Annotated in this window: 43 protein-coding genes and 1 rRNA gene (1 of these 44 running past the window's edge); 25 read left to right on the top strand and 19 right to left on the bottom strand. The window is 56.3% G+C overall.

The genetic code is table 11. The annotated features are described in order from the left end of the window. Positions 1-137: 137 nt before the first annotated feature. From rrf to F0319_RS13670, 4 genes are all read left to right on the top strand, one after another. Positions 138-253: ribosomal RNA gene (rrf, locus tag F0319_RS13685) — 5S ribosomal RNA — on the top strand. 124 nt (positions 254-377) lie between these two features. Next, complete coding sequence (murB, locus tag F0319_RS13680) at positions 378-1406, top strand: UDP-N-acetylmuramate dehydrogenase (RefSeq protein ID WP_149367191.1); 1029 nt, start codon at positions 378-380, stop codon at positions 1404-1406. Further along, positions 1403-2365, top strand: coding sequence for a bifunctional biotin--[acetyl-CoA-carboxylase] ligase/biotin operon repressor BirA (gene birA / locus F0319_RS13675; RefSeq protein WP_127732572.1), 963 nt, complete (start codon positions 1403-1405; stop codon positions 2363-2365). The genes murB and birA overlap by 4 nt, the downstream gene beginning before the upstream one ends. A gap of 16 nt (positions 2366-2381) precedes the next feature. Then, the gene (locus tag F0319_RS13670) at positions 2382-3374 is read left to right on the top strand and encodes a family 8 glycosyl hydrolase (protein WP_111963693.1); all 993 of its coding nucleotides are present in this window, start codon (positions 2382-2384) and stop codon (positions 3372-3374) included. Positions 3375-3428: 54 nt separating this feature from the next. On the opposite strand, the gene bcsG is transcribed toward F0319_RS13670, so the two are convergent. Genes bcsG through bcsE form a run of 3 tightly spaced genes read right to left on the bottom strand, consistent with a single transcriptional unit; the run spans position 3429 to position 6854 of the window. Continuing rightward, positions 3429-5108 (bottom strand): cellulose biosynthesis protein BcsG, encoded by a 1680-nt coding sequence (bcsG, locus tag F0319_RS13665; RefSeq protein WP_111963694.1) that lies wholly within the window; start codon positions 5106-5108, stop codon positions 3429-3431. Further along, the gene (gene bcsF, locus F0319_RS13660) at positions 5101-5298 is read right to left on the bottom strand and encodes a cellulose biosynthesis protein BcsF (protein WP_024908822.1); all 198 of its coding nucleotides are present in this window, start codon (positions 5296-5298) and stop codon (positions 5101-5103) included. Before bcsF ends, bcsG begins: the two co-directional genes overlap by 8 nt. Next, a complete protein-coding gene (gene bcsE, locus F0319_RS13655) occupies positions 5292-6854 on the bottom strand; it encodes a cellulose biosynthesis c-di-GMP-binding protein BcsE (protein WP_111963695.1) in 1563 nt (520 codons plus the stop codon). The genes bcsF and bcsE overlap by 7 nt, the downstream gene beginning before the upstream one ends. A gap of 175 nt (positions 6855-7029) precedes the next feature. On the opposite strand from bcsE, the gene bcsR reads away from it, so the two are divergent. The 9 genes from bcsR to F0319_RS13610 all read left to right on the top strand — a co-directional run bounded on the left by bcsR (position 7030) and on the right by F0319_RS13610 (position 22882). Then, a complete protein-coding gene (gene bcsR, locus F0319_RS13650) occupies positions 7030-7218 on the top strand; it encodes a cellulose biosynthesis protein BcsR (protein ID WP_008503237.1) in 189 nt (62 codons plus the stop codon). 11 nt (positions 7219-7229) lie between these two features. Then, positions 7230-7982 carry a cellulose biosynthesis protein BcsQ gene (bcsQ, locus tag F0319_RS13645; protein ID WP_111963696.1) on the top strand — a complete coding sequence of 251 codons (753 nt, stop codon included), beginning with the start codon at positions 7230-7232 and terminating at the stop codon, positions 7980-7982. Next, positions 7979-10594: a UDP-forming cellulose synthase catalytic subunit gene (gene bcsA / locus F0319_RS13640; RefSeq protein WP_111963697.1), complete on the top strand. Its 2616-nt coding sequence runs from the start codon at positions 7979-7981 to the stop codon at positions 10592-10594. The genes bcsQ and bcsA overlap by 4 nt, the downstream gene beginning before the upstream one ends. Before the next feature lie 10 nt (positions 10595-10604). Continuing rightward, entirely contained in the window at positions 10605-13013 is a 2409-nt protein-coding gene (gene bcsB, locus F0319_RS13635) for a cellulose biosynthesis cyclic di-GMP-binding regulatory protein BcsB (protein ID WP_149367190.1), read from the top strand. Between the two features lie 6 nt (positions 13014-13019). Continuing rightward, complete coding sequence (gene bcsZ, locus F0319_RS13630) at positions 13020-14126, top strand: cellulose synthase complex periplasmic endoglucanase BcsZ (protein ID WP_149367195.1); 1107 nt, start codon at positions 13020-13022, stop codon at positions 14124-14126. Continuing rightward, positions 14108-17590, top strand: a complete 3483-nt coding sequence (bcsC, locus tag F0319_RS13625; protein WP_149367189.1) for a cellulose synthase complex outer membrane protein BcsC — start codon at positions 14108-14110, stop codon at positions 17588-17590. Before bcsZ ends, bcsC begins: the two co-directional genes overlap by 19 nt. 119 nt (positions 17591-17709) lie before the next feature. Beyond that, on the top strand, positions 17710-19716 hold the full coding sequence (hmsP, locus tag F0319_RS13620) for a biofilm formation regulator HmsP (protein WP_111963701.1): 2007 nt from the start codon (positions 17710-17712) through the stop codon (positions 19714-19716). A 159-nt stretch (positions 19717-19875) separates the two neighbouring features. After that, positions 19876-21162 (top strand): dicarboxylate/amino acid:cation symporter, encoded by a 1287-nt coding sequence (locus F0319_RS13615; RefSeq protein WP_023309587.1) that lies wholly within the window; start codon positions 19876-19878, stop codon positions 21160-21162. Between the two features lie 226 nt (positions 21163-21388). After that, positions 21389-22882, top strand: coding sequence for a M16 family metallopeptidase (locus F0319_RS13610; protein ID WP_047646783.1), 1494 nt, complete (start codon positions 21389-21391; stop codon positions 22880-22882). Positions 22883-22945: 63 nt separating this feature from the next. Here F0319_RS13610 and kdgK read toward each other — a convergent pair whose 3' ends face one another. Next, positions 22946-23875 carry a 2-dehydro-3-deoxygluconokinase gene (kdgK, locus tag F0319_RS13605; protein ID WP_149367188.1) on the bottom strand — a complete coding sequence of 310 codons (930 nt, stop codon included), beginning with the start codon at positions 23873-23875 and terminating at the stop codon, positions 22946-22948. 229 nt (positions 23876-24104) lie between these two features. Here kdgK and pdeH point away from each other — a divergent pair, with 229 nt between their 5' ends. Together pdeH and F0319_RS13595 are read left to right on the top strand one after the other, a co-directional pair. After that, complete coding sequence (gene pdeH / locus F0319_RS13600; protein ID WP_115876804.1) at positions 24105-24878, top strand: cyclic-guanylate-specific phosphodiesterase; 774 nt, start codon at positions 24105-24107, stop codon at positions 24876-24878. Between the two features lie 65 nt (positions 24879-24943). Then, complete coding sequence (locus tag F0319_RS13595) at positions 24944-26986, top strand: AsmA family protein (RefSeq protein ID WP_149367187.1); 2043 nt, start codon at positions 24944-24946, stop codon at positions 26984-26986. A 60-nt stretch (positions 26987-27046) separates the two neighbouring features. Here F0319_RS13595 and F0319_RS13590 read toward each other — a convergent pair whose 3' ends face one another. The 3 genes from F0319_RS13590 to F0319_RS13580 all read right to left on the bottom strand — a co-directional run bounded on the left by F0319_RS13590 (position 27047) and on the right by F0319_RS13580 (position 30605). Beyond that, positions 27047-28369, bottom strand: a complete 1323-nt coding sequence (locus F0319_RS13590) for an MFS transporter (protein WP_111963705.1) — start codon at positions 28367-28369, stop codon at positions 27047-27049. Between the two features lie 260 nt (positions 28370-28629). Then, positions 28630-29655: an inner membrane protein YhjD gene (yhjD, locus tag F0319_RS13585; protein WP_149367186.1), complete on the bottom strand. Its 1026-nt coding sequence runs from the start codon at positions 29653-29655 to the stop codon at positions 28630-28632. A gap of 50 nt (positions 29656-29705) precedes the next feature. Continuing rightward, the gene (locus tag F0319_RS13580; RefSeq protein WP_149367185.1) at positions 29706-30605 is read right to left on the bottom strand and encodes a LysR family transcriptional regulator; all 900 of its coding nucleotides are present in this window, start codon (positions 30603-30605) and stop codon (positions 29706-29708) included. 119 nt (positions 30606-30724) lie between these two features. Between F0319_RS13580 and F0319_RS13575 the strand changes: the two genes are divergently transcribed. Beyond that, positions 30725-31483, top strand: coding sequence for an SDR family NAD(P)-dependent oxidoreductase (locus F0319_RS13575; protein ID WP_149367194.1), 759 nt, complete (start codon positions 30725-30727; stop codon positions 31481-31483). 264 nt (positions 31484-31747) lie between these two features. Here the strand turns inward: F0319_RS13575 and F0319_RS13565 are convergent, their stop codons facing one another. Next, the gene (locus F0319_RS13565) at positions 31748-32287 is read right to left on the bottom strand and encodes a GNAT family N-acetyltransferase (RefSeq protein WP_136195970.1); all 540 of its coding nucleotides are present in this window, start codon (positions 32285-32287) and stop codon (positions 31748-31750) included. A 148-nt stretch (positions 32288-32435) separates the two neighbouring features. Between F0319_RS13565 and F0319_RS13560 the strand changes: the two genes are divergently transcribed. Next, entirely contained in the window at positions 32436-34022 is a 1587-nt protein-coding gene (locus F0319_RS13560; RefSeq protein WP_149367184.1) for an STY4199 family HEPN domain-containing protein, read from the top strand. A 61-nt stretch (positions 34023-34083) separates the two neighbouring features. Here the strand turns inward: F0319_RS13560 and F0319_RS13555 are convergent, their stop codons facing one another. The 3 genes from F0319_RS13555 to F0319_RS13545 all read right to left on the bottom strand — a co-directional run bounded on the left by F0319_RS13555 (position 34084) and on the right by F0319_RS13545 (position 38181). After that, positions 34084-35733, bottom strand: coding sequence for an alpha,alpha-trehalase (locus F0319_RS13555; protein ID WP_111963711.1), 1650 nt, complete (start codon positions 35731-35733; stop codon positions 34084-34086). 181 nt (positions 35734-35914) lie between these two features. Then, positions 35915-37267, bottom strand: coding sequence for a glutathione-disulfide reductase (gene gorA / locus F0319_RS13550; RefSeq protein ID WP_133295294.1), 1353 nt, complete (start codon positions 37265-37267; stop codon positions 35915-35917). Positions 37268-37338: 71 nt separating this feature from the next. Continuing rightward, on the bottom strand, positions 37339-38181 hold the full coding sequence (locus tag F0319_RS13545) for a 23S rRNA (adenine(2030)-N(6))-methyltransferase RlmJ (RefSeq protein ID WP_032640380.1): 843 nt from the start codon (positions 38179-38181) through the stop codon (positions 37339-37341). Between the two features lie 207 nt (positions 38182-38388). Between F0319_RS13545 and prlC the strand changes: the two genes are divergently transcribed. After that, complete coding sequence (prlC, locus tag F0319_RS13540; RefSeq protein ID WP_059363924.1) at positions 38389-40431, top strand: oligopeptidase A; 2043 nt, start codon at positions 38389-38391, stop codon at positions 40429-40431. Positions 40432-40438: 7 nt separating this feature from the next. Then, positions 40439-41191: a 16S rRNA (guanine(1516)-N(2))-methyltransferase RsmJ gene (rsmJ, locus tag F0319_RS13535; RefSeq protein ID WP_017384177.1), complete on the top strand. Its 753-nt coding sequence runs from the start codon at positions 40439-40441 to the stop codon at positions 41189-41191. Between the two features lie 127 nt (positions 41192-41318). On the opposite strand, the gene uspA is transcribed toward rsmJ, so the two are convergent. Then, a complete protein-coding gene (gene uspA / locus F0319_RS13530; protein WP_003861223.1) occupies positions 41319-41756 on the bottom strand; it encodes a universal stress protein UspA in 438 nt (145 codons plus the stop codon). Between the two features lie 283 nt (positions 41757-42039). Between uspA and uspB the strand changes: the two genes are divergently transcribed. Then, on the top strand, positions 42040-42375 hold the full coding sequence (uspB, locus tag F0319_RS13525; protein ID WP_003861224.1) for a universal stress protein UspB: 336 nt from the start codon (positions 42040-42042) through the stop codon (positions 42373-42375). A gap of 54 nt (positions 42376-42429) precedes the next feature. Here uspB and pitA read toward each other — a convergent pair whose 3' ends face one another. Then, a complete protein-coding gene (gene pitA, locus F0319_RS13520) occupies positions 42430-43929 on the bottom strand; it encodes an inorganic phosphate transporter PitA (protein ID WP_127732547.1) in 1500 nt (499 codons plus the stop codon). A gap of 228 nt (positions 43930-44157) precedes the next feature. Here pitA and F0319_RS13515 point away from each other — a divergent pair, with 228 nt between their 5' ends. Further along, on the top strand, positions 44158-45354 hold the full coding sequence (locus tag F0319_RS13515; protein WP_149367183.1) for a BaiN/RdsA family NAD(P)/FAD-dependent oxidoreductase: 1197 nt from the start codon (positions 44158-44160) through the stop codon (positions 45352-45354). A 32-nt stretch (positions 45355-45386) separates the two neighbouring features. On the opposite strand, the gene F0319_RS13510 is transcribed toward F0319_RS13515, so the two are convergent. Both F0319_RS13510 and F0319_RS13505 read right to left on the bottom strand, forming a co-directional pair. After that, positions 45387-46325: an NAD(P)-dependent oxidoreductase gene (locus F0319_RS13510; RefSeq protein ID WP_149367182.1), complete on the bottom strand. Its 939-nt coding sequence runs from the start codon at positions 46323-46325 to the stop codon at positions 45387-45389. Continuing rightward, entirely contained in the window at positions 46325-47017 is a 693-nt protein-coding gene (locus tag F0319_RS13505; protein ID WP_115876815.1) for an RraA family protein, read from the bottom strand. The genes F0319_RS13510 and F0319_RS13505 overlap by 1 nt, the downstream gene beginning before the upstream one ends. A gap of 169 nt (positions 47018-47186) precedes the next feature. Here F0319_RS13505 and F0319_RS13500 point away from each other — a divergent pair, with 169 nt between their 5' ends. Next, positions 47187-47924 carry an IclR family transcriptional regulator gene (locus F0319_RS13500; protein ID WP_111963718.1) on the top strand — a complete coding sequence of 246 codons (738 nt, stop codon included), beginning with the start codon at positions 47187-47189 and terminating at the stop codon, positions 47922-47924. 37 nt (positions 47925-47961) lie between these two features. Here F0319_RS13500 and F0319_RS13495 read toward each other — a convergent pair whose 3' ends face one another. After that, the gene (locus F0319_RS13495) at positions 47962-49296 is read right to left on the bottom strand and encodes an MFS transporter (protein ID WP_149367181.1); all 1335 of its coding nucleotides are present in this window, start codon (positions 49294-49296) and stop codon (positions 47962-47964) included. Between the two features lie 317 nt (positions 49297-49613). On the opposite strand from F0319_RS13495, the gene F0319_RS13490 reads away from it, so the two are divergent. Beyond that, positions 49614-50012, top strand: a complete 399-nt coding sequence (locus F0319_RS13490) for a potassium channel family protein (protein WP_115876818.1) — start codon at positions 49614-49616, stop codon at positions 50010-50012. A 169-nt stretch (positions 50013-50181) separates the two neighbouring features. Beyond that, positions 50182-51207: a TerC/Alx family metal homeostasis membrane protein gene (locus F0319_RS13485; protein WP_149367180.1), complete on the top strand. Its 1026-nt coding sequence runs from the start codon at positions 50182-50184 to the stop codon at positions 51205-51207. 60 nt (positions 51208-51267) lie between these two features. On the opposite strand, the gene F0319_RS13480 is transcribed toward F0319_RS13485, so the two are convergent. Continuing rightward, on the bottom strand, positions 51268-51930 hold the full coding sequence (locus F0319_RS13480) for an HAD family hydrolase (RefSeq protein WP_111963721.1): 663 nt from the start codon (positions 51928-51930) through the stop codon (positions 51268-51270). Between the two features lie 240 nt (positions 51931-52170). Between F0319_RS13480 and F0319_RS13475 the strand changes: the two genes are divergently transcribed. Then, the gene (locus F0319_RS13475; RefSeq protein WP_111963722.1) at positions 52171-52698 is read left to right on the top strand and encodes an NlpC/P60 family protein; all 528 of its coding nucleotides are present in this window, start codon (positions 52171-52173) and stop codon (positions 52696-52698) included. Positions 52699-52703: 5 nt separating this feature from the next. On the opposite strand, the gene F0319_RS13470 is transcribed toward F0319_RS13475, so the two are convergent. Both F0319_RS13470 and F0319_RS13465 read right to left on the bottom strand, forming a co-directional pair. Further along, complete coding sequence (locus F0319_RS13470; RefSeq protein ID WP_111963723.1) at positions 52704-53498, bottom strand: SDR family NAD(P)-dependent oxidoreductase; 795 nt, start codon at positions 53496-53498, stop codon at positions 52704-52706. A gap of 32 nt (positions 53499-53530) precedes the next feature. Continuing rightward, positions 53531-53707 carry the final stretch of a LysR family transcriptional regulator gene (locus tag F0319_RS13465; RefSeq protein WP_149367179.1) on the bottom strand. It continues 705 nt past the right edge of the window, so 177 of the gene's 882 nt are visible here — the last part of the coding sequence; its start codon lies beyond the right edge, outside the window — the gene reads right to left on this strand; its stop codon occupies positions 53531-53533.

Below are 53707 nucleotides of genomic sequence, written 5' to 3'. Positions count from 1 at the left end.
TCGGGTGTGTAAGCGCAGCGATGCGTTGAGCTAACCGATACTAATGAACCGTGAGGCTTAACCTTACAACGCCGAAGATGTTTTGGCGAAGAGACAGAACAATCAATTTCAGCCTGATACAGATTTAACAGAATTTGCCTGGCGGCTTTAGCGCGGTGGTCCCACCTGACCCCATGCCGAACTCAGAAGTGAAACGCCGTAGCGCCGATGGTAGTGTGGGGTCTCCCCATGTGAGAGTAGGGAACTGCCAGGCATCAAACAAGTGAAGAGGCCATCCGAAAGGATGGCCTTTTTGCGTTTATGCGCTGCACAAACTAATCCCCCAACGCCCTGCTTATACGGTAAACTACCTGCGTTTTTGCATCAGGATAGCGTTTATGAACCACTCCCTTAAGCCCTGGAATACCTTTGGCATTCAACGCAATGCTAATCAAATTGTACGTGCCGATACCGCACATCAGCTGCTGGATGCATGGCAAAGCGCAACAGAAAATAACGAACCCGTACTGATTCTGGGCGAAGGAAGTAATGTCCTGTTTCTCGACGATTTTGCGGGAACGGTGATCGTTAACCGCATCATGGGAATTGATGTTGAAGAGAGTGCCGATAGCTGGCACCTGCACGTGGGGGCCGGAGAAAACTGGCATCATCTGGTGCAATTTACCCTCGAAAAAGGGATGCCGGGCCTGGAAAACCTTGCGCTTATTCCAGGCTGCGCCGGATCCTCACCTATTCAAAACATCGGCGCCTACGGCATCGAACTGAAAAATGTCTGCGAATATGTCGACTGCATCGAACTGGCGACCGGAACGGCTAAGCGTTTAACGGCAGAACAGTGCCGGTTTGGCTATCGTGACAGTATCTTCAAACATGAATATCAGGATCGCTACGTGATTGTCGCCGTGGGGCTGCGTCTGTCGAAGAACTGGCAGCCCGTATTGACCTACGGAGATTTAACGCGTCTCGATCCGGCGACCGTTACCGCACGCGACGTTTTTGACTCAGTTTGCCATATGCGGATGACCAAGCTTCCCGATCCTAAAGTTAACGGAAACGCTGGCAGTTTCTTCAAAAACCCGGTTATCAGCAGCGAAAATGCAAAAATTCTTCTTGAAGGATGGCCAACTGCGCCACATTACCCTCAGGCGGATGGCAGCGTGAAGCTGGCCGCGGGGTGGCTTATCGATCAATGCCAGCTAAAGGGTACTTCATTAGGCGGTGCCGCCGTTCACCAACATCAGGCTCTGGTGCTGATTAACCAATGCGATGCGACCAGTGATGATGTTGTACAGCTGGCTCATTATGTTCGTCAGCGTGTGGGCGAAAAATTCAACGTCTGGCTGGAGCCAGAAGTTCGCTTCATTGGCCGCACAGGTGAAGTCAATGCCGTGGAGACTATCGCGTGAAGGACAATACTATCCCCTTAACCCTGATTAGCATTCTTGCTGACGGTGAGTTTCATTCTGGCGAGCAGCTGGGTGAACAGCTTGGCATGAGCCGTGCTGCTATCAATAAACATATCCAGACGCTTCGCGACTGGGGTGTTGATGTGTTCACGGTTCCCGGAAAAGGTTACAGCCTGCCGGAGCCGATTCAATTGCTGAATGAAGAAGCGATCCGCAGCCAGATTGGACACGGCAATGTTGCTGTGCTGCCGGTGATTGACTCGACGAACCAGTATCTTCTGGATCGGCTGCCTGAGCTGAAATCCGGAGATGCCTGCGTTGCTGAATACCAACAGGCCGGTCGCGGTCGTCGCGGTCGCAAATGGTTTTCGCCATTTGGTGCCAACCTCTATCTGTCCATGTACTGGCGACTCGATCAGGGCCCGGCCGCTGCCATTGGCTTGAGTCTGGTCATCGGCATCGTCATGGCGGAAGTGCTGCACGATCTGGGTGCGGATAAAGTACGTGTTAAATGGCCTAATGACCTGTACCTCAACGATCGTAAACTTGCCGGCATTCTGGTCGAACTGACGGGGAAAACGGGCGATGCGGCGCAAATCGTCATTGGCGCAGGCCTCAATATGGTGATGCGCAATGTACAAAGTGATGTGGTGAATCAGGCCTGGACTAACCTCCAGGAGGCGGGGATCGTCATCGATCGTAATACCCTTGCCGTGCGTATGATTAAAGAGTTGCGTAGCTCACTCACGCTTTTTGAGCAGGAAGGGCTGGCGCCGTTCCTGTCTCGTTGGGAAAAGCTGGATAACTTCATCAATCGCCCGGTGAAATTGCTGATTGGTGATAAAGAGATCTACGGAACTTCCCGCGGTATTGACGCACAGGGCGCGCTGCTCCTGGAACAGGATGGCGCGATTAAACCCTGGGTGGGCGGTGAGATTTCCCTGCGAAGTGCCGAATAACCGGATCGAGTTAATTATGCGAAAACCCGTCTGCGCGACGCTGGCCGTCATGATGAGTGTGCTGTTCTCGCCTCTCTCCCTGGCGGATCAGGCCTGGGAGAGTTACAAGGCCCGCTTTTTCAAACCGGAAGGCCGCATTGTCGATACCGGCAATGGTGGCGTGTCGCATACGGAAGGTCAGGGCTTTGCCATGCTGATGGCAGTTGCCAACGACGATAAAGCCACGTTCGATAAGCTCTGGCAATGGACGGAAAGCCAGCTGAAGAACAAAGAGAATGGTCTCTTTTACTGGCGCTATAACCCCGCAGAGTCCAACCCGGTCGCGGACAAAAACAACGCCGCCGATGGTGACGTGCTGATTGCCTGGGCGCTGCTTAAAGCCGACGCCCGCTGGCATGACAAACGCTACAGCGCCGCATCGGATGCCATTACAAAAGCGCTGGTTGCCCATAGCGTGATCCGCTATGCGGGTTACCGCGTGATGCTGCCCGGCGTCCAGGGATTTAAGCTTGACGGTGAAGTGGTCCTTAATCCTTCCTATTTTGTGTTTCCGGCCTGGCAGGCCTTCGCCGGACGCAGTCATTTGCCGGTCTGGCGTGATTTGATTAAGGATGGTAAACGCCTGCTGGGGAAAATGGGCTCGGGTAAAGCGAATCTGCCCACTGACTGGGTTTCACTGGCATCAGGTGGCAAGCTGACCCCTGCTAAAGGCTGGCCACCACGAATGAGCTATGACGCGATTCGTATTCCGCTGTATGTCGCCTGGTCTGATAAGCAAAGTCCGCTGCTGACGCCGTGGAAGGCCTGGTTCGGTCAGTTCCCCCGGGAACAAACGCCCGCCTGGGTTAACGTCACGACCAACGAATATGCGCCCTATATGATGGAAGGCGGCCTGTTGGCTGTACGCGATTTAACGATGGGGCAGTCTTCCGGCGAACCCGAAATCACCGCTAAAGACGACTACTATTCGGCAAGTCTGAAAATGCTGGTGTGGATTTCAGCGCAATAATAACGCACTGACTATCCCCTCTCCCCAACGGGGAGAGGGTGAGGCGTAGATCAGTTACTGCGGATACGGTACCCAATCTCCGCCGTTCAGGCGAACGTACGGTTTGTTCTGATACTGAATGACAACCGCGTTAGCGTTCTCTGAGACTTCTGCCGTTTGCGGCAGGTTGCTGGTGAGCTGATCCCAGTTCACGCTATCTTCCACAAACAGCTTCCCGTCAACGGCACGGGCAACCAGTTCTGAAATCGCCAGATAGCTGGACGGCTGGGTGATTTCAATCGGGGCGCCCTGATGAGGTGCTTTCATACCAAAGAATTTAATGCCAGCAGGCACGTTGGTAATCGACGGGCTTGGGATATCACGCAGACCTGAAACCTGCATTCTGTCGCCTTTCAGCGCGCCGCCGTGCTCAGGTACCACTACCACCATCACTTTACGGCCTGACTTTTCCAGTTCCGTGAAGAACGCATCCAGCTCGTCAAAGAACTTCTGCGCACGCACTTTATAATCAGCCGTTTTGCTCACGCCCGGGAAATGGTTACCGTCGTGGAGCGGCAGGGTGTTAAAGAACGTCGCGCTGCGTGGATTACTGTCTTTTTCGACGGTCTGCAGCCAGCGCTGCAGGACGGCGGTATCGTCATAGACGGGCGAGCCGTCGAAGCCCAGAAGAGAGACAGGAAGGCCGGTTTGATCCATCAGCGGTGCCTGCATGCCACCCTGTTCGCGTACTTCTTTCAGGAAGTTACCGAACTGGCCGTTATGCCCCAGCATCAGATGCTGCGTAAAGCCCAGTTTTGCGAGGTTATCGAACAGATAACACTGGTTGCCGGCGGGTTGATACAGGTTTTTATGGGATGTCTGACCGCAGCTTGCACGCAGCAGGCGGATTGCTGCCGGGCCGCTGTACGAGGTGGCAGAGTTGAAATCTTTAAACTGAATATCGAAGTGTGACCACAGCGGATGAGACATCAAACCGGCGGCGTCCACGTCGGCCCAGGAGAGAGAGCAGATGTTGATCACCAGCAGTTCAAACGGCTGAGCATCCGCCGGAAGCGCATCCGGGAATTTAGTCTGTCGCTTATCTTCCGCGGTATAGAAACTGGAGAGCCAGGCGTTCAGGTTTGTAGAAGTCGGCGGTGCGGTCTGGGTTGGGATATCGCCCACGACAGGCGTATCGCCTGCCGTTGTGACGGTTGCCGCTGCGCTTCCCCCAGTGGTAGTCACCGTGGTGGTTGGTTGACCGGCAGGCCACAGAGAAAAGTTTGGCCCAGCCAGCGTCAGCACGTTAAGCCAGATCATAATCGCGACGACAAACACCGTGACGCGGATCCACTGTGACAGGAACAGCCAGGCAACCAGCAGCACAAATACCGCACCAATCATCTGCCAGTTAATAAAGCGCTCGGTCAGATCGAGGATATAGCTGGCGCTAAAGCCCGCCACCTGCGAACCCTGGCTCATAATGCTATCCGGCCCCGGTAGCCAGGTATCATGCCAGAACAGCGCAAAGCCTACAGGAATGGCGACCCAGTGACGTAATCGATGCAGCCTGATATTCGGCAGCGGCATCAGCAGGAAGGCCATAAACACCAGGTTGAGAAGGGGATGGAAATTCAGATAGCCTGCCCACAGCAGACCAAACTTCACCAGAAAGTAGAAGTTCCAGCCGGAAAGGCCGCGCCAGTATTGCCAGAGCGGCGAGGGTGACGAAGCGGTATAGGTAGAATTAGTCATGTTTTCGGTCTGCCTTGACGTGTGATGCCCGTGTCAGTGTTCCGGCTGGTTTTACATAGCGAGGTTTTATAAACAGCACTCTGGCCGTATCACGGATACGGCGTATGGAATGGCGCGCATAGTAGCCAAGCGGGAAAAAGATCAGCGCACAGAATATAACCAGTTGAATAATATCGCTGATATTCATGATGATGCGTTCTCCGCGTTGTCTGTTAATAAGCGAAGGGGTTCCGGAACCCGACGCCAGACGTGTCCATCATGTCTGGCATTGAGGATCGGTTTCGCATCGCTCGTGATAGCGAGCGGTTTAGCCCATTGTTCGGGCTGGAGCGCACGCATCTGCACCAGCTCCGCGCTAATCGTATTATCTTCGAACCAAATCATACGGTTCGAGAAAATATCCCCGGTAGGCAGGGGGAAGATATGGTTAAGCGCCGTATCGAGATCGTTAACCCGGCAGAAGGACAAAAATAGCACCAGGCGATTATCGCCAATGGTCATGATGTCCCCTGTACGGTTCGGGCGACATAGGGTGAGAGCCTGTTCAACGCGAATACCCGGTACAGGACGCAGGGCAACCATGACTCCTTTTCCGTCAGCAGGAAGAAGAGTGTTGTTCATCATGTTGCCGACGGCGTCGCAGAAGGTATCCCATTTTTGGTACCCACGCAGCTTCATCGGCTGCGTCATGGAGAGCAGCGTGGAAATATCTTCCGGTACATGGCGGCTAAACTGCTGGCCCTGAACGCTTTCGATAAGCGTCAGGCAGCGTGACAGCGGCGCATTCCATGGGATAACCATATTGGCGCCGCAGCCCAGAAGCAGGCGCTCATCGGTGGCGCGCAGGCTGGTATTGTTTTCGCGCACGATGATTTTTAACGCGCTTCCGCGCTGGCGGCGCAGGGTGTGGATTTGCCGTGCCAGCGTCTCAATCTGGTTATTCTGCATCAGCGAGAAAATAAGGGTCGCCGCCTGGGTTGTGCGGGCTTCATGGAAAAGGGCTTCGTTAGACTCAAAAAGTGTCCAGTTTTCCGACAGGGCGGGTGCCCCCTCTAATACCGCGATATGGCTCAGAATGCGTTTTTCATCACTTCGCGGTTGGACCACGGTTTCTTCCTGCTGTGCAAGGTGCCACTCGCCCTCAATATGTTTCAGGGTAAGTTGTTGCCTGGCACTCACGCCCTTTTCATTACACCAGAATGCAATATCGTAGAGATAGCTACCCACCTGATCGCGAACGCTTGCCAGACCGAACAGGGAGCGATATTCGCCCATTAAAAGTGAGAACAGCTTGTCATTATTACTGCCAGGATTGACTATCAATAGCGTGCAATTTTGAAATTTTGCCCATTTATTGATTTTTTCAAGCCACGGCAACAGTTTTTCAGCAGGGATATTTTGCAGGACGTTATTTGCACATTTAAGAATCACCAAATGGTGATCCGGATCAATAGAGCACTGAACGTCGCGGGACAAAAAGTATAGACTATCGGCTTCCGATGTCATGGAAAATAATCGCACCGTCTGAGGCCCGCGATTGTTTTCCAGCGTGATAATTTTCTTCGGGTCTTCGCCCATGCTAATGACGGCCACGCGGGAATCCTTATCCTGGGCAGCAATTGTCTGGTTAACCAGGCTGATAGCATCTTCATTTCGGTCCGTATTAATCCACCAGACTCCTCCGACTGGCATGTGGCTCAATTCGTCCCATAATGACTGGATGCCAATAGAAAATATGGAGTCCACGGTGTCCCTCTTTTCGTCTAATTTATCTGTATCTCAGTTTACTAGCGAAAGCGTAGAAATAAACCTAACATTGAAATTAAAGAACATCAGATTTAGCATGTAAATGAAATTTGTCAGGGCAGGAAGCCCCGCAACTTCTTTAGCGTGCGATTTTCCTTAAAGGGATGGAAAAAGAATGGATAATAACGAACCTGGAACCCCAGTCGACTCGACTCTGGGTTACACATTCCAAAACGATTTTCTGGCGCTGACGCAGGCCTTTTCTTTACCTGAAATAGATTACACCGATATTTCCCAGCGGGAACAGTTGGCCGCGGCTATTAAACGCTGGCCGTTATTAGCTGAATTCGCCCATCAACAATAAGGGAGCCATTGATGGCCATACTCGGATTACAGGGTGTCCGTGGCGGTGTGGGTACCACATCAGTTACCGCGGCGCTGGCGTGGTCATTACAGCTTTTAGGTGAATCGGTGCTGGTTATTGACGCCTGCGCCGATAATTTGTTGCGTATGTCGTTTAACGTTGACTTTACTCGTGAAGAGGGCTGGGCACGCGCGCTGCTTGATGATAAAGACTGGCAGGATGCGGGGATGCGCTATACCTCCCAGCTCGATCTGCTGCCGTTTGGTCAACTGACCACCACGGAACGCGAAAATGAAGCCGCGTATCAGCGCCTCTTTTCGCAGTTCACGCTGGCGCTGCAGGCCCTGAAAGAAAAGGGGCACTACAAATGGATCCTGCTGGATCTGCCCCACGGCGCCGGTACGCTGACCAGACAGCTTATCGCGCAGTGCGATCACATCCTCTCGATCGTTAACGTTGATGCGAACTGCCATATCCGCCTGCACCAGCAGGGGCTACCTCAGAAGGCTCATATTCTGATTAACGATTTGCGTATTGGCAGCCAGATCCAGGACGATCTCTATCAGGTATGGCTGCAAAGCCAGCGCCGTTTGCTTCCTATTGTCATTCATCGTGATGAGGGAATGGCGGAATGTCTTGCGTCTAAGCAACCGCTCGGCGAATACCGCAGCGATTCACTGGCGGCAGAAGAGATTCTGACGCTGGCTAACTGGTGTCTGCTGAACTTCGCCAACCGGGCGGAGCATGCAGGGAGTGATGTATGAGTCGTCTCGCCAGCTGGTTACTCATCCCGCCGGTCAGTTCGCGTTTGAGTGAACATTACCGGCATTTTCGCCGTCACGGTGCGTCGGCATTTAGCGCCGCGCTCGGCTGTTTCTGGATGATTCTGGCCTGGATGTTTATTCCACTCGAACACCCGCGCTGGCAGCGCATACGTGCCCGCCACAGTGAGCTATATCCGCACATTAATCCCAACCGGCCGCGTCCTTTGGATCCGGCGCGTTATCTCATTCAGGCCATCTGGCTGGTGGTCACATCATCCCGCTCAGAGAAAATAACGCCGTACTGGCGCAGCTTCTCCCGCGTGCAGCAGTTACGTGAGCGCTACCACCAGTGGCTGGACAGACTGCCCAACAGCTTCAGCGATAAGACCAGCCATCTGGATAACCATAAAGAGCTCGGACATCTCCATCCGGGCCTGCGGCGTTTTATCCTCGGCGTGATCGTCGTGTTCTCGCTCATTCTGGCGCTGGTCTGTATTACGCAACCTTTCAACCCTCTGGCGCAGTTCACCTTCCTGATCCTGCTGTGGGGCGTGGCGCTGCTGGTCCGCCGTATTCCGGGGCGCTTCTCGGCGCTGATGCTGATCGTGTTATCGTTGACCGTCTCCTGTCGCTACATCTGGTGGCGTTATACCTCAACCCTGAACTGGGACGACCCGGTCAGTCTGGTATGCGGTCTGGTGCTGCTGTTTGCAGAAACCTACGCCTGGATCGTGCTGGTGCTGGGCTATTTCCAGGTGATTTGGCCGCTCAACCGCCAGCCGGTTCCGCTGCCAAAGGACACGACCCAGTGGCCAACTGTCGATCTCTTCGTGCCGACCTACAACGAAGACCTGAGCGTGGTGAAAAACACGATTTATGCTGCGCTGGGCATCGACTGGCCGAAAGATAAGCTCAAGGTCTGGATCCTGGATGACGGCAACCGTCCGGCGTTCCGCCAGTTCGCAGAGGAGGTCGGCGTCGAATACATCGCCCGTCCGACTCACGAACACGCTAAGGCGGGTAACATCAACAACGCGTTGAAGTATGCCTCCGGGGAGTTTGTCTCGATCTTTGACTGTGACCACGTGCCGACGCGCTCTTTCCTGCAGATGACCATGGGCTGGTTCCTGAAGGAGAAAGAGCTGGCGATGATGCAGACGCCGCACCACTTCTTCTCTCCGGACCCGTTTGAACGTAACCTTGGCCGCTTCCGTAAGACCCCGAACGAAGGCACCCTGTTCTATGGCCTGGTGCAGGACGGGAATGACATGTGGGACGCCACCTTCTTCTGCGGCTCTTGTGCGGTTATCCGCCGTAAACCGCTGGATGAAATTGGCGGTATCGCCGTCGAAACGGTGACTGAAGATGCGCACACCTCTCTGCGCCTGCACCGTCGTGGCTATACCTCTGCCTATATGCGTATTCCTCAGGCAGCCGGTCTGGCAACGGAGTCACTGTCGGCGCACATTGGTCAGCGTATTCGCTGGGCGCGCGGGATGGTGCAGATTTTCCGTCTCGATAACCCTCTGATCGGGAAAGGACTCAAGCTGGCGCAGCGTCTTTGCTACGTCAACGCCATGTTCCACTTTTTGTCCGGCATTCCGCGGCTAATCTTCCTGACCGCGCCGCTGGCGTTCCTGCTTCTTCACGCTTATATCATCTACGCTCCCGCGCTGATGATTGCGCTGTTTGTTCTGCCGCACATGATCCACGCGAGCCTGACGAACTCGAAGATACAGGGTAAATACCGCCACTCCTTCTGGAGTGAAATCTACGAAACGGTGCTGGCCTGGTACATCGCGCCGCCGACGATGGTGGCGCTGATTAATCCGCACAAAGGTAAATTTAACGTCACCGCGAAGGGCGGGCTGGTGGAGGAGGAGTACGTCGACTGGGTGATCTCCCGGCCGTATATCTTCCTGGTGCTGCTGAATATCGTGGGCGTCATTGCGGGTATCTGGCGTTACTTCTACGGCCCGGAAAACGAAATCCTGACCGTCTTCGTCAGTATGGCATGGGTTTTCTACAACCTGATTATCCTCGGCGGCGCGGTGGCGGTGTCGGTGGAAAGCAAACAGGTTCGTCGTGCGCATCGTGTTGAAATCTGCATGCCTGCGGCGATTGCCCGTGAAGATGGCCACCTCTTCTCCTGTACCGTGCATGACTTCTCTGACGGCGGTTTGGGGATCAAAATCAACGGCCAGGCGAAGGTGCTTGAAGGGCAAAAAGTTAACCTGCTGCTTAAGCGCGGTCAGCAGGAGTATGTCTTCCCGACGCAGGTTGTTCGCGTGGCGGGCAATGAAGTCGGTCTGCAGCTGATGCCGTTGACCAAAAAGCAACATATCGATTTTGTGCAGTGTACGTTTGCCCGCGCGGATACGTGGGCTCTCTGGCAGGACAGCTTCCCGGAAGATAAACCTCTGGAAAGCCTGCTGGATATTCTGAAGCTGGGGTTCCGTGGCTATCGTCACCTTGCAGAATTTGCCCCGTCGTCGGTGAAATTAATTTTCCGGTCACTTACTTCGCTGGTTTCCTGGGTCGTGTCGTTCATTCCTCGTCGTCCTGAGCGGGATGAGGCGAAGCAGGCGGACCCGGTTATGGCTCAACAATGATGATAACGCGATGAAAACAAAACTTTCCTGGTTATGTGCAGTGGCAATGGGGATGAATGCGATCCCCGCAACAATGGCTAACGCAGCCCCGGGTAACGCAGCGGCAACGGTACCTGTCGTCGCGCAAGCAACCGATCCGGTTGTCACCGCGGCACCTGGCCAAACAGAAAATATCACGCCGAACCAGCCGACGGAGGGGAACACATTGCCGGCAGACGGCCAGGTCATCGGGCAGGTGATGCCGGGCGTCCGGGGGGCGAATGCGCCCGTCGTTGCGGACAATGCGCCGTCGCGCGACGTGAAGCTGACCTTCGCGCAAATTGCGCCGCCTCCGGGCAGCATGGTGCTGCGCGGCATCAACCCTAACGGCGGCATTGAGTTTGGCATGCGCAGCGATGAGGTCGTCTCTAATGCGGTGCTGAACCTTGAATACACCCCGTCGCCGTCTCTGCTGCCGACGCAGTCTCAGCTGAAGGTCTACCTGAATGACGAGCTGATGGACGTACTGCCGGTCACGAAAGAGCAGCTGGGCAAGAAAACTCAGGCTCAGGTGCCGATCAACCCGCTGTTCATCACCGATTTTAACCGTATTCGCCTGGAGTTTGTCGGTCACTACCGCGATGTCTGCGAAAACCCGGCCAGCAACACGCTGTGGATGGACGTCGGACGTAACTCCTCGCTGCAGATGACCTACCAGTCGCTGGCGCTGAAAAACGATCTCTCCGCATTCCCGGTTCCGTTCTTTGATCCGCGTGATAACCGTCCGCTCACGCTGCCGATGGTGTTTGCCTCGTCCCCGGACGTGACCGAACAGCTGGCGGCCACCATTGTGGCGTCCTGGTTTGGTTCACGCGCTGGCTGGCGTGGACAGAGCTTCCCGGCGATGTATGACAAACTGCCGGACAGAAATGCCATTGTGTTTGCGACCAACGCGAAACGCCCGGCCTTCCTGCGCGATCATCCGGACGTCAAAGCGCCGACCGTTGAGATGATAAGCCACCCGGAAAACCCGTACGTGAAGCTGCTGGTGGTCTTTGGTCGTGATGATAAAGACCTGGTGCAGGCAGCAAAAGCCATTGCTCAGGGTAACGTCCTTTTCCGCGGCAACAGCGTGGTGGTGGATGAGGTCAAACCGCTGCTGGCGCGTAAACCTTATGATGCGCCAAACTGGGTGCGTACCGACCGTGCGGTGACTTTCGGTGAGCTGAAAACCTATGAAGAACAGCTGCAGGCGACGGGGCTTGAGCCAGCGCCGATTAGCCTGTCGCTGAATCTGCCGCCGGATCTGTACCTGCTGCGTACCAACGGCATTGATATCAATCTGAACTACCGCTATACCGCGCCGGCTACCAAAGACAGCTCGCGCATGGATATCAGCCTGAACAACCAGTTCCTGCAATCCTTCAGCCTGCAAAGCACGCAGGATACTAACCGCCTGATGCTTCGCCTGCCGGTGCTACAGGGTCTTCTGGATGGCAAAACGGATGTCTCTATTCCGGCACTGAAGCTTGGCGCGATAAACCAGCTGCGCTTTGACTTCCAGTACATGAACCCAATGCCTGGCGGTTCTGCGGAAAACTGCATCACCTTCCAGCCCGTACAGAACCACGTTGTGATTGGCGATGAGTCGACCATCGACTTCTCGAAGTACTATCACTTCCTGGCGATGCCGGATCTGCGCGCCTTTGCTAACGCGGGCTTCCCGTTCAGCCGCATGGCCGATCTTTCTGAGTCCATCGTAGTAATGCCAAAAGCGCCAACTGAAGGGCAGGTAACGACCCTGCTGGATACCATGGCGACCGTTGGAGGACAGACGGGATTACCGGCGATTAACGTTACGTTGACGGACGATGGCAGCCAGATTCAGAACAAAGACGCTGACATCATGGTGATCGGTACCATTCCGGACAAGCTGAAGGATGACAAACGTATCGATCTGCTGGTGAAAGCGGCTCAGTCCTGGGTTAACACGCCGCTGCGCCAGACCGAGTTCCCGAGCATTATGCCGGATGTGAACGATCGTCAGGCCAGCGCGCAGACGACGGTAACGTCTCAGGGGGCAATGGCCGCGGTGGTGGGCTTCCAGTCACCTTACAACGAACAGCGTAGCGTGGTGGCTCTTCTGGCGGACAGCCCGCGCGGGTATGAACTGCTCAATACGGCCATGAACGACAGCGGTAAACGTGCCGCGATGTTTGGTTCCGTGTCGGTGATCCGTGAATCCGGCGTCAATAGCCTGCGCGTGGGGGATGTGTACTACGTGGGCCATCTGCCATGGTTCGAACGCCTGTGGTATGCGCTGGCTAACCATCCGGTTCTGCTCGCCATCCTGGCTGCGGTTAGCGTGGTCTTGCTGGCATGGGTGCTGTGGCGTCTGCTGCGAATCATCAGCCGTCGTCGTCTGAACCCGGATGAGTAAGATGTGATGAAAGCCTTTCGCTGGTGTGCATTAGCAGCGGTGATGCTGGCGGCGCTACCTCTTCGCGCCGCCTGTACCTGGCCTGCATGGGAGCAGTTTAAAAAGGACTACATCAGCGAGGGCGGGCGTGTCGTTGATCCCAGCGACACGCGCAAAATTACGACCTCGGAAGGGCAAAGCTACGCCCTGTTCTTTGCCCTGGCGGCGAACGATCGCAAATCTTTTGACCAGCTGCTGACGTGGACGCGCGATAATCTTGCCAGCGGCGATCTCAACGACCATCTGCCTGCCTGGCTATGGGGTCAGAAAGATAAAGAGACGTGGGCGGTGATTGATACCAACTCCGCCTCTGACGCCGATGTCTGGATCGCCTGGTCACTGCTCGAAGCGGGTCGACTGTGGAAACATCCGGACTATACCCGCACGGGTAAAGCGCTGCTGAAACGCATTGTCAGCGAGGAAGTGGTGAAAGTCCCGGGGCTCGGCGCAATGCTGCTTCCCGGTAAAGTCGGCTTTGCCGATGAAAACGTATGGCGCTTTAATCCCAGCTATCTTCCTCCGCAGCTAGCGAGTTATTTCACGCGTTTTGGTACCCCGTGGACCACGCTTCGTGAAACCAATCAGCGCCTGCTGCTGGAGAGTGCGCCGAAAGGTTTTTCGCCGGACTGGGTACAGTATCAGAAAAACAAAGGCTGGCGGTTGCAGCAGGATAAATCGCTGGTGGGCGGCTACGACGCCATCCGCGTTTATCTCTGGGTGGGAATGATGAGTGATAAAGACCCTCAGAAAGCCCGGCTGCTGACGCTGTTCCAGCCGATGGCGGCCAAGACAATGAAACGGGGTGTGCCGCCGGAGAAAGTGGATGTGGCGACGGGGAAACGCACCGGGAATGGTCCGGTCGGGTTCTCTGCCGCCATGCTGCCGTTTTTACAACAACGTGATGCCCAGGCGGTTCAGCGCCAGCGCGTTGCAGACCATTTTCCCGATAATAATGCCTATTACAGCTACGTGCTGACTCTCTTTGGGCAAGGATGGGATCAGCATCGTTTTCGCTTCACCGCAAAAGGTGAATTAATACCGGATTGGGGCCAGGAATGCGCAAGTTCACAATAAATCTACTCACTTTATCGCTTGGCCTGGCACTGATGCCGATGGCTGAGGCCGCCAACTCGCCGCAGCAGAAACAGCTGCTGGAACAGGTTCGGCTGGGCGAATCGACACAGCGTGAGGATTTGGTTCGTCAGTCGCTTTATCGTCTTGAGCTGATTGACCCGAACAACCCTGACGTCATTGCCGCACGCTTTCGCTACCTGCTGCGCCAGGGCGATAACGCCGGCGCGCAAAAAGAGCTGGACCGTCTGAAAGGGATCGCGCCTGGCTCGAGCGCGTACCAGTCATCACGCAACACGATGCTGCTTTCCACGCCGGATGGCCGCCAGCAGCTCCAGCAGGCGCGTTTGCTCGCCACCACGGGACACACGCAGGAGGCGATTGCAGCCTATGACAAGCTGTTTGAAGGCAACCCGCCGGGCGGCGACGTGGCGACGGAATACTGGAACGTGGTGGCGAAAGATCCTGCTCGCCGGAATGCAGCCATTAACCAGCTCAAGAAAATAAACAGCAGCAGCCCCGGAAATACCCAGCTGCAGGCGACGCTGTCCCAGCTTCTGTTCCAGAGCGGACGCCGTGACGAAGGCTTTGCGGTATTGCAGGAGATGGCCAAATCCACCAACGGGCGCAGCCAGGCGTCTGATATGTGGTATGACCAAATCAAAGACCAGCCTGCCAGCAGCGCGAGCGTTAGCGCGCTGCAAAAATACCTGAGCGTATTCAGCGACGGTGATAGCGTCGCGGCGGCGCGTGCCCAGCTTGAAGCCCAGCAAAAACAGCTCGCTGACCCTGCATTCCGCGCGAAAGCGGAAGGGCTGGCGGCGGTGGATGCCGGGCAGGGCAGTAAGGCGGTGGCGGAGCTGCAAAAAGCCGTCAGCGCCAACCATGCCGACAGTGAAGCGGTGGGTGCCCTTGGACAGGCTTATTCCCAGAAAGGCGACCGCGCCCGCGCGGTGGCACAGTTTGAAAAGGCAATTGCCCTCGACCCCCAGAGCGATAACCGGGGTAAATGGGACAGTTTGCTGAAGGTTAACCGCTACTGGCTGCTGATCCAGCAGGGCGATGCGGCGCTGAAGGCAAATAACCCGGCGCAGGCGGAGCGTTACTATCAGCAGGCACGCAGTATCGACAATACCGACAGCTATGCTGTGCTGGGGCTGGGCGACGCCGCCGCGGCGCGTAAAGATAACGAGGCGGCGGAGCGTTATTACCGTCAGGCGCTGCGAATGGACAGCGGCAACAGCAATGCGGTCCGCGGTCTGGCCAATATTTACCGCGCGCAGTCCCCGGAGAAGGCCTCGCAGTTTATCCAGTCTCTCTCCGCCAGCCAGCGCAGAAGCATAGATGATATTGAACGTAGCCTGACCAACGAACAGCTCTCCGCCCAGGCCGAGCAGCTTGAAAATCAGGGGAAATACGCTCAGGCGGCAGAGATTCAGCGTCGTCGTCTGGCGCTCTCTCCCGGCGATGTATGGATAACCTATCGTCTCTCGCGCGATCTCTACAGCGCGGGTCAGCGCAGCCAGGCGGATACCCTTATGCGTCAGCTTGCCAGCCAGAAACCGTCCGACCCGGATCAGGTTTATGCTAACGGGCTCTATCTTTCCGGAAACGATCAGGACCGCGCCGCGCTGGCGCATCTGGATACGCTGCCGCGAAGCCAGTGGAACGGCAATATTCAGGAGCTTGCCGACCGTCTGCAAAGTAACCAGGTGCTGGAAACCGCCAACCGTCTGCGCGACAGCGGCAAAGAGCAGGAGGCTGAAAACCTTTTGCGCCAGCAGCCAACCTCCACCCGCATCGACCTGACGCTGGCGGACTGGGCGCAGCAGCGTGGCGATCTGGACTCGGCAAAAACGACGTACAACGCCGTTCTGCAGCGTGAACCGCAGAACGAAGACGCCATCCTCGGCCTGACCGAGATTTATCGCGCTCAGGGTAACAAAGATGCCGCGCGCGCGGAGCTGGCGAAGCTGCCCGCCGCGCAAAACGGTCAGCCGCTGTCGCTCAATATGCAGCGCCGCATCGCGATGGCGCAGGCGGGCCTGGGCGATTCCGCCGCCGCAGAACAGACCTTCAATAAAATTATTCCGCAGGCTAAATCGCAGCCCGGCTCCATGGAAAACGCGCTGGTGCTGCGTGATGCCGCGCGTTTCCAGGCGCAGAACGGGCAGCCTCAGCAGGCGCTGGAAACCTACAAAGACGCGATGGTGTCGTCTGGCATCACCACGACGCGTCCGGTGGATAACGACAGTTTCACCCGTCTGACGCGTAATGATGAAAAAGACGACTGGCTGAAGCGCGGCGTGCGCAGTGATGCCGGTGACTTGTACCGTCAGCAGGATGTTAACGTCACGCTGCAGCACGACTACTGGGGCTCCAGCGGCACGGGCGGCTATTCCGACCTGAAAGCGCACACCACCATGCTCCAGGTGGATGCCCCGCTCTCTGACGGGCGCATGTTCTTCAGAAGCGATCTGGTCAACATGGACGCTGGTTCATTTGATAACAATAACGGGACCTACGATCCTAAATGGGGGACCTGCTACGAAACACCGTGTAGCGGCAATACCCATCAGTCCGACAATGGCGCAAGCGTTGCCGTCGGCTGGCAGAATAAAACCTGGGCGATGGATATTGGCACCACGCCGATGGGCTTTGACGTTGTCGACGTGGTGGGCGGCATCAGCTACAGCAGCGATCTGGGCCCCATCGGCTATACCGTAAACGCCCATCGCCGCCCAATCTCTAGCTCTCTGCTGGCCTTTGCCGGGCAAAAAGATACTAACACCGGCACCACCTGGGGCGGCGTACGTGCCACCGGTGGCGGCGTAAGCATGAGCTATGACAAAGGTGAAGCGAACGGCATCTGGTCGAGCCTGAATGCGGAAACGCTGACGGGTAAAAATGTTGAGGATAACTGGCGCGTCCGCTGGATGACGGGTTACTACTACAAGCTCATTAATAAAAACAATGAACGCCTGACGGTCGGCGTCTCCAATATGCTCTGGCACTACGACAAAGACCTGAGCGGGTATACCCTGGGTCAGGGCGGTTACTACAGTCCGCAGGAGTACGTCTCCTTCGCACTGCCGGTGACCTGGCGTAAACGCACGGAGAACTGGTCCTGGGAGCTGGGTGGCTCGGTCTCCTGGTCTCACTCTAAAACCAAAGACGAACTGCGCTACCCGATTCAGAATCTGATCCCGACCGATGAGCCAGACCGCTATACCGACCGGGGCGTGATGGAAACCGGCAGCAGTTCCTCGGGCACGGGTTATACCGCGCGGGCCATTATCGAACGCCGCGTAACGTCCAACTGGTTTGTAGGCATGGGCGTGGATATTCAGGAGGCGAAAGACTATACCCCAAGCCATGCGCTGATCTATGTGCGCTACTCTGCCGCAGGCTGGCAGGGCGATATGGACTTACCGCCGCAGCCGCTCATCCCTTACGCGGACTGGTAATCGGATTTTCCTTAATCCATTTGTAAGTCTCTCTTAATAGCGCGGCAATCGGGTATACTCAGGCGCGCCGGGTTTACACCCTGGCGCGCCCTGCGCTTCGAGTTTTGTGGAGAGTCATTTTGCGTGTCAGCCGTTCCTTAACAATCAAACAGATGGCGATGGTCTCTGCCGTCACTATGCTGTTTGTCCTGCTCTTCTGCGTAATTTTGCTGTTTCATTCCGTACAGCAGAATCGCTATAACACGGCTTCGCAGTTAGAAAGTATCGCCCGCTCGGTGCGCGGCCCGCTTTCTGCCTCTATCCTGAAAGGGGATATTCCAGAAGCGGAAACCATTTTAAAACGTATTCAGCCTGCCGGCGTCGTTAGCCGCGCCGATGTCGTCTTGCCCAACCAGTTTCAGGCGCTGCGGATGAGCTTTATCCCGGAGCGTCCCGTCCCGATGATGGTGATGCGCCTGTTTGAACTGCCGGTGCAAATTTCGCTTCCCGTTTATTCGCTTGAACGCCCTGCGAATCCGCAGCCGCTGGCCTACCTGGTTTTGCAGGCGGACTCCTACCGCATGTATAAATTCGTCATGAGCTGGGTGGTTACGTTAGTGACCACTTGCTTACTTATGACGCTTATTCTCAGCGTGGCGCTCACCTGGTGCATTAACCGGCTGATTGTTCATCCGCTGCGCCGTATCGCCCGTGAGCTGAATACGCTTGCGCCGCAGGATCAGATGGGACATCAGCTTGAGCTGCCGCGTCTGCATCATGACGATGAGATAGGTATGCTGGTGCGCAGCTACAACCTCAACCAGCAGCGCATCCAGCGTCAGCAGGATGAATTAAACAGCAGCGCCACCCGTTTTCCGGTATCGGAGCTCCCCAATAAAGCCTTCCTGATGGCGATGCTGGAGCAGACCGTTGCCCGCCAGCAAACCACGGCGCTGATGGTTATCGCCTGTGAAACCTTGCAGGACACGGCTGGCGTGCTTCAGGAGAGCCAGCGCGAAATGCTGCTGCTCACCCTGGTGGAAAAGATCAAATCTGTCCTTGCCCCGCGCATGGTGCTGACCCAGGTCAGCGGTTACGATCTGGTGGTGATTGCCAACGGCGTAAAAGAACCGTGGCATGCGATCACCTTAGGTCAGCAAGTACTCACTGTCATTAATGAGCGGTTGCCCATTCAGGGTATCCAGCTTCGTCCGAGCGCCAGTATCGGTATCGCCATGTACTATGGTGATTTAACGGCGGAGCAGCTTTATCGTCGCGCGTTCTCGGCGGCGTTTACCGCCCGGCGCAAAGGGAAAAATCAGATCCAGTTCTTTGAACCGGAGCAGATGGAAAAGGCGCAGCAGCGCCTGACGGAAGAGAGCGACATCCTGACCGCGCTGGATAACCGGCAGTTTGCCCTCTGGCTACAGCCGCAGATGAATTTGCTGACGGGAGAAGTGAAAAGCGCCGAGGCACTGCTGCGCGTGCAGCAGCCGGATGGTTCATGGGAACTGCCGGAAGGGCTGATTGAGCGCATTGAGTCCTGCGGCCTGATGGTTACCGTCGGCTACTGGGTGCTGGAAGAGTCCTGCCGTCAGCTGGCCGCCTGGCAGGAGCGCGGCGTGACGCTGCCGCTGTCGGTTAATTTGTCTGCTATGCAGCTTATGCACCCGACCATGGTTTCAGAGATGCTGGAGCTGATCCATCGTTACCGAATCAAACCTGATACGTTAACTCTGGAAGTGACGGAGAGCCGACGCATCGACGATCCTAATCAGGCGGTCGCGATTCTGAAACCGCTGCGTAATGCCGGTATTCGCATTGCCCTGGACGATTTTGGCATGGGATACGCCGGGCTGCGTCAGCTTCAGCACATGAAAACCCTTCCGGTAGATGTGCTCAAAATTGACAAAGCGTTTGTCGAAGGTCTGCCGGGCGACAGCAGCATGGTGCAGGCGATTATCCAGATGGCGCGTAGCCTCAACCTCCATCTTATTGCCGAGGGGATTGAAACCGAAGCGCAACGCGCCTGGCTTGCGGAGGCGGGCGTGGAGAGCGGACAAGGCTTCCTTTTTGCCCCCGCAGTCCCTTCGGATATCTTTGAAGAACGATACCTTTCTGGTGCTGACAATAACGCAAAAGTGTAATTTTGTTGCTGGCTTGTGCGAGCCAGCTCAAAGTTCTTAACATTTGTGTTTCAAATTTGAACTGAGTTTATTTCTGTCCTGTTATGTGGGTGTTATTTTAAAGCCGCAGGTTAACCATAACCTTACAAAGCCTGTGGTTTTTCTTCCCAAGGACACCTTATGAAAACCTCACTCTTCAAAAGTCTTTATTTCCAGGTCCTGACAGCCATCGCCATCGGTATTCTGCTGGGTCACTATTACCCTGAGCTGGGCGCGCAAATGAAACCGCTTGGCGACGCGTTCGTTAAGCTCATCAAAATGGTCATCGCTCCGGTGATCTTCTGTACCGTAGTAACGGGCATCGCTGGCATGGAAAGCATGAAGGCGGTCGGTCGTACCGGTGCAGTGGCGCTTCTCTATTTTGAAGTGGTCAGTACACTTGCGCTGATTATCGGTCTGATCATCGTCAACGTGGTGCAGCCAGGCGCGGGGATGAACGTAGACCCGTCAACGCTTGATGCCAAAGCGGTCGCGGTATATGCCGAGCAGGCGAAGGATCAGGGCGTGGTAGCCTTCCTGCTGGACGTGATACCGGGCAGCGTCATTGGCGCGTTCGCCAGCGGAAACATCCTCCAGGTGCTGCTGTTCGCCGTGATGTTTGGCTTTGCCCTACACCGTCTGGGCAGCAAAGGCCAGCTTATCTTTAACGTAATCGAAAGCTTCTCGCAGGTGATCTTCGGCATCATCAATATGATCATGCGCCTGGCGCCGATCGGTGCTTTTGGTGCGATGGCCTTCACCATCGGTAAGTATGGCGTCGGTACGCTGGTGCAGCTGGGTCAGCTGATTATCTGCTTCTATATAACCTGTATCCTTTTCGTAGTCGTGGTGCTGGGTTCCATCGCCCGCGCGACGGGTTTCAACATCTTCAAATTTATTCGTTACATCCGTGAAGAGCTGCTGATTGTTCTGGGGACCTCCTCTTCAGAATCGGCGCTGCCGCGTATGCTCGACAAGATGGAAAAGCTGGGGTGCCGTAAATCGGTGGTCGGGCTGGTGATCCCGACGGGCTACTCCTTCAACCTGGACGGCACCTCGATATACCTGACGATGGCGGCCGTGTTTATCGCTCAGGCGACCAACAGCCATATGGATATTTTCCATCAGATTACCCTGCTGGTGGTTCTCCTGCTCTCCTCTAAAGGCGCGGCAGGCGTGACGGGCAGCGGCTTTATCGTGCTGGCTGCCACCATTTCCGCTGTAGGTCACCTGCCGGTGGCGGGTCTGGCGTTGATTCTGGGTATCGACCGCTTCATGTCAGAAGCTCGTGCGTTAACCAACCTGGTGGGTAACGGCGTGGCAACGGTGGTGGTGGCGAAATGGGTGAAAGAGCTGGATCACAAAAAGCTTGACGATACTCTGAATAATCGTTCAACTGACAGCAAAAATCCTGGCTTAACCTCTTAATCTTGTCACAAATGCCCGTATTCCCTTGTCGGGATGCGGGCTCCTGCGCATAATAACTGTTCGTACCTGTCATAATTCGACAAGATTTTTTTGGGTATATTTCACTTCGGACCGTGACGTTTTGCCGAACGCGCGGTCTAATCGACGTGTTTTCATCGTCATCTTTAAGAGTGAAGCGCGTCGCGAGGCACTCTTTTTTAACCAGGAATGTTGATCAGGGGTTCACATGCAGGGCACAAAAATTCGACTCTTAACCGGCGGTTTGCTGATGATGGCAGCAGCCAGTTATGTGCAGGCAGATGCGCTCCAGCCAGACCCGGCCTGGCAACAAGGGACATTAGCGAACGGTTTTCAGTGGCAGGTGTTAGCCACTCCGCAACGTCCCAGTGACCGTATAGAAATCCGTCTGTCCATTAATACCGGTTCCCTCACGGAAAGCACCCAGCAAACCGGTTTTAGCCATTTTATTCCCCGGCTGGCGCTCACGCAGAGCGGCAGCCTGCAAGCGGTTCAGGTGCGTTCACTTTGGCAGCAGGCCATCGATCCGAAGCGCCCGCTTCCTCCGGCTGTTGTCTCGTATGACTACACCATGTTTAACCTGAGCCTGCCTAATAACCGTAACGACCTGCTGAAAGAAGCGCTTACGTATCTCTCCGATGCCTCTGGCAATCTGGCGATTACGCCGGACACCGTTAACTATGCGTTGAGCAACAGTGACATGGTGGCGACCTGGCCCGGAGATACCAAAGAGGGCTGGTGGCGCTACCGCCTGAAGGGCTCAACGTTACTGGGACATGACCCGGCCGAACCGCTGAAACAGCCGGTCGATGCCGAACAGGTAAAATCGTTCTACCAGAAGTGGTACACCCCGGACGCCATGACGCTGATCGTGGTAGGTAACGTGGACAGCCGCGCGGTGGTGGAGCAGATCAACAAAGCGTTTGGTGATTTGAAAGGTAAGCGTGAAACACCAGCCCCTGTCCCGACGCTCTCTCCGCTGCGTGCAGAGCCTGTCAGCATTATGACGGACGCCGTGCGTCAGGATCGCCTCTCCGTCATGTGGGATAACGCCTGGCAGCCTATCCGTGAGTCCGCGGCAATGCTGCGCTACTGGCGTGCCGATCTGGCGCGTGAGGCGCTGTTCTGGCACGTTCAGCAGACGCTGAGCAAGAACAACGTCAAGAATATCGGTCTTGGCTTTGACTGCCGCGTGCTGTTCCAGCGCGCGCAGTGTGCCATTAACGTTGAATCGCCGGGCGATAAGCTGAATGCCAATCTGGGCGTGGTCGCGAAAGAGCTGGCAAAAGTGCGTAAAGAGGGGCTTTCCGAAGAGGAATTCAATGCTCTCGTGGCTCAGAAAAAACTCGAGCTGCAGAAGCTGTTTGCGACCTACGCACGTGCCGATACCGACATTCTGATCAGCCAGCGTATTCGCTCCCTGCAGAATCAGGTGGTGGACATTGCGCCGGAACAGTACCAGAAGCTGCGTCAGGACTTCCTGAACGGTCTGACCGTCGAGATGCTCAATCAGGACCTCCGTCAGCAGCTGTCACAGGAGATGGCGTTGATCCTCCTGCAGCCGAAGGGCGAACCGGAATATGACATGAAGGAACTTCAGACGACCTGGGATTCCATTATGGCTACCGCGCCGCAGCCAGCGCAGGCCGCCACGGCGGATGATTTACATCCGGACGCGACGGATATTCCGCAGGGGCAGTAATGCTTAAACATTCCCTCTCCCTGTGGGAGAGGGTTAGGGTGAGGGCATCAGCCCGCACCTTACTTAAACAGGCATCGCCTCGCGCGGAATAATCGCCCCGCGATACTGAATCACCGTGCTGGCCGTCAGGTGCCCACGCCGTGCCGCAGCTTCCGGCGTTCCACCCGTCAGACGTACCGCCAGATAACCCGCGCTGAATGAATCACCTGCCGCCGTGGTATCAATCACTTTCTCTTTGGCAAGCTTAACCGCCGGAACGTCAACCAGCGTTTCACCCGCCACCGCGACCAGGCACGAATCCGCACCGCGCTTAATCACCACTTCGCTCACGCCAGCCGCTTGCGTGCGTGCAATCACGTCCTCTACCGGTTTCTCCCCCCAGAGGGCGTCTTCATCGTCGAGCGTCAGGAAGGCGATGTCGGTGCACTGCAGCATCTGTTGATAGACCTGCTGCGTCTCTTCGCGGCTGCCCCACAGGCGCGGGCGGTAGTTGTTATCGAAAATGACCTTGCCGCCGTTAGCACGGCATTCGCGCAGCAGCGACAGCAGCTTTTCACGGCTGGTGGGGCTTAAAATCGCAAGGCTAATCCCGCTCAGATAGAGATAGTCAAAGGTCGCCAGCTCTTCGCAGATGGCCGCAGCCGCGTCGCTCTCCAGCCAAAATTTGGCCGCGGCTTCGTTACGCCAGTAATAAAACGTGCGTTCGCCGGTGCTGTCGGTCTCGATGTAATAAAGTCCCGGGAGGCGGTTTTCCATACGCTGAATAAGCGACGTTTCAACATGTTCACTCTGCCAGGCCTCCAGCATCTGCTGGCTGAAGCTGTCCGTTCCCAGGGCGGTAACGTAGTTCACGGTGAGCGCCTCAGGCGCGACCTGGCGGGCAATATAAACGGACGTGTTTAACGTATCGCCACCAAATCCGCGGCTGACTTCAGCGCCTTTTTGTGACAGTTCAATCATGCATTCGCCAATCACGGCAATTTTTTTAGACATAGTCGTGAACCTGAACAGAAGAATTATCAGCAGTGTGCGCTGAGTGAATTAACCGGTCAACTATATTAAAACAACGTTCCATTATTTTATTTGAGCCAGCGCGTGTTCCCGCGCATTTCTGTCATCTTAATTTCATTTTCCCGGTGAATTGAACATAAAGTTCTCAATTGTCGCGCCGATAATCCTGTGACGAGTCCAGAAAGGCTATCCCAACAACAGGACATCTGAAATGAAGTCAGAGCAGGTTATCCAGCGGCTGAGCACTACGCCTGAGGCAAGTATTGAGAACTTGCAGGAGCATCGCTACTGGCTGCAATGTGAGCGTGCATACACCTATCAGCCGATCTACCGAACAGATGGTCGACTGATGGCAATTGAAATTTTGACCGTCGTTACGCACCCCTCAAACCCCACTCAGCGCATCGCGCCGGATCGCTATTTTGCCGAAGTTGCCGTTCGCCAGCGTCTGGATGTGCTGGAAGAACAGCTTCGCATGCTGGCGACGAAGCAGTCCTTTTTCGAACAGCACGATATCCTCGCCTCGGTGAACGTCGACGGCCCAACCCTGCTGGCGCTGCGGCAGAACGCAAAATTGCAGGAGCTGATCGCCACCCTGCCGTGGATGCGCTTTGAGCTGGTGGAGCATGTCCGTCTGCCGCAGGATTCCTCGTTTGCTTCGATATGCGAATACGGCCCGCTGTGGCTGGATGACTTTGGGACCGGCATGGCGAATTTCTCCGCCCTGAGTGAGGTGCGCTACGACTACATTAAAGTGGCCCGCGATCTGTTCATTATGCTGCGTCAGACCCCGGAAGGTCGGAACCTGTTTACGCTGTTATTACAGCTGATGAACCGCTATTGCCAGGGCGTGATTGTTGAAGGTGTGGAAACGCTGGAAGAGTGGCGTGATGTGCAAAGCTCGCCTGCCGCGGCGGCGCAAGGCTATTTCCTCTCCCGACCGGTACCCATGGATCGCCTCGATAGCGTGATAACTACCCTCTGATAAGCCCGCTTCCCTTTGTCTGGACTATAGTTTTACAGGACAGGTCATCAGGAAAGGGGATAAAAATGACAAGAACAACCAGGGTAATCTCCTGGACAGCAGGGATTTTCTTGTTGTTGATCGTGGTCGTCGCCATCATTATTGCGACGTTTGACTGGAACCGTCTCAAGCCGACCATCAACCAGAAAGTCTCAACCGAACTGAACCGCCCCTTCGCCATACGCGGTGATTTAGGTGTGGTATGGGAGCGTCAGAAAGAGGAGCCAGGCTGGCGAAGCTGGATCCCCTGGCCCCACGTCCATGCCGACGACATCATTCTCGGCAACCCGCCGGACATCCCGGACGTCACCATGGTCCACCTGCCGCGCGTGGAGGCCACGCTAGCGCCGTTAGCGCTTCTGACCAAAACCGTTTATCTGCCGTGGATCAAACTTCAGCAGCCTGATGCGCGTCTGATCCGACTCTCAGAAAAAACCAACAACTGGACGTTTAACCTTGCCAGCGATGGCGACAAGGATCCGAATGCCCAGCCTTCTTCCTGGTCATTCCGTCTCGACAATATTCTTTTCGATCGCGGACGGATCGCCATCGACGATAAGGTCAGCAAGGCGGATATGGAGATCCTGGTCGATCCGTTGGGCAAACCGCTGCCGTTTAGCGAGGTCACGGGCACGAAAGCAAAAGGCGACGCGGCAAGCGTAGGTGACTATGTCTTCGGCCTGACGGCAAAAGGACGCTACAACGATCAGCCTCTCAGCGGTAAAGGGAAAATCGGCGGCATGCTGGCGCTACGGAGCGAGGGCACGCCGTTCCCGGTGCAGGCGGACTTCCGTTCCGGTAACACCCGCGTGGCGTTCGTGGGAACGGTTAACGACCCGATGAACATGGGCGGCGTTGACCTTCAGCTTAAATTTGCCGGTGATTCGCTGGGTGAGCTGTATGAACTGACCGGCGTACTGCTGCCGGATACCCCGCCATTCGAAACGGACGGGCATCTGGTCGCCAAAATCGATACCGAAAAATCGTCCGTTTTTGACTACCGGGATTTTAATGGCCGCATTGGCGACAGCGACATCCACGGCACGCTGACCTACACCACCGGAAAACCGCGCCCGAAACTGGAAGGGGATGTTGAATCCCGTCAGCTGCGTCTGGCCGATCTTGGTCCGTTGATTGGCGTGGATTCGGGCAAAGGCACAAATTCCAAAGAGGTCAAAAAGGACGTTCAGCCTGCGGGTAAAGTATTGCCTTACGATCGTTTCGAAACCGACAAATGGAACGTGATGGATGCGGATGTACGTTTCAAAGGCGGGAAAATTGAACATGGCAGTACGCTGCCGATCAGCAATCTTTCGACCCATATCCTCCTCAAAAACGCCGACCTGCGCCTTCAGCCACTGAAGTTCGGCATGGCGGGTGGGACGATTTCCTCGAACATTCACCTGGAAGGCGATAAGAAGCCGATGCAGGGACGGGCGGAGATCCAGGCGCGTCGATTGAAGCTGAAAGAGCTGATGCCGAACGTAGAGTTGATGCAGAAAACCCTCGGTGAAATGAACGGTGATGCCGACATTCGCGGCGTGGGTAACTCCGTGGCGGCGCTGCTGGGCAGCGGCAACGGAAACCTGAAGCTGCTGATGAACGACGGGCTGGTGAGCCGAAACCTGATGGAGATCCTGGGGCTGAACGTCGGTAACTACGTCGTCGGGCAAATCTTCGGCGATGACGAGGTGCGGGTGAACTGCGCGGCGGCCAATCTGGATCTGGTGAACGGCGTGGCGCGCCCGCAGATTTTTGCCTTCGACACGGAAAACGCGGTGATTAACGTGACCGGTACCGCGAGCATGGCTTCGGAGCAGCTTGATCTGACGATTGACCCGGAGAGTAAGGGGATCCGTATTATCACGCTGCGCTCGCCGCTGTACGTGCGCGGGACCTTCAAAAATCCGCAGGCGGGCGTGAAGCCAGGGCCGCTGATTGCGCGCGGTGCCGTGGCTGCGGCCCTTGCGACGCTGGTTACCCCAGCTGCAGCGCTGCTGGCACTGATTTCGCCGTCAGAGGGCGAGGCGAATCAGTGCCGGACCATTTTGTCGCAGATGAAGAAATAGCTCCCTTTCTCCCTCTCCCTGTGGGAGAGGGCCGGGGTGAGGGCATAAGGCCGCAGTGAATTACAGAGCCTGGTGCTTCGTCTCGTGCGTCAGCAGCAGCGCAATCAGCGTCAGCGCCGCCATGGCCGCAAGATAGACGCCCACATAGAACAGACCATAGTTTGCCTGCAGCCAGGTGGCGATATATGGCGCAACGGACGCACCCAGAATAGACGAGACGTTATAGGAGAACGACGCGCCGGTATAACGTACTTCAGTCGGGAACAGCTCGGGCAGCAGCGCGCCCATCGGGCCGAAGGTCAGCCCCATCAGGCTCAGGCCAATCAGCAGATAGGCCATCACCAGCGCCGGGCTACCTGAACCCAGCAGCGGCGGGAAGACGAACAGGGCAAACAGAACGATCAGCGTGGTGATCGTAATCATGCTCGCACGACGACCGAATTTATCCGCCAGCAGGCCGGCAATCGGAACCATCACGCCAAAGCCGATCACCGCCATCATCAGCATCCACAGCACTTCGTTACGCGGCAGCCCCAGCCCAACCGGCGCAGCGGCGGTACTGAACGTCATGGAATAGACGGTCATGATGTAGAACAGCGTATAGGTGGCGAGCATGATAAACGTGCCCAGCACGGTCACGCGAACGTGTTTGGTCAGAAGCGTACCCAGCGGTACTTTTACCTGCTTGTTCGCCGCGGCCACTTTCGCGAAGACAGGCGTTTCATGCAGAGAAACACGCACATACAGGCCAATCAGCACCAGCACGGCTGAGAAGATAAACGGAATACGCCAGCCCCAGCTCATGAACTGTTCATCCGTCAGCAGCCATGAGAGCAGCAGGAACGTCCCGTTGGCAAAGAAGAAGCCAATCGGAGCGCCAAGCTGCGGGAATGAGCCATACAGCGCGCGCTTGCGCGCCGGGGCGTTCTCGGTCGCCAGCAGCGCCGCGCCGCCCCATTCACCACCCAACCCCAGACCTTGCCCAAAACGCGCCAGCGCCAGCAGGACCGGCGCCAGAATACCAATGGTTTCGTAGGTCGGCAGCAGGCCGATGGCTACGGTGGAGATCCCCATCGTCAGCAGCGAGGCCACCAGCGTGACTTTGCGGCCGATGCGATCGCCAAAGTGTCCAAACAGCGCAGAGCCAATCGGACGCGCAACAAACGCAATCGCAAAGGTCGCCAGAGACTGCAGCGTGGCCGCCGTCGGATCGCCCTGCGGGAAGAAAATGTGTGGGAATACGATGACCGCGGCGGTGGCATAAATATAGAAGTCGAAGAATTCAATGGCGGTGCCAATCAGCGATGCGACAACAACTTTATTGCGCGAATTTACCGGAACGTTTTCCGTTTCTGAGTCGAGTGTGGTGGCGGTTGCTTGCATAATATTTTCTTATTTTTGTCGAACGAAAGGCCATATTACGCACAGCAAAAGCGACATTTCAATCTGTAACAAAGCCGCGACCCGGTGATAAAAACAGCAAAAAGCGGATAATTTTCAGACCAGCCAAAACACGTCTATGAAATGCTTCACACATTTTAAATATCAGTCAATTAAACTGGTTTTCGGTTAAATAAAAGTTACGGGCTGGATTTATATGCTGAAATGATGAGTCGGGCTGAAATTTCAGCCCGATGGCAGGGCTAGCGGTGCGTTTTGCCGGGCATTCGCGTGTCGCCTTTGTACTCGGCGGTGGCAATCCATGCCGCGCAGAACAGGGTCAGGCGGGCGAAGAAGTAGAAGAAGGCCATCAGTCCAAGCACCGAGCCAAACGCCGCGCCGGAGGGGGATTTAACCAGTGACGGTAAGGTGTAGGTCATCACGATTTTGATCACCTCAAAGCCGATCGCCGCAATCAATGTGCCGCGGAGCAGCGCCTTCTTGCGCGGACGATGGCGGGGCAAGCGCCAGAAGATCCAGAAGAACAGCAGGTAGTTGGCGAAGATGGAAATAGCCAGCCCAATGCCGCGCCAGGCGGGCTTCAGCCACTCGATGTAATCCAGATAGAGCGCGGAGATGATCATCTGCTGCGCCGAGCCCGCCACGGAGGTAATGGAAAGCGTCACGATGAGCGCGACCAGCAGGCCAATCAGCGAAACAAAGTCGCGGAGATACTTGACCCAGATTTTCTCCTGGTCCTGCGGCTTACGCTCCCAGACGTCGCGCGACTGGGCGCGAATGGCCTCGCGCAGGTTGCCCATCCAGTTAACGCCGGAGTAAAGGGCAATCAGCAAACCGACGATGCCGACGGTGGTACGCTGCTGAACGGCGGTATTGATAGTGCTTTTGAGCGTACTGGCAAGGGTCGGGTCACTGACGTTATTCAGGATCTTATTGAAGATATCCTGCAGTAGCGTCGGGTGCGACGCGAGGACAAAACCGGCTGCCGCGAACGACACCATCAGGATCGGTATCATAGACAGGAAGGAAAAATAGGTGATGGCGGCACCAAACTGGTTTCCCATGCGGTCATTAAAGCGCTCGGTTGCGCGTATCAGATGCGCCACCATGGGAAACTGCAGAATTCTCGCGGCGATGCCGGTGACGGTCCCCAGCGCTTTGCTGGCGGTACCTGGCGTTTTGGCCTCTTCGGGCCCGGTTTCCATCTTTTTGACGGGCTCATACTCTAAATGTTGGGTGGGTCGTTGCGGGTTGTTTTCCGGCGTCACGCGTCTTTTCCTTTTCGTTTGGCTGGATGTTATTGAATTATAGCTTGCGACTAGTCCACGTAAGCTTTTGTGAGTTCGGTTAGCCACTCCATGAACAAATGGACCCGGCGGGAGAGGTTGCGCCGGTGGGGATAAATCAGGGAAACAGGCATCGGTTCGGCCCGGTATTGCGGGAGGATCTCAATCAGCTTCTTCGCGCGCAGTAAATCGCGCACCCCAACCCGCGGCACCTGAATAATGCCCAGTCCGGCGAGACAGGCAGCCTGGTATGTTTCCGTGCTGTTGACGGTCAAGACCCCGCCCGTTTTTATCCACTGCGTTGCACTGCCGTTATAAAACTCAAAGCCCTGTGGGCGTGTTCCCAGCGTAGCGGTGTAGTGAATAACGGCGTGCGAGCCTAAATCGTCCAGGGTTTCCGGGTAGCCAAAACGCGCCAGATAGTCCGGGCTGGCGCAGTTAATCACCGACAGCTTGCCCAGTGGACGGGCAATCAGCCCTGAATCCTTCAGCGTGCCGACGCGTACCACGCAATCAAACCCTTCGCGGATCACATCCACCAGACGATCGCTGCTGCTGAGCTCCAGCTCGATGCCCGGATAATGCTGCAGAAAAGCAGGGAGTTTGGGGATGACTAAATTTCGAGCTACGGCGACGGGCATATCCACGCGGAGCCGTCCGCTGATGCTGGAGGGATCGTGCAGAAACATACCGTCGAGTTCATCAAGGTTTGCCAGCAGATCTTTTGCCCGCTCGTAATAGACCATACCGTCCTGCGTCAGGCTGACGCGGCGCGTGGTGCGGTGCAATAGCTGGGTGCCAAGCCGGTTTTCGAGGGCCTGAATCTGTCGTGACACGCTGCCTTTCGGCAACGTTAATGTTTCTGCCGCGCGGGAAAAACTCTCCAGTTCCGCGACGCGAACAAACAGCTGCATTGCGTGAATTTTATCCATAGATGTAGCTCATTGTTGTTTGTGCTGAAACAGTGAAGCGTTTTAACTCATCTTTATTGATTTTCTATCACCTAATAAGCTCTTACTCAATCTCCATAACAGCCAAAACGAGGTTTATGATGACTGAACGTATCGCATTAGTGACGGGTGGTAGCCGTGGTTTGGGTAAAAACGCTGCCTTAAAGCTGGCGGCAGACGGCACGGGAATTGTGCTGACCTACAACCGCAGCCAGCAGGAAGCGCTGGACGTCGTGCATGAAATTCAGGAAAGAGGCGTCAACGCGGCGGCATTGCAGCTCAACGTCGGGGATATCACGAGTTTTGAGCATTTTGCCCAACAGCTTCAGGAGACCCTTAAGAGCGTCTGGCAGCGTGAAACGTTTGACTATTTATTGAACAATGCCGGGACGGGTTTATATGCGCCTTATACCGACACGACGGAAGCCCAGTTTGACGAGGCGCTGAACATTCATTTCAAAGGACCTTTCTTCCTGACCCAGCGCCTGCTGCCGCTGCTTAGCGACGGGGGACGTATCCTCAACGTCTCCAGCGGGCTGGCCCGTTTTACCCAGCCGGGCTCAGGGACCTACGCGGCCATGAAGGGGGCGATGGAAGTGCTGACGCGCTATCAGGCGAAAGAGCTGGGCGCGCGCGGCATTTCCGTCAATATCATTGCGCCTGGCGCGATAGAAACAGACTTTGGCGGCGGACGGGTGCGCGACAACGCGGAGCTGAATCAGTTGCTGGCCTCGCAGACGGCGCTGGGACGGGTGGGTCTACCGGACGATATCGGTGATGCCATTGCGGCACTGCTCAGCGATAAGCTGGGCTGGATGAATGCGCAACGTATTGAAGTGTCAGGCGGTATGTTCCTGTGATGCCCGGACTTAAGAGGAAGGAACCTCTTAAGGAACCCTTAATATGGATGTGTCTGCACACTGACAGCGATAAAGAACGCAGTTAGCCATAGCCGATAACCCATTTTCATCACGATATTTCTCCAGAGAAAAACCCTGATGTTTTTTATTAACGCAATGGCCGCAGAAAATATTTTCAGCGCATGACGTTTGATATTCGTTTCCTCTTAATAGCGACCCTGAAGAGGAAACGACGTCCGGAAATATCGGCTAAATTGCTGTTGGTCAGGAATTATTATTCAGGTATTCCTGCTGTAATAAACCAAATAGCCAGTCATTTTGCCAGCGACCCGCAAGATAATAGCTCTCACGTAACTCACCTTCCAGGCGAAAGCGGGCTTTTTCCAGCAGGCGTCTTGAAGCAGCGTTTCCCGCTGTTACGGTGGCGGTGAGTCGCCGTATACCGCCCTGAAGAAAAGCGTAATCGCAAAGCGCCTTCAGGGATTCAAAGCCGTAACCTTTCCCCTGCGCCTCGGGGGCGAAAAGGAAGCCCACTTCGGCGCAGTCCTCCTCCCGATGAATATACCCGGTAACGCCCAGCGGGGCCTGGGAGGCGGTGTCACGTACGACGAGACAAAGCCAGTGCGCGCTGCCCGGAGCCCATGGCGTCAGGCGCGAATCAAACGCCTCTCGTATCGCCGCGACGGGGCGGTCTTCCGCCACAAAGCGCATAACGTCCGGGTGCTGCTGTAACGCCAGAAAAAAGGGCCAGTCTTCTTCCTGCAAAGGTGAGCAGTTCAGGCGAGGGGTAATTAAAACGGGCATTCAGATTCTCCTGACACTTTTTAAATGATTTTAGGGTTGTCACTTTATTTCAACAGAAAGTCAGGTATGGTTAACCGCGTATAAATAAAAAGAATAAAGGGTGTCTCGCGCCCATTCCTGATGTCTTCGTTGTCGCTTAAGGAAAACAATGACTCTCAGCACATCACACCATATTCGCGAACAGTTTGAACACTGTCTGGCGGTCATTCGCCTTGCGTCGGTGGAAATTTTACTCCTTCTGAATGTACATGCTTCTGAGGGCAAAGATCCACGCTGGTTTCTGGAACAACTCGACAGCGCGCGATTAGCTTTGGGCGGCTGGGGAGCCGTTGCGAAAAAACTCAACCTGAATGATGCCGAGATGTCGGAATTTACGCTCCAGCTGCGCCTGCTGCAGCAGCGCGTACCGCAATATGAAAGCGGACAGGATGTGAGTGAAAACCAGCTTATTGCGGCGATGCGGTTTGTGACCGCGCTGGAACATCTTCGCCTTCAGCAGCCGCTGTTGACCTACAGCACGGAGCTGGCACCGGGCAGCGAACTCCAGCAGCAGGCGCACAAGCAGGTACGCGCAATTGAGCTGATGCTTAAAGGGCTTATCCAGCAGGCCTGGCCCGATCAGGTAAAGCTGAACAACCATCTTAAGACCCTGTTTAACGCTGACCGCGTAAGGCGCTGGCTGAAGCTTGGCGAGATCAACGATGTCCTGAGCGGCATGATGTTCAGCGAGCTGGCGCAGATGCTGGTGGATAAAAAAGAGTTCAGCCGCTATTACGCTTCGCTGTTCAGCGACCCGTCCATGCTGACGCTGCTGGTTGAACCACGCAAAACGCTGCAAACCTTTCTCGACGATATTCGGCAAATCCGCAACAGCATCACCGTTCAGAAGACGTTAAGCTCGGCGCAAATTCAGCTGCTGGACAACTACTACGCGCAAATCGCGCGGCCCGTTCAACGCGCGTTTGAAGAGGGGAGAACGCGCGTTAATCCGGCAGGATTCATGGCGGTAGATGCCAGCGAACTGCATACCTTCTGGGAAAAGGCGCAGAAAATGGATCGGGTTACCGGTGGGGATCTGTTTGAAGTCCGTGACACCATTGAAAAGCCGACCCAGCGCGCGCCGCGCACCCCCGAACAACGCGAGCAGCTCATTTCCGGTGCGCTATGGGGGGCGGTTGGCGTTATGGTGATTGCCATTGTGGCAGGGGGCTTCTGGCTGGTGACCAGCAGCAAGCCGCAGCCAGCGGCCGTCAGCGCGGCTGAAGCGGCTCCACCGCAGGAAATGCGTGAGACGCCTTCCTCGCGCGAAACGCTCACGCGCATGGGAGTCACCTGGGACGAGAATAATTTCCGCTCGGCCATTAACCGCAACGATACTCGCGTGACCCAGCTCTTTTTGCAGGGCGGTATGGACTGGAAGCTGTCCTGGACCGAAGAGGCGATGTCGGCAGGCCATGACGACGTGCTGGAGCTGATGTTACGCTACCGGCAAAACATGGTGGAAGAGAAGCCGTGTCGCCGCTTCATCAACACGCTCAGCCACGCGATGTCGAACGGCGAGTCTCTGACCTCGGTACGTAAAGAGTATCTCAAAGCGTTCTGCACCGTGCCTGCCGTAGTGAAACGCCAGCAGCACGATCTCGACATGGCCACACGCCGCGCGCAGTCACAGCCGGATGCCACCACCAAAAAATGGCAGTCTATTCAGAGCGCCATTTATGAGGTGATACGCTAACATTATCCCCTCACCCCAGCCCTCTCCCCGGAGGGGCGAGGGGGAAAAGGCCGCAACCTGCTTAAGGCTCCCCATACAACCCAATCAGCCGCCGCACCACGCCGTTTGTCCAGCCGAAACCGTCCTGCAGCGGATACTCACCCCCGCCACCTTCGCGCGGCGTGCTGCTGGCGATGTGGTACTTCTCAATCAGCTTGTGGTGCGTCTTGTAGAAATGGTTCACCGTATGCAGCCAGCTCCAGGCGATCTCATCCCCCAGCGAGTCGTTGCCGTACTGCTTGAATCCCTGAATCGCCATCCACTGCAGCGGCGCCCAGCCGTTGGGTTTATCCCACTGCTCGCTGGTTTCGTACTCGGTCGCCAGAATTCCGCCCGGAGTCAGCAGACGCGCCTTGACCGCATCCGACAGGCGTTCCGCCTGCTCGTGAGTTGCCATGCCAACGTACAGCGGCACGATGCTGGCGGCAGAAAACAGCGCCAGCTCTTCGCGTCGCCAGTCGTAATCTCGGTAACAGCCGCTCTCCTCGTCCCACAGATAGCGGTTCACCGCCGCGCGGCGATCGTTGGCTTTCTGGCGGAATTCCTCTGCCGTCTCTTTATCCCCTTTCGACGCCGAGATGTTGGCGATAGCGCTTTCCAGTTTGAACAGGAAGGCGTTCAGATCGATGGGGATGAACTGCGTCGTGCGGATGCTGGCGAGACGCGACGGATCGCGCAGCCAGCGGGACGAGTAATCCCAGCCGGACGCCGCACCCGCGCGCAGGTCGCGATACACCTCATTTGGCGGACGGCCCGAGTGGCGCGCGGTTTCCACGTCCTCGATCCACGATTCGTCGCGCGGGGTATCGCGGTCATCCCAGTAGCGGTTGAGCAGTGAACCGTCCGGCATGCGCACGGCGCTGCGGTATGCCTGATTAAGCAGCAGCGACTCCGCACCGTCCATCCAGAAGGCGTACTCCATTTTGAGGTGATCAAGATAGCGTTTCGCACCGCGCACGCCGTCCTCCTCAAACAGCTCCACCATCAGCGCAAAGACCGGCGGCTGTGAGCGGCTGAGATAATAGGTGCGGTTGCCGTTGGGGATATGCCCGTAGCGTTCTATCAGCCAGGCGAAGTTGTCCGCCATACATTTGAGCAGATCGTTACGGCCGCTCTCCGCCAGCCCCAGCATGGAGAAATAAGAATCCCAGTAGTAGGTCTCGCTGAAGCGCCCGCCGGGGACGATATAGGCCTGCGGCAGTGCCAGCAGGGAAGACCAGGGAATATGATCCTGCGGCTCGCGCGTCAGCACCGGCCACAAGTTATCAATGTGCTCTTTCAGGGAGAGTCCTGGATCGGAGACATATTCTGTGCCGTACGTTTCCGGCATCCAGAAGTGGTTTTCCACAAACTGGCGCAGGTCGAAATCCCGGTGGCGTCTGACCTTGCGGTAGCGGATCAAGATATCCAGCGGATCCATCTTCGGCGCGCAGTCGGGGAAGGTTTTACTGTCCGCAAACAGCCGCGTCGACTGCACGTGTTCGAACAGTTCAAGGTAGCGGTCTGCGGGCGTCAACGCATCGGAGGCGGGTAGCCCCTCGATCATTTCGGGTTCCGGCTCCGCCTCAATCATTTCATCCAGTTTCAACTCGCAGGGATCGGTCTCGTAGCGCAGCTCTTCTGCAATCTCGAACTCGATGTTCTCGGTAGCCTGTAGTTTCTGGTTGAACATGGTGATAGGGACCTCCGGTTGTGTGTTCAAAAGACAGGTTTATCCGGGCGTCTTATAAGCGTAGACATTCGCTTCGGTAGATGGGGAGGGAAATGTGCGGTAGATCACTATTTTCGGAGCATTCGTTTTGCAACGATTTATGAATGTTAAAAAAATGCCCCTGCGGGGAGGGGCATCATGATTAACGCATGGTCACAAACTCTTCCGCGGCCGTCGGGTGGATTGCCACAGTATTATCGAAGTCTTTCTTGGTTGCGCCCATCTTCAGCGCCACGGCGAAGCCCTGCAGGATCTCATCCATGCCGAAGCCAATGCCGTGGATACCGACAATCTTCTCTTCCGGGCCGACGCAGACCAGCTTCATGCGGCACGGCTGACGGTGCGAGGTGACGGCGGTATACATTGCGGTGAACGCCGATTTATACACTTTTACCTGGTCGTCGCCGTACTGCTCGCGCGCCTGCGGCTCGGTTAAGCCGACGGTGCCGATTGGCGGATGGCTGAAGACCACGGTCGGGATGTTGCTGTAGTCCAGATGCTCGTCCGGCTTGTTGTTAAACAGGCGCTCGGAGAGACGACGACCCGCCGCAACGGCGACCGGCGTCAGCTCAACCGCACCGGTATTGTCGCCGACCGCGTAAATGCCCGGTACGCTGGTGTTCTGGAATTTATCGACGACGATATAGCCTTTTTCGTCGGTTTTCACGCCAGTCACGCCCAGGTTGAAGTTATCGTTCGCCGGTTCACGGCCAATCGCCCAGATCAGGCAATCAACGGTCTGGCTGCGACCATCTTCCAGCTCAAGCGTCAGGCTTCCGTCCGCGTTTTTCACCACCGCTTTTGGTACGGCGTTGGTGTGCAGGGTTGGGCCTTCGGTGTTCATCACTTCAACCAGCGTATCGACAATCAGCGGGTCAAAACTGCGCAGCGGCGCGTGTTTACGTACGAACAGGTGCGCTTCTGCGCCCAGGCCGTTAATCACTCCGGCCAGTTCAACCGCGATGTATCCCGCGCCTACCACGGCAACGCGCTCAGGCAGGGCTGGCAGCTCGAAGAAACCGTCGGAGTCGATGCCGTATTCCACGCCCGGGATGTTCGGGTGGCTCGGACGACCGCCGGTGGCGATCAGGATGTGATCGGCGGTGATCGTCTCGCCGTTCACTTCGATCGTTTTCGCATCAACGAAGCGGGCGAAACCGTGGATAACGTCAACGTTATTTTTACCCAGCACGTTGTCGTACGAGGTGTGAATGCGATCGATGTACGCGGTACGGCTGGCGATCAGCTTGTCCCAGTCGAAGCGGTTGATGGTGGTGTCAAAGCCGTAGTCCGGGCCATACATATGGATAGCTTCACGGATCTGCGCCGCATGCCACATGACCTTCTTCGGTACACAACCCACGTTCACGCAGGTGCCGCCCAGCGCTTTGGCTTCAATCAGCGCGCACTTCTGGCCGTACATGGCCGCGCGGTTGATGGAGGCGATGCCGCCGCTGCCGCCGCCGATTGCGATGTAGTCATAATGCTTAGTCATAGCTTTTGTCCTTAATCGTGAATTGCCGCGATTGTATACCTGAAATCAATAGTTTCCACCGATGGCTGCGATTACTCCGGCACTATCCAACTGACGGTAGCGTGGCCTGTACCCGCCGGCACCAGCGTTTTATGCAGCCACGGCAGCACGTTGTTCATCTGCGCTTCGAGCTTCCACGGCGGGTTGATTACAATCATGCCGGAGGCGGTCATACCGCGCTGATCGCTGTCCGGACGTACCGCCAGCTCGATCTGCAGGATCTTGCGGATGCCGGTCGCTTCCAGGTCTTTGATCATGCGTTTGATCTGCGCGCGCAGCACCACCGGATACCACAGGGCGTATGTCCCGGTGGCGAAGCGCTTGTAGCCTTCGTGGATACCGGTTACCACCGCCTGATAGTCGGTTTTGATTTCGTACGGCGGGTCGATGAGCACCAGGCCGCGACGGGAAACCGGCGGCAGCTTGGCCTTAAGCTGCTGGTAGCCGTCGGCTTTTTCGACGCGGGCGCGGCTGTCTTTCTGGAATTCTGAACGCAGCAGCGGGAAGTCGCTCGGGTGCAGCTCGGTCAACTGGAGGCTGTCCTGCTCGCGCAGCAGCTGGCGGGCAATCAGCGGCGAGCCCGGGTAATAACGCAGCTGGCCGTTGCGGTTGAAGTGGTTCACCACGCCGATGTACGGCTCCAGCTCGGCAGGCAGGTCGTCCTGCTGCCAGATGCGGGCAATCCCTTCCAGATATTCACCGGTACGCTCGGCATGCTCACCGCTCAGCTGATAACGGCCCGCGCCCGCATGGGTGTCCAGATAGAGAAATGGCTTCTCTTTCTCTTTGAGCGATTCGATGATCAGGCTCTGAACGGTGTGTTTAAGGACGTCGGCGTGGTTGCCTGCGTGGAAGCTGTGGCGATAACTGAGCATGGGTAATGATATTCCGCTGAATTGACGATTTGCCACAGTTTACAGCAGAACGGCAAAGATTACCCGTAGGCCCGGTAAGCGCAGCACCACCGGGCTCTTTTCGACAACGTCCGGCATTGAAATCCTCTACACTTAACCCCATTCTAGATCCCATATGCACAGCGCCGGATGCGCGCTTCATTCACCTATTTCAACAGGACAGCGTTTATGACCAATCCATTACTGACGCCTTTTTCGTTGCCACCGTTTTCTAAAATCCTCCCCGAGCATGTGGTTCCAGCGGTTACGCAATCGCTGGACAACTGCCGCGCGGCGGTAGAAAGCGTGGTCGCGCAGGGCGGGCCGTACACCTGGGAAAATCTGTGTCAGCCGCTGGCCGAAGTGGACGACGTGCTGGGGCGTATCTTCTCCCCGGTAAGCCACCTGAACTCGGTAAAAAACAGCCCGGAACTGCGCGAAGCCTACGAACAGACCCTGCCGCTGCTCTCTGAATACAGCACCTGGGTCGGCCAGCACGAAGGGCTCTACAAAGCCTACCGCGACCTGCGCGACGGCGACCATTATGCCGAACTGAACACGGCGCAGAAAAAATCGGTCGATAACGCCCTGCGTGATTTCGAGCTGTCCGGGATTGGCCTGCCAAAAGAGAAACAAACCCGCTACGGTGAAATCGCCGCGCGCCTGTCCGAACTGGGCAACCAGTACAGCAACAACGTGCTCGACGCCACCATGGGCTGGACGAAGCTGATTACCGACGAAGCGGAGCTGGCGGGCATGCCGGAAAGCGCGCTGGCGGCGGCAAAAGCCCAGGCCGAGGCGAAAGAGCAGGACGGTTTCCTGCTAACCCTGGATATCCCGAGCTATCTGCCGGTAATGACCTACTGCGACAACCAGGCCCTGCGCGAAGAGATGTACCGCGCCTACAGCACCCGCGCCTCCGATCAGGGGCCGAATGCCGGTAAGTGGGACAACAGCCCGGTCATGGCGGAAATCCTCGCCCTGCGCCACGAGCTGGCCCAGCTGCTGGGCTTCGAAAACTACGCCGATAAATCCCTCGCCACCAAAATGGCGGAGAACCCGCAGCAGGTGCTCGACTTCCTGACCGATCTGGCGAAACGCGCCCGTCCGCAGGGTGAAAAAGAGCTGGCCCAGCTGCGCGCCTTCGCGAAAGCGGAGTTCGGCGTGGACGAGCTGCAGCCATGGGATATCGCGTACTACAGCGAAAAACAGAAGCAGCACCTCTACAGCATCAGCGACGAGCAGCTGCGCCCGTACTTCCCGGAAAACAAAGCCGTTAACGGCCTGTTCGAGGTGGTGAAGCGCATCTATGGCATCACCGCCAAAGAGCGTACCGATATCGACGTCTGGCATCCGGACGTGCGCTTCTTTGAGCTTTATGACGAGAAAAACGAACTGCGCGGCAGCTTCTACCTCGATCTCTACGCGCGTGAAAACAAGCGCGGCGGGGCGTGGATGGACGACTGCGTGGGCCAGATGCGTAAAGCAGACGGTTCTCTGCAGAAGCCGGTCGCCTACCTGACCTGTAACTTCAACCGTCCGGTGAACGGCAAACCTGCGCTCTTTACCCACGATGAAGTGATCACCCTGTTCCACGAGTTCGGTCACGGCCTGCACCATATGCTGACCCGCATCGAAACCGCAGGCGTGGCAGGCATCAGCGGTGTACCGTGGGATGCGGTCGAGCTGCCGAGCCAGTTTATGGAAAACTGGTGCTGGGAGCCGGACGCGCTGGCGTTTATCTCCGGCCACTACGAGACCGGCGAACCGCTGCCGAAAGAGCTGCTGGACAAAATGCTGGCGGCGAAAAACTACCAGGCGGCGATGTTTATCCTGCGCCAGCTGGAGTTCGGCCTGTTCGACTTCCGCCTGCACGCCGAGTTCAGCCCGGAGCAGGGTGCGAAGATTCTTGAAACCCTGGCCGAGATTAAAAAGCAGGTCGCCGTGATCCCTGGGCCAACCTGGGGCCGCTTCCCGCACGCGTTCAGCCACATCTTCGCTGGCGGCTACGCGGCGGGTTACTACAGCTACCTGTGGGCCGACGTGCTGGCGGCGGATGCCTTCTCTCGTTTCGAAGAAGAGGGGATTTTCAACCGCGAAACCGGCCAGTCGTTCCTCGACAACATCCTGACCCGCGGTGGTTCCGAAGAGCCGATGGTGCTGTTCAAACGCTTCCGCGGCCGCGAGCCGCAGCTGGATGCGATGCTTGAGCATTACGGGATCAAAGGCTGATTGTTACGTGAAGATCTGCTTAGTGGATGAAACGGGCGCCGGAGACGGCGCCTTATCTGTTCTGGCCGCCCGCTGGGGGCTGGAACATGATGAAGATAACCTGATGGCGCTGGTGATGACACCAGAACATCTCGAATTACGTAAGCGCGATGAACCGAAGCTCGGCGGGATTTTCGTCGATTTTGTCGGCGGCGCGATGGCGCACCGGCGCAAGTTCGGTGGCGGTCGTGGTGAAGCGGTGGCCAAAGCGGTTGGCATCAAAGGGAGCTACCTCCCGGACGTGGTCGATGCCACTGCGGGGCTGGGGCGCGATGCGTTTGTGCTGGCGTCTGTTGGCTGTCGCGTGCGGATGCTGGAGCGTAATCCGGTGGTCGCTGCGCTGCTCGACGACGGGCTGACGCGAGGCTATGCGGACCCGGAAATCGGCCCGTGGTTGCAGGAACGATTGCAGCTGATTCACGCCTCCAGCCTGACGGCGCTGACCGATATCACCCCGCGCCCACAGGTGGTCTATCTCGACCCGATGTTCCCGCACAAGCAGAAAAGCGCGCTGGTGAAGAAAGAGATGCGGGTGTTTCAGTCTCTGGTGGGGCCTGATCTGGATGCGGATGGCCTGCTGGAGCCGGCTCGTCAGCTGGCGACGAAGCGGGTGGTGGTGAAGCGCCCTGACTATGCGCCGCCGCTGGCGGACGTGGCGACCACTAACGCGGTGACCACCAAAGGGCACCGGTTTGATATTTATTCGGGGACACCGGAATAGTGCGGGCTGATGCCCTAACCCTCTCCCACAGGGAGAGGGAACAAACACTAAAAACGGCAACTATGTTGCCGTTTTGCTTTTACCTTGTAGGCCCGTTAAGCGTTAGCGCCACCGGGCTTTTTTGCGCTTACTCGTCTTCTTCGTCACGCAGTGGAACAATCAGCATATCCACGTGAACGGTATTAATCAGCTGGCGAGCGGAAGACATCAGCTTGCTCCAGAAGTCCTGATGGTGACCGCACACCACCAGGTCCATGTCGTATTTCTTGATCGCATCAACCAATACCTGGCCCAGGTCGCCGCTGCCGCTCAGGGTTTCGGTAATCGGATAGCCCGCGTTGGTGGAGAGTTCGCTCAGGGCGTGGTGCGTCTCTTCGGAGATACGCTTCTGCATGTCGCCTAAATTGACGTCGATCAGACCGGTGTAGAGGTCGGAGTAATTCACATCAACGTGAATCAGCGAAACTTTCGCGTTGTAGGGACGTGCCATGGATACCGCTTTATCAACCAGCACTTTGCTCTCCGGAGAGAGGTCTACCGCGATGAGAATGTGTTTGTAAGCCATAGTGTTACTCCTTCCTTAAGTTATCGATGACTAAATAGGAAAGCCGTCGTCTGATGCTTTCATTACGGCCCAGTTAAACATATTTTTCAAGCTTTGGTGTTGATAACGATTAACCTTGTGGCAAAAAAATTAACGGATCTCCTACACTATTAAATGAGCCGTTCGGATATTAAAACGCGAACCGGATCGACTTTTGGTCATTCTTTCACTGAACTGTCTGTCAGGGCATTGGGGTGCGGTAGCTCAGAAGCCTTGCTTCGTGGGCGGACGCCGGGGAGGATGTATGATTAGCACCGTCGCATTGTTTTGGGCGTTATGCGTGGTTTGCATAGTGAATATGGCGCGCTACTTCTCATCGTTACGTGCGCTGTTAGTGGTACTTCGTGGTTGCGATCCGTTGCTTTATCAGTATGTGGACGGTGGAGGGTTCTTCACCTCGCATGGACAGCCCAGCAAACAGATGCGTCTGGTGGGATACATCTACTACCAGCGCTACCGCGATCATCACGACGAAGAATTTATCCGTCGCTGCGAGCGCCTGCGTCGTCAGTTCATTTTGACCAGCGCCCTGTGTGGCCTGGTCGTGGTCAGCATGATTGCATTGATGATTTGGCACTGAGCATAAAAAAAGCGGGTCAGGAAACTGACCCGCTTTTTTGTCGCCTTCAACCGATTAAATCAGCTTCAGCGAAATCCAGTACAGCCCGCCAGAGAGCAGGATGGATGCCGGAAGGGTGAACACCCAGGCCATCAGAATGTTGGTCACGGTTTTGCGCTGCAGGCCGCCACCGTCAACAATCATGGTACCTGCTACGGACGAGGAGAGTACGTGGGTGGTGGATACCGGCATACCGGTGTAGCTCGCCAGACCGATAGACACTGCCGCCGTCATCTGCGCGGACATGCCCTGCGCATAGGTCATGCCTTTCTTACCGATCTTCTCGCCGATGGTGGTCGCCACACGACGCCAGCCAATCATCGTACCGATACCGAGCGCCAGCGCGACGGCCATGATGATCCAGATTGGCGCGTACTCAATGGTGTTGAGCATATCGCCTTTCAGTTTCTTCAGCAGACGCTGGTCGTCAACATTCACGTCAGGCAGCTTCGCCACTTTATCCGTCACATCAGAGATGCACAGCATAATGCGACGCAGCTGACCACGCTGCTCAACGGTCAGTTTGTCATAACTTTCGATATTGCCCAGCATCCCTTTGGCACGTTCCAGCGCGTTAATCGCGTTTGCCGGATGGCAGTGGAACTCGCCAGGTGCAGTCGTGGCACCGGCTTCCGGAGAAGGGATCAGCTGGTCAACGCCGGTCGCTTTTTTCAGCAGCTCAGGGTGCTGCTGGAAATAAGTTTCAACGTTGTTGACCGCATCGCGGGTACGGGTAATTTCGTAGCCGGAGGCGTTCATGTTAACCACGAAGCCTGCCGGAGCAACACCGATCAGTACCAGCATCACCAGACCAATGCCTTTCTGACCATCGTTCGCGCCGTGTGAGAAAGCCACGCCGATAGCGGAAATGATCAGGGCAATACGCGTCCAGAATGGCGGCTTTTTCTTGCCGTCTTTCTTTTCACGCTCTGCCGGCGTCAGGTGAATACGGGAGCGTTTTTTGGTATTGCTCCAGTAACGACGCAGGATGAAGATCAGCCCGCCCGCCACCACCAGACCCACGATAGGGGAGACGATGAGAGAGGCAAAGATCCCCAGTACTTTCGGGATATTTAACGCATCAACAACCGAGGTACCGGTCATGAGGGCGTTGGTTAACCCGATACCGATAATCGCGCCGATGAGGGTGTGAGAACTGGATGCAGGCAGGCCGAAATACCAGGTACCGAGGTTCCAGATAATTGCAGCAAGCAGCATTGAGAACACCATAGCGAGGCCATGGCCAGAACTAACGTTAAGCAGCAGATCCGTTGGCAGCATATGCACAATCGCATACGCAACGCTCAGCCCGCCCAGGAGGACACCAAAAAAGTTAAATACTGCCGCCATAACAACCGCAAGCTGCGATCGCATTGCGCGAGTGTAGATAACCGTCGCTACTGCGTTTGCAGTGTCGTGGAAGCCGTTGATCGCTTCGTAAAACAGTACAAAAACCAGAGCAAGCAATAATAAAAGCCCGGTATGTAAATCCAGGCCGGCAAACAAATGTAGCATAGGACGTTACGCCATTTTGAGGACATGAACGCGGCGCATTATCCAGGACAAATGCGCGGCGGGCAAAGTGAAATATAGACTTTTTTTGACATACCACCTGATTTGAGAAAAGGGCCAGAAAGGATATTCTTTAAATTTCAATGAAATGCCTTTGTAATATCTTTTTACGCTGGTGTGACCACATAGGAAACTTTACAATCCGCGGCAGTTAACAAAGAGGGTTTTGACGTGGAAAGGTTTGATGCCGTGGTAATTGGCGCCGGTGCGGCGGGGATGTTTTTTGCGGCAATGGCCGGACAGGCGGGTCGTCGCGTGCTGCTGCTGGATAACGGTAAAAAGCCAGGCCGTAAGATCCTGATGTCCGGCGGCGGGCGCTGCAACTTTACTAATCTATATGTTGAACCCGCGGCCTATTTGAGCCAAAACCGTCATTTTTGTAAATCTGCGCTGGCGCGTTATACCCAGTGGGACTTTATCGACCTGGTCGGTAAGCACGGTATCGCATGGCATGAAAAAACGCTGGGACAGCTGTTCTGCGACGACTCCGCGCAGCAGATTGTCGATATGCTGGTGGCCGAGTGCGAGAAGGGCGGCGTGGTCATGCGCCTGCGCACCGAGGTGCTGGAGGTTTCCCGCGACGACCAGGGCTACACGCTGCAGCTCAACGGCGAAACCGTCAGCGCCGATAATCTGGTGATTGCCAGCGGCGGCCTGTCCATGCCGGGGCTGGGCGCTTCCCCGTTCGGCTATAAAATCGCCGAGCAGTTTGGCCTGAAAGTCCTGCCGACGCGCGCCGGGCTGGTGCCGTTCACGCTGCATAAGCCGCTTCTCGAGCAGCTTCAGACGCTGTCCGGCGTGTCCGTTCCCTCCGTCATTACCGCCGAAGACGGGACCGTGTTCCGTGAAAACCTGCTCTTTACCCATCGCGGCCTCTCCGGCCCTGCGGTACTGCAAATCTCAAGCTACTGGCAGCCGGGGGAATTCGTCACGGTTAACCTGCTCCCCGATTGCGATCTCGACGCGTTCCTTAACGAGCAGCGTACCGCACACCCGAACCAGAGCCTGAAAAATACCCTGGCAATGCAGCTACCAAAACGTCTGGTGGAATGTTTGCAGGTGCTGGGGCAGATCCCCGACGTGTCGCTCAAGCAGCTTAACAGCCGCGAGCAGAATGTTCTGGTGGAGACCCTGACAAACTGGCGCGTGCAGCCAAACGGCACGGAAGGCTACCGCACCGCGGAAGTTACGCTGGGCGGGGTCGACACGAATGAGCTCTCTTCCCGCACCATGGAAGCGCGCAACGTGCCGGGGCTCTATTTTATTGGCGAAGTGATGGACGTGACCGGCTGGCTCGGCGGGTACAACTTCCAGTGGGCATGGGCAAGTGCCTGGGCGTGTGCTCAGGCGCTGGCAGAAGACAAGTGACATAAGCGCGCTGCCACTCGTCGCGGTTGGCTTTACGGGCTGACGGTGGTGACGTCCATCACGGCCAGAATATTGCTCGCGGCCACGGTCCCCATCTTGATGTATGACGCTGCGGTAACGCCGCCAATATGCGGTGAAATAACCACGTTTTCTACGGACTGCCAGAGATGTGGCGCGGTCAGCGGCTCGTGGGGAAAGCTGTCCAGCGCTGCGCTGTGCAGCGTGCCATCCTGGAGCGCCGCCAGTAACGATTCACTGTGGATCAGTCCGCCGCGTGCCGTATTGACCAGAATGGCGTTCCGCTTGCAGTGTGCAAGCGTCTCGCTATTGATCATCCCGCGATTCTCATCGGTTAGCGGACAGTGCAAAGAGATGACATCGGAACGGGAAAGAAGTCCGGTCAGCGTCTCTGCGCGTTCGCACAGGGCAGGCATGGACTTAGCATAGGGATCGTAAGCCAGCACCTTCATGCCGAAGGCGTGACCAATAGTCGCCACGCGCGAGCCGATAGCGCCCAATCCGATTAGCCCCAGCGTTAAGCCCTCCAGCTCAATGGATTTATGCGTCGCCTTATCCCAGTGCCCGTCCCGTAACCGCTTGTCCAGAGGCACCACGGACTTTGCGCAGGCGAGGATCAGCGCCCAGGTATGTTCAGCCACTGCCGCCGCGTTTGCGCCTGGGGCCGCGCGGACGGCGATATTGCGTTCGGCCGCTGCCGTCTGGTCTATCACATCGATCCCGCTTCCGTGCTTGGAAATAACCTGCAGAGCCGGGGCGGCATCCATAACCTTCGCGGTGATCCTGCCGTAACGTACCAGGATCGCCACAGGATTGTGTCGTTCACACAGCGCGATCAGGTCATCTTCTGTCGGCTGGCGGCCCGCAAACACCACCTCAAAGCCCTGCAAAATCACCATGGCCTGCTCCGCCAGGTCGCTTCCGGTAACCAGAACTACGTCTTTGCCCCCCATCACAGCGTCTCCCCGTCGGTCAACATACCGGCCTTACGAAGCGCGTCATCAAGCCAGTGTGGACGCAAATCGCCTTCACGGATGGCAGCAAGACGCCGGGTCTCCATCTCAAGCTTTTCTTTTGCCAGCGCGATAACCTGCTGAACCTCATCGCGCGGGATGACGACCACGCCGTCGATATCCGCCACAACCAGATCCCCGGCCTGAACCGTCGCCCCGGCGACTGAAATGGGATGATTAACCCGGCCAGAAATTAACTTTGTCGGGCCGCAGGGGTTCAGGCCGGCAGAAAAGACAGGGTAGTGGCCTTTGCTCAGAGAATCGGCGTCACGTACAGCGCCGTCAATAATGATGCCCGCAATGCCGCTTGCCTGAGCCTGAGTAGCCATGATTTCGCCCAGCAGCGCGCAGCTCAGGTCGCCTTTGCCATCGACGACCAGGACATCGCCGGGCTGCGCAACCGCCATCGCGGCATGAATCGCCAGATTATCCCCCGGACGGACTTCCACGGTGATGGCTGGACCCGCAACGGACATGTGTGGGGCCAGCGGTTTGATGCGGCCGTGAAGCGTACCGCGGCGACCGGCCACGTCGGCCAGAATGGCTGCCTGATACTCGGCTGCCCGACGAACATCCTCGGCAGAAACGCGTTCGAACTGGCGATTAATCGGTTTTTTTTCAGAAACGGACATGAATGTCTCCATATTGTTTTACTGAGTACAATGCAGGTGTACAGAACAAAACAACTATAGCGGTGTTGCTTTCCTTTTAGCCAGACCCGAGGTGGCGTTTGTGATGTAAACACGAAGTGACTCACAAAATTTGAGGTACACTCACTGCCGGGCTAACAAGGAGATAATGATGGGGAATGAAGGCGTTGTAGCGGTTGAAAAAGCGCTGGCTTTACTGGATTGCTTCCGTCCTGGAGATGAGAGCCTGACGCTGACCGCGCTGGCACAGCTGTCGGGTTATCACAAAACCACGGTTTACCGCCTGATGAATTCTCTTGAACGGATGAATTACGTCGTCAGGCATGAAGACGGCAATTATGCGCTTGGCCCACGTCTGCTTTACCTCGGCAAGCTGTATGAACAATCTTTCCATCTTTCGCGGGTGGTTCAGCCAGAGCTTCAGGCGCTCTCCCTGGCGTCTCAGGAGAGTGCCAGCTGGTATGTGCTGGAGGGTGGGCAGCGCCTTTGCCTGTTTCGCGCGGAAGCGTCGCACGGCCTGCGACACAGCAATCTTCCCGGCAGCCAGTTCCCGCTCGATAATTCGGCCATTAGTAAGGTCTTGCGCCATTGGGGGCTCAATGAAAGCCTGCCGGAGGGAGAAGCAGAACTCCCTTTCTATACGTCAGGCGCACGCGATCCCCACACCGCGGCGTTTGCGATGCCCGTCTTCGGCGTTCACGACAAGCTGGTTGCGGCGTTAGCCCTGACCGGCCCCATCTCACGGCTGACGGAAGATCGTCGTGAGAAGGAGATAGGGCCATTGATGAAGGCGGCGGCCAGCCGTCTGTCGCAGAAAATGGGAGCCAGTAAGCCCTTCTGTCAGCAGTTCTTTGGTGAAACGAGCGACGCGGCGGAAGAAAATCTTTAAACGCAGAAGCGGGACATTTGTCCCGCTTCTGTCATCACTAATGTGTGACCTGTTTTTCGTGTAGCTGAGCGTTGCGGGCCTGCCGTCCCATAATGAGCACCGCGATACCCCCGGCCAGGCAAAGCGCGGCTAGCGGAAGCATAGCCAGCGTGTAGCTGCCCGTTCTCTCGCTGATCATGCCGTAGGCATTTACCATTACCGCCCCGCCAATCAGGTTCGCGATGGCGCCAATCGCGGCCAGCCCCGCCGCTGCCGAGGAGCTGCTCATCCATCCGGATGCCAGCGCCCAGAAAGGTCCTTTCATAGAATACGCACCCGTCAGGATAATGCTCAGGATCACGATAGTGGCAAAGAGCGAGACGCTTACAAAGGCAGCGAACACGCCCGCAGCAATCATGAACAGCGTCAGCGCGGTATGCCAGCGGCGTTCGTTGGTGCGATCGGAGTGTCGTCCCCAGACAATCATCAGAACCGATGCCAGGCCGTAAGGAATGGCGTTAAGCAGACCTGTCTCAAGATTATCGAGATGGAAGGATTTCAGCAGTTGAGGAGACCAGACGCTGATGGTGGTGCCCGCGGAAGATGCACCCGCGTAAATCAGGGCCATCAGCCAGATCTGACGATGCTTTAGCAACTGCCACGTGGTCTGGTGTCCAATGTTCTTTTGCTGGCTACGCTCGGTTTCCAGCGTGGTTTCCAGCCACTTTTTCTGTTCATTGCTCAGCCATTTCGCCTGATGAGGGCGATCCCGGAGAATAAACCAGGCCGCAATACCCAGCAGCACCGCAGGTAAGCCTTCAATGATGAACAGCAGATGCCAGCCGCGAAGACCCAGCCAGCCATCCAGCGACAGTATCAATCCTGAAAGCGGGGAACCGATGAAGTTAGCGAGCGGGATGGCGACCATAAAGGACGCAATAATGCGCGCGCGGTAGCGGGAAGGGATCCACCAGGTCAGATACAGCACGACGCCTGGGAAGAAGCCTGCTTCCGCTGCCCCGAGAAGAAAACGGACGATATAGAGCGACGTGGTGTTTTGAACCAGCGCCATGCCCATGGAGACGATGCCCCAGCTGATCATAATGCGCGGGATCCACAGCCGGGCGCCGACTTTCTGCATGGCCAGATTACTGGGTACCTCAAACAAAAAATAGGCCACGAAGTAAAGGCTGCTGGCGAAGCCAAACGCCGCTTTGCTGAGGCCAAGGTCCTCATTCATCTGCAGCGAAGCCATGCCGATATTCCCGCGATCGATAATGGAGACCAGGTAACTGACAATCAGAAACGGGAGAATACGCCAGATCACCTTCCGCATCGTCTCTCTTTCTATGTCCTCGGTGGCGGTCGCGCCGTTACGTAAATGTTCTGTCATTGTATCCTCGCAGGGTGTGTTCTTGGTTTTATTAGGTACAACTTAGTTTTATTAAACAAAACCACTATAGCGACGGCGCGTTATTTTTATCCAGTTAATGGAAGGTTTAAATGATGTAAATAAGAGGTGACTCACAGATAGTGCGCTGCGGATATAGCGTTTTCAGCTGCTAACCAGCCGCAAGCTGGTCGTGTCGCTAGAGAAATAATCACGCAACGCAATTATTGCACCAACTTTTCCTCTCCATTCAACTAAGCTTCGACCAGATGCCTCGCCGCGCTCGCGGGGCCATACTCCCTTTGGTCAGAGCACGCATCATGCAGCTACTCAGTATTATTATTTTGCTTACCCTAACCGTGGTGATTCATTCGCTGTGGATGTTTGGCGTTTTAAAATTCATTAAATTAGACGTCGATTCTGCGGTACGCATTGTTTTACGCAATGTCGGTATCGTGATCTCTATGATCTTCGCCCATCTCCTGGAAGCCGGGCTGTTTGCGGCGTTTTATTTTGTCATCGACGCGTTTAATGACTGGAACACCAGCTTCTACTTTTCGCTGGTGAGCTATGCGACGGTAGGGTACGGCGACGTCACGTTACCCCAGCACTGGCGGCTCATCGGCGGGGTGGAGGGACTGGTGGGCGCGTTGATGGTAGGCTGGTCTGTAGCGGTTCTGGTGGCGGTGCTGCAGCGCTTGCGCGGAATGAGCGCCTAAACGGCAGATGCGCGATCCCCGCCTGGTAAGGTAAAGTACACCCCTCTTTACGTAGCCGACAGGGCTGCGGCTTTGAGGGTGAAAAGGCTGATTAACAGCCCACCCTTTTCTGTTCCTGGTTTACGCCAGTTTGCATGGTGTTGTGTTTTGTCTGCCAAAAGGGTTTTGTATGTCTGCTGCTCATCTCGGTTTCCCGACTGAAACCGTTGTTGTCTTTGTGGTGATGGCCGTTGGGGCGATGTTTATCGACCTCTTTATGCACCGTCACGATAAACCGATCTCGCTGAAAAGCGCGGCGATGTGGTCCGTTTTCTGGGTCATGATGGCGATGGCCTTCGCCGGGTTCCTGTACGTTCACCACGGCGCCGAGATGGCGAGCCTGTTCCTCACCGGCTACGCGCTGGAAGAGGTGCTTTCCGTCGATAACCTGTTCGTGATGATGGCGATCTTCGCCTGGTTCGGCGTGCCGGATAAGTACCGTCACCGCGTGCTCTACTGGGGCGTGCTGGGGGCAATTGTCTTCCGCGGCATCTTTGTGGCTATCGGGACCAGCCTGCTAAGCCTTGGGCCGTACGTTGAGGTTATTTTCGCGCTGGTCGTAGGCTGGACGGCGGTGATGATGCTCCGACGCAATGAAGAGAGTGACGAAGTGGAAGATTACTCGGGTCATCTCGCCTATCGTCTGGTGAAGCGCTTCTATCCGGTCTGGCCAAAAATCAGCAGCAATGCCTTTATTCTGACGCAGAAAGCGGTGGATGCGGAGCTTGAAAAGCCGGAAAACCAGGACGTGATGGTCGGACGCGTGAAGAAGGCGAAGCGCTATGCGACGCCGCTATTACTTTGCGTGGCCGTCGTCGAACTCTCTGACGTGATGTTCGCGTTTGACTCCGTGCCGGCCATTATTGCCGTGAGCCGCGAACCGCTGATTATTTACAGCGCCATGATGTTCGCCATTCTTGGCCTGCGTACGCTTTACTTCGTGCTGGAAGCGCTGAAGCAGTATCTGGTGCATCTCGAGAAGGCGGTGGTGCTTCTGCTGTTCTTCGTGGCGTTCAAGCTGGGGTTAAATGCCACCGATCACTTCTGGCATCACGGTTACAGCATTGGCGCCACGGCCAGCCTGTTTGTGGTATTGGGCGTGCTGGCGCTGGGAATTATTGCGAGCGTGATGTTCCCGGGAAAACGTGAGGCCTGATGCATCGTTTTTTTCCCTCTCCCTGTGGGAGAGGGCCGGGGTGAGGGCACCAGAATGCACCTAACCCTTAATCGGTGAATTCCGACGCTTGCGCGGGTGATGGAAGTGCCGCCAGTGCGGATCCTGCGCCGCCGCCAGCAGCTCGTGGTCGCCGCGGGTGTCACCCCAGGCGCGCAGGTGATAGGCGTTGAGATCGCCATACACTTTTTCCAGCCTGGCCACCTTCTGGGCGCAGCGGCAGTTATTGCCCGTGATGCGCCCCGTCAGCTTGCCGTCTTTCACTTCCAGCTGCGTGCCAATCAGCTTAATGCCCAGTTTGTCAGCCCACGGCTGGAGCACCAGCGCCGGGGATGCGGAACAGATGGTCACTTCCGCACCGGAATTCACCTCAGCCGCCACCGCCAGAACCCCTTCGGGGCGCATCAGCTTGTTCCAGTATTTTTCGCAAAACGCTTCCGCCTGCTGGCGCAACCAGTGTTCATCCACGCCCGTCAGGAACGTTTTAATCAGCACTTCCTTCAGCTCATCGCGCGTCAGCTTGCGACGCACGCAGTGGAGCGTGGGCAGCGCCATACGCACCAGGCGGCCCGCGAAGTAACGTTTACCGAAGGCAAAACGCAGGAAAGGAATAAAGCTGTCGTGGTGCGTTAACGTCCCGTCAAAGTCAAAGACAGAGAGCACGTTAGATTTTGCCACCGTCTCGTCGGCAATCATATTGGTCATAAATACGTCTTAGCTGAAATACACATTCTGCGGATCAGTTTACCTGCTTTAGCTGGACAGTCCTTATATCCCCACCATTTTTTTCTCGATCTTGCGATCTCAAAGTCAGTCTATTTTTGGCCTCGATAAGGATTGGCGAAAAAACGACCTGTCTATATTATCGCCACATCGCAAGATATTTAGGGGAACCCATTGAACCCCACAGGTAAGGAAAAATTCACTCACTACTTCTTTCTTGATATGACTCTTAGATCGCTTATTTCAATCCTCACGTTAAGTTTTGCTTCGTTTTCTGCGTTTAGCTTTCAACTTCCCGCGTCGATGGTATCGATGAACAGTGAGCTGGCAGTATCACCGGCGAAATCTGCGCTGGTGCATCAGGAAACAGGCCCGCTGCGTTCGCGTATTCTCGATCAATACCAGAAATGGAAAGGCACCCAGTACCGGTGGGGCGGAACCACGCATCGCGGGGTGGATTGTTCCGCGCTGATGCAGCATCTGTTCAGCGATGCGGCACACCTGAATTTACCCCGCACGACGCACGAGCAAATCCATCGCGGCGTGCAGGTGGCGCAATACCGCCTGAGGCCCGGAGACCTGGTATTCTTCCAGACGGGTCCGAACCGCAAGCACGTTGGTGTTTATATTGGCGACAGCCAGTTTATTCACGCCTCAAGCAGCCAGGGCGTAACGGTTTCAACCCTGACGGATGATTACTGGCAAGCACACTATATTACCGCTCGTCGGGTCGCAGGCAGCGCGGCCTGACAGCATCAGATGATGTCATCCACGACGCCACCGTCGACGCGCAGCGCCGCGCCCGAGGTGGCGGAGGCCTGGGTCGAACAGACATAAATCACCATATTGGCCACCTCTTCAACCGTGGCCGCGCGCTGGATAACCGAGCTGGGGCGGTTGGCCATCACAAACTCTTTCGCCAGCTGCTCCAGCGATTTGCCGGTTTTTTCGATTTCATCTTTCATCATCTCTGCGAAACCGTCAGACATCGTTGGCCCCGGCAAGACGCTGTTGACCGTCACGCCGCTTCCCGCCACGAACTTCGCCAGCCCGCGCGCCAGCGAGAGCTGCGCCGTTTTGGTCACGCCGTAGTGGATCATATCTGCCGGAATATTGCAGGCCGACTCGGAGGAGATAAACACCACGCGTCCCCAGCCTTTCTGCACCATGCCCGGCAGCAGGGCGCGGGACAGGCGTACGCCGGACATCACGTTGGTCTGCCAGTAACGCTCCCAGGTCTCATCGTCGGTGGCATAGAAATCCTGCGGACCGTAAATCCCGGCGTTGTTGACCAGAATATCGACGTTATTCGCCACCTTCAGCAGCGATTCTACCCCTTCCGCCGTACTGAGATCGGCAATCGCGGCGCGCACCTGTACGCCTGGCACTACCTGCTGCAGCTGCTGAATGCCTCTATTCACCGACTCCATGCTCCGGCCATTGACGATCACTTCCGCACCGCTTTCTGCCAGACCTCTGGCAATGGCGAATCCGATCCCGCCGGTTGAGGCGGTTACCAGCGCCACTTTCCCCGCAAAGTCGATTTTCATCATCTGCTCCTTATCGTTTTAACGTTCGGACCTTAAAGCGTAGCAGGTGAGGATGGTGGCTCCTGGCTAAAAAGGCGCAATAGCGTCTCAACCTGCTCATCAAGCGGGGCGAGAGAGCGCTTTACAATCAGGTGTAGCGGCGTTGCTCTGCGTGCGCCGTGGCTCAGCGGCAGGCGTTTCAGCACGCCCTGATCCAGCTGGGTCTGGAT

The organism is Enterobacter vonholyi (assembly GCF_008364555.1).
Lineage (GTDB): Bacteria > Pseudomonadota > Gammaproteobacteria > Enterobacterales > Enterobacteriaceae > Enterobacter > Enterobacter vonholyi.
This window is presented reverse-complemented; position numbering and strand designations above follow the sequence as displayed.

Bases quoted from the DNA above. Each gene is read 5' to 3' on its own strand.
- murB (WP_149367191.1), top strand. From the start codon at position 378: ATGAACCACTCCCTTAAGCCCTGGAATACCTTTGGCATTCAACGCAAT.
- F0319_RS13670 (WP_111963693.1), top strand. From the start codon at position 2,382: ATGCGAAAACCCGTCTGCGCGACGCTGGCCGTCATGATGAGTGTGCTG.
- bcsG (WP_111963694.1), bottom strand. From the start codon at position 5,108: ATGACTAATTCTACCTATACCGCTTCGTCACCCTCGCCGCTCTGGCAA.
- bcsR (WP_008503237.1), top strand. From the start codon at position 7,030: ATGGATAATAACGAACCTGGAACCCCAGTCGACTCGACTCTGGGTTAC.
- bcsQ (WP_111963696.1), top strand. From the start codon at position 7,230: ATGGCCATACTCGGATTACAGGGTGTCCGTGGCGGTGTGGGTACCACA.
- bcsA (WP_111963697.1), top strand. From the start codon at position 7,979: ATGAGTCGTCTCGCCAGCTGGTTACTCATCCCGCCGGTCAGTTCGCGT.
- bcsB (WP_149367190.1), top strand. From the start codon at position 10,605: ATGAAAACAAAACTTTCCTGGTTATGTGCAGTGGCAATGGGGATGAAT.
- bcsZ (WP_149367195.1), top strand. From the start codon at position 13,020: ATGAAAGCCTTTCGCTGGTGTGCATTAGCAGCGGTGATGCTGGCGGCG.
- bcsC (WP_149367189.1), top strand. From the start codon at position 14,108: ATGCGCAAGTTCACAATAAATCTACTCACTTTATCGCTTGGCCTGGCA.
- F0319_RS13615 (WP_023309587.1), top strand. From the start codon at position 19,876: ATGAAAACCTCACTCTTCAAAAGTCTTTATTTCCAGGTCCTGACAGCC.
- F0319_RS13610 (WP_047646783.1), top strand. From the start codon at position 21,389: ATGCAGGGCACAAAAATTCGACTCTTAACCGGCGGTTTGCTGATGATG.
- kdgK (WP_149367188.1), bottom strand. From the start codon at position 23,875: ATGTCTAAAAAAATTGCCGTGATTGGCGAATGCATGATTGAACTGTCA.
- pdeH (WP_115876804.1), top strand. From the start codon at position 24,105: ATGAAGTCAGAGCAGGTTATCCAGCGGCTGAGCACTACGCCTGAGGCA.
- F0319_RS13595 (WP_149367187.1), top strand. From the start codon at position 24,944: ATGACAAGAACAACCAGGGTAATCTCCTGGACAGCAGGGATTTTCTTG.
- F0319_RS13590 (WP_111963705.1), bottom strand. From the start codon at position 28,369: ATGCAAGCAACCGCCACCACACTCGACTCAGAAACGGAAAACGTTCCG.
- F0319_RS13580 (WP_149367185.1), bottom strand. From the start codon at position 30,605: ATGGATAAAATTCACGCAATGCAGCTGTTTGTTCGCGTCGCGGAACTG.
- F0319_RS13575 (WP_149367194.1), top strand. From the start codon at position 30,725: ATGACTGAACGTATCGCATTAGTGACGGGTGGTAGCCGTGGTTTGGGT.
- F0319_RS13565 (WP_136195970.1), bottom strand. From the start codon at position 32,287: ATGCCCGTTTTAATTACCCCTCGCCTGAACTGCTCACCTTTGCAGGAA.
- F0319_RS13560 (WP_149367184.1), top strand. From the start codon at position 32,436: ATGACTCTCAGCACATCACACCATATTCGCGAACAGTTTGAACACTGT.
- F0319_RS13555 (WP_111963711.1), bottom strand. From the start codon at position 35,733: ATGTTCAACCAGAAACTACAGGCTACCGAGAACATCGAGTTCGAGATT.
- gorA (WP_133295294.1), bottom strand. From the start codon at position 37,267: ATGACTAAGCATTATGACTACATCGCAATCGGCGGCGGCAGCGGCGGC.
- F0319_RS13545 (WP_032640380.1), bottom strand. From the start codon at position 38,181: ATGCTCAGTTATCGCCACAGCTTCCACGCAGGCAACCACGCCGACGTC.
- prlC (WP_059363924.1), top strand. From the start codon at position 38,389: ATGACCAATCCATTACTGACGCCTTTTTCGTTGCCACCGTTTTCTAAA.
- uspA (WP_003861223.1), bottom strand. From the start codon at position 41,756: ATGGCTTACAAACACATTCTCATCGCGGTAGACCTCTCTCCGGAGAGC.
- uspB (WP_003861224.1), top strand. From the start codon at position 42,040: ATGATTAGCACCGTCGCATTGTTTTGGGCGTTATGCGTGGTTTGCATA.
- pitA (WP_127732547.1), bottom strand. From the start codon at position 43,929: ATGCTACATTTGTTTGCCGGCCTGGATTTACATACCGGGCTTTTATTA.
- F0319_RS13510 (WP_149367182.1), bottom strand. From the start codon at position 46,325: ATGGGGGGCAAAGACGTAGTTCTGGTTACCGGAAGCGACCTGGCGGAG.
- F0319_RS13505 (WP_115876815.1), bottom strand. From the start codon at position 47,017: ATGTCCGTTTCTGAAAAAAAACCGATTAATCGCCAGTTCGAACGCGTT.
- F0319_RS13500 (WP_111963718.1), top strand. From the start codon at position 47,187: ATGGGGAATGAAGGCGTTGTAGCGGTTGAAAAAGCGCTGGCTTTACTG.
- F0319_RS13495 (WP_149367181.1), bottom strand. From the start codon at position 49,296: ATGACAGAACATTTACGTAACGGCGCGACCGCCACCGAGGACATAGAA.
- F0319_RS13490 (WP_115876818.1), top strand. From the start codon at position 49,614: ATGCAGCTACTCAGTATTATTATTTTGCTTACCCTAACCGTGGTGATT.
- F0319_RS13485 (WP_149367180.1), top strand. From the start codon at position 50,182: ATGTCTGCTGCTCATCTCGGTTTCCCGACTGAAACCGTTGTTGTCTTT.
- F0319_RS13480 (WP_111963721.1), bottom strand. From the start codon at position 51,930: ATGACCAATATGATTGCCGACGAGACGGTGGCAAAATCTAACGTGCTC.
- F0319_RS13475 (WP_111963722.1), top strand. From the start codon at position 52,171: ATGACTCTTAGATCGCTTATTTCAATCCTCACGTTAAGTTTTGCTTCG.
- F0319_RS13470 (WP_111963723.1), bottom strand. From the start codon at position 53,498: ATGAAAATCGACTTTGCGGGGAAAGTGGCGCTGGTAACCGCCTCAACC.